This window comes from Streptomyces sp. NPDC102278 (genome assembly GCF_044766345.1).
Classification (GTDB): Bacteria; Actinomycetota; Actinomycetes; order Streptomycetales; family Streptomycetaceae; genus Streptomyces.
In genome coordinates this window covers 444413-500923 of the sequence record NZ_JBIWLV010000004.1, presented here as the reverse complement: position 1 = coordinate 500923, position 56511 = coordinate 444413, and the positions used below count along the sequence as shown (strand labels likewise).

At 72.1% G+C, this 56511-nt stretch carries 53 protein-coding genes (1 of these 53 running past the window's edge); 28 read left to right on the top strand and 25 right to left on the bottom strand.

Annotated features, from left to right (window positions below; genetic code table 11):
- On the bottom strand, positions 1-987 hold the 5' portion of the coding sequence (locus ACIRO3_RS14495; RefSeq protein ID WP_404136226.1) for a diacylglycerol/lipid kinase family protein. Its footprint begins 357 nt before the window's first position; only the first 987 of its 1344 coding nucleotides appear in the window; its start codon is at positions 985-987; the stop codon falls past the left edge of the window.
- A 135-nt stretch (positions 988-1122) separates the two neighbouring features.
- Between ACIRO3_RS14495 and ACIRO3_RS14490 the strand changes: the two genes are divergently transcribed.
- Positions 1123-1458 (top strand): YnfA family protein, encoded by a 336-nt coding sequence (locus ACIRO3_RS14490; protein WP_404136223.1) that lies wholly within the window; start codon positions 1123-1125, stop codon positions 1456-1458.
- A gap of 72 nt (positions 1459-1530) precedes the next feature.
- Here the strand turns inward: ACIRO3_RS14490 and ACIRO3_RS14485 are convergent, their stop codons facing one another.
- Positions 1531-2034 (bottom strand): universal stress protein, encoded by a 504-nt coding sequence (locus tag ACIRO3_RS14485; RefSeq protein ID WP_404136342.1) that lies wholly within the window; start codon positions 2032-2034, stop codon positions 1531-1533.
- A gap of 305 nt (positions 2035-2339) precedes the next feature.
- Here ACIRO3_RS14485 and ACIRO3_RS14480 point away from each other — a divergent pair, with 305 nt between their 5' ends.
- The 8 genes from ACIRO3_RS14480 to ACIRO3_RS14445 all read left to right on the top strand — a co-directional run bounded on the left by ACIRO3_RS14480 (position 2340) and on the right by ACIRO3_RS14445 (position 9096).
- Positions 2340-2693 (top strand): SAV_915 family protein, encoded by a 354-nt coding sequence (locus ACIRO3_RS14480; RefSeq protein WP_361778962.1) that lies wholly within the window; start codon positions 2340-2342, stop codon positions 2691-2693.
- Positions 2694-2751: 58 nt separating this feature from the next.
- On the top strand, positions 2752-4086 hold the full coding sequence (gene lysA / locus ACIRO3_RS14475; protein ID WP_404136219.1) for a diaminopimelate decarboxylase: 1335 nt from the start codon (positions 2752-2754) through the stop codon (positions 4084-4086).
- Positions 4087-4105: 19 nt separating this feature from the next.
- Positions 4106-4252 carry a hypothetical protein gene (locus ACIRO3_RS14470; protein WP_404136216.1) on the top strand — a complete coding sequence of 49 codons (147 nt, stop codon included), beginning with the start codon at positions 4106-4108 and terminating at the stop codon, positions 4250-4252.
- Positions 4253-4351: 99 nt separating this feature from the next.
- Positions 4352-4495 carry a hypothetical protein gene (locus ACIRO3_RS14465; protein ID WP_361778956.1) on the top strand — a complete coding sequence of 48 codons (144 nt, stop codon included), beginning with the start codon at positions 4352-4354 and terminating at the stop codon, positions 4493-4495.
- Positions 4492-4581 carry a K(+)-transporting ATPase subunit F gene (kdpF, locus tag ACIRO3_RS14460; RefSeq protein ID WP_267087884.1) on the top strand — a complete coding sequence of 30 codons (90 nt, stop codon included), beginning with the start codon at positions 4492-4494 and terminating at the stop codon, positions 4579-4581. The genes ACIRO3_RS14465 and kdpF overlap by 4 nt, the downstream gene beginning before the upstream one ends.
- Before the next feature lie 8 nt (positions 4582-4589).
- The gene (kdpA, locus tag ACIRO3_RS14455; RefSeq protein WP_404136211.1) at positions 4590-6254 is read left to right on the top strand and encodes a potassium-transporting ATPase subunit KdpA; all 1665 of its coding nucleotides are present in this window, start codon (positions 4590-4592) and stop codon (positions 6252-6254) included.
- Complete coding sequence (gene kdpB, locus ACIRO3_RS14450) at positions 6251-8356, top strand: potassium-transporting ATPase subunit KdpB (protein ID WP_404136208.1); 2106 nt, start codon at positions 6251-6253, stop codon at positions 8354-8356. The genes kdpA and kdpB overlap by 4 nt, the downstream gene beginning before the upstream one ends.
- Before the next feature lie 23 nt (positions 8357-8379).
- Positions 8380-9096: a potassium-transporting ATPase subunit C gene (locus ACIRO3_RS14445; RefSeq protein WP_404136205.1), complete on the top strand. Its 717-nt coding sequence runs from the start codon at positions 8380-8382 to the stop codon at positions 9094-9096.
- 87 nt (positions 9097-9183) lie between these two features.
- Here the strand turns inward: ACIRO3_RS14445 and ACIRO3_RS14440 are convergent, their stop codons facing one another.
- The 5 genes from ACIRO3_RS14440 to ACIRO3_RS14420 form a co-directional block, all read right to left on the bottom strand.
- Positions 9184-10806: an alpha/beta fold hydrolase gene (locus tag ACIRO3_RS14440; RefSeq protein ID WP_404136203.1), complete on the bottom strand. Its 1623-nt coding sequence runs from the start codon at positions 10804-10806 to the stop codon at positions 9184-9186.
- 12 nt (positions 10807-10818) lie between these two features.
- Entirely contained in the window at positions 10819-12360 is a 1542-nt protein-coding gene (locus tag ACIRO3_RS14435; protein ID WP_404136200.1) for an alpha/beta fold hydrolase, read from the bottom strand.
- A 480-nt stretch (positions 12361-12840) separates the two neighbouring features.
- Positions 12841-13044 carry a cold-shock protein gene (locus ACIRO3_RS14430; RefSeq protein ID WP_030861277.1) on the bottom strand — a complete coding sequence of 68 codons (204 nt, stop codon included), beginning with the start codon at positions 13042-13044 and terminating at the stop codon, positions 12841-12843.
- A 471-nt stretch (positions 13045-13515) separates the two neighbouring features.
- Entirely contained in the window at positions 13516-13935 is a 420-nt protein-coding gene (locus tag ACIRO3_RS14425; protein WP_404136196.1) for a molybdopterin-binding protein, read from the bottom strand.
- A gap of 372 nt (positions 13936-14307) precedes the next feature.
- The gene (locus ACIRO3_RS14420; protein WP_366149468.1) at positions 14308-15273 is read right to left on the bottom strand and encodes a pirin family protein; all 966 of its coding nucleotides are present in this window, start codon (positions 15271-15273) and stop codon (positions 14308-14310) included.
- Between the two features lie 106 nt (positions 15274-15379).
- Here ACIRO3_RS14420 and ACIRO3_RS14415 point away from each other — a divergent pair, with 106 nt between their 5' ends.
- From ACIRO3_RS14415 to ACIRO3_RS14385, 7 genes are all read left to right on the top strand, one after another.
- Complete coding sequence (locus ACIRO3_RS14415; RefSeq protein WP_361784068.1) at positions 15380-15730, top strand: tetratricopeptide repeat protein; 351 nt, start codon at positions 15380-15382, stop codon at positions 15728-15730.
- A 61-nt stretch (positions 15731-15791) separates the two neighbouring features.
- The gene (locus ACIRO3_RS14410; protein WP_053680348.1) at positions 15792-16997 is read left to right on the top strand and encodes a methyltransferase; all 1206 of its coding nucleotides are present in this window, start codon (positions 15792-15794) and stop codon (positions 16995-16997) included.
- Between the two features lie 39 nt (positions 16998-17036).
- Positions 17037-17792 carry a MerR family transcriptional regulator gene (locus ACIRO3_RS14405; protein ID WP_366149467.1) on the top strand — a complete coding sequence of 252 codons (756 nt, stop codon included), beginning with the start codon at positions 17037-17039 and terminating at the stop codon, positions 17790-17792.
- Positions 17793-18015: 223 nt separating this feature from the next.
- Positions 18016-18573, top strand: a complete 558-nt coding sequence (locus ACIRO3_RS14400) for a DUF6230 family protein (RefSeq protein WP_361784107.1) — start codon at positions 18016-18018, stop codon at positions 18571-18573.
- Positions 18564-19061 (top strand): DUF6114 domain-containing protein, encoded by a 498-nt coding sequence (locus ACIRO3_RS14395; RefSeq protein ID WP_404136190.1) that lies wholly within the window; start codon positions 18564-18566, stop codon positions 19059-19061. Before ACIRO3_RS14400 ends, ACIRO3_RS14395 begins: the two co-directional genes overlap by 10 nt.
- On the top strand, positions 19058-19708 hold the full coding sequence (locus ACIRO3_RS14390) for a hypothetical protein (RefSeq protein ID WP_366149465.1): 651 nt from the start codon (positions 19058-19060) through the stop codon (positions 19706-19708). The genes ACIRO3_RS14395 and ACIRO3_RS14390 overlap by 4 nt, the downstream gene beginning before the upstream one ends.
- Before the next feature lie 182 nt (positions 19709-19890).
- Entirely contained in the window at positions 19891-20199 is a 309-nt protein-coding gene (locus ACIRO3_RS14385) for a DUF2087 domain-containing protein (RefSeq protein ID WP_404136186.1), read from the top strand.
- Here ACIRO3_RS14385 and ACIRO3_RS14380 read toward each other — a convergent pair.
- From ACIRO3_RS14380 to ACIRO3_RS14355, 6 genes are all read right to left on the bottom strand, one after another.
- Positions 20172-20936: a metallophosphoesterase gene (locus ACIRO3_RS14380; protein ID WP_404136183.1), complete on the bottom strand. Its 765-nt coding sequence runs from the start codon at positions 20934-20936 to the stop codon at positions 20172-20174. The genes ACIRO3_RS14385 and ACIRO3_RS14380 overlap by 28 nt on opposite strands.
- A gap of 256 nt (positions 20937-21192) precedes the next feature.
- Positions 21193-22623: a dihydrolipoyl dehydrogenase family protein gene (locus tag ACIRO3_RS14375; RefSeq protein WP_404136180.1), complete on the bottom strand. Its 1431-nt coding sequence runs from the start codon at positions 22621-22623 to the stop codon at positions 21193-21195.
- Between the two features lie 252 nt (positions 22624-22875).
- Positions 22876-23271, bottom strand: a complete 396-nt coding sequence (locus ACIRO3_RS14370) for a thioredoxin family protein (protein ID WP_361784050.1) — start codon at positions 23269-23271, stop codon at positions 22876-22878.
- A gap of 185 nt (positions 23272-23456) precedes the next feature.
- Positions 23457-24896 carry an aldehyde dehydrogenase family protein gene (locus ACIRO3_RS14365; protein WP_404136177.1) on the bottom strand — a complete coding sequence of 480 codons (1440 nt, stop codon included), beginning with the start codon at positions 24894-24896 and terminating at the stop codon, positions 23457-23459.
- Between the two features lie 248 nt (positions 24897-25144).
- Entirely contained in the window at positions 25145-26344 is a 1200-nt protein-coding gene (locus ACIRO3_RS14360) for a thiolase family protein (RefSeq protein WP_361784044.1), read from the bottom strand.
- A gap of 276 nt (positions 26345-26620) precedes the next feature.
- Entirely contained in the window at positions 26621-27754 is a 1134-nt protein-coding gene (locus tag ACIRO3_RS14355) for a LacI family DNA-binding transcriptional regulator (protein WP_404136174.1), read from the bottom strand.
- A gap of 266 nt (positions 27755-28020) precedes the next feature.
- Between ACIRO3_RS14355 and ACIRO3_RS14350 the strand changes: the two genes are divergently transcribed.
- The 3 genes from ACIRO3_RS14350 to ACIRO3_RS14340 all read left to right on the top strand — a co-directional run bounded on the left by ACIRO3_RS14350 (position 28021) and on the right by ACIRO3_RS14340 (position 31435).
- Positions 28021-29283, top strand: a complete 1263-nt coding sequence (locus ACIRO3_RS14350; protein ID WP_404136172.1) for an MFS transporter — start codon at positions 28021-28023, stop codon at positions 29281-29283.
- Positions 29284-29496: 213 nt separating this feature from the next.
- Entirely contained in the window at positions 29497-30948 is a 1452-nt protein-coding gene (locus ACIRO3_RS14345) for an amidase (RefSeq protein WP_404136169.1), read from the top strand.
- A 10-nt stretch (positions 30949-30958) separates the two neighbouring features.
- On the top strand, positions 30959-31435 hold the full coding sequence (locus ACIRO3_RS14340) for a type II toxin-antitoxin system PemK/MazF family toxin (protein ID WP_404136166.1): 477 nt from the start codon (positions 30959-30961) through the stop codon (positions 31433-31435).
- Between the two features lie 105 nt (positions 31436-31540).
- On the opposite strand, the gene ACIRO3_RS14335 is transcribed toward ACIRO3_RS14340, so the two are convergent.
- A complete protein-coding gene (locus ACIRO3_RS14335; protein WP_404136163.1) occupies positions 31541-32401 on the bottom strand; it encodes a TIGR02452 family protein in 861 nt (286 codons plus the stop codon).
- Positions 32402-32524: 123 nt separating this feature from the next.
- On the opposite strand from ACIRO3_RS14335, the gene egtA reads away from it, so the two are divergent.
- Genes egtA through egtD form a run of 4 tightly spaced genes read left to right on the top strand, consistent with a single transcriptional unit; the run spans position 32525 to position 36868 of the window.
- Positions 32525-33829 (top strand): ergothioneine biosynthesis glutamate--cysteine ligase EgtA, encoded by a 1305-nt coding sequence (egtA, locus tag ACIRO3_RS14330; RefSeq protein ID WP_404136160.1) that lies wholly within the window; start codon positions 32525-32527, stop codon positions 33827-33829.
- Complete coding sequence (gene egtB, locus ACIRO3_RS14325) at positions 33826-35139, top strand: ergothioneine biosynthesis protein EgtB (protein WP_404136158.1); 1314 nt, start codon at positions 33826-33828, stop codon at positions 35137-35139. Before egtA ends, egtB begins: the two co-directional genes overlap by 4 nt.
- Positions 35139-35897, top strand: a complete 759-nt coding sequence (egtC, locus tag ACIRO3_RS14320; protein WP_365999589.1) for an ergothioneine biosynthesis protein EgtC — start codon at positions 35139-35141, stop codon at positions 35895-35897. Before egtB ends, egtC begins: the two co-directional genes overlap by 1 nt.
- Positions 35894-36868: an L-histidine N(alpha)-methyltransferase gene (gene egtD, locus ACIRO3_RS14315; RefSeq protein WP_361784020.1), complete on the top strand. Its 975-nt coding sequence runs from the start codon at positions 35894-35896 to the stop codon at positions 36866-36868. The genes egtC and egtD overlap by 4 nt, the downstream gene beginning before the upstream one ends.
- On the opposite strand, the gene ACIRO3_RS14310 is transcribed toward egtD, so the two are convergent.
- The 3 genes from ACIRO3_RS14310 to ACIRO3_RS14300 form a co-directional block, all read right to left on the bottom strand.
- Positions 36751-37761, bottom strand: coding sequence for a lysophospholipid acyltransferase family protein (locus ACIRO3_RS14310; protein ID WP_404136154.1), 1011 nt, complete (start codon positions 37759-37761; stop codon positions 36751-36753). The genes egtD and ACIRO3_RS14310 overlap by 118 nt on opposite strands.
- Positions 37758-38594 carry a GNAT family N-acetyltransferase gene (locus tag ACIRO3_RS14305; RefSeq protein WP_404136151.1) on the bottom strand — a complete coding sequence of 279 codons (837 nt, stop codon included), beginning with the start codon at positions 38592-38594 and terminating at the stop codon, positions 37758-37760. The genes ACIRO3_RS14310 and ACIRO3_RS14305 overlap by 4 nt, the downstream gene beginning before the upstream one ends.
- A 289-nt stretch (positions 38595-38883) precedes the next feature.
- Entirely contained in the window at positions 38884-40146 is a 1263-nt protein-coding gene (locus ACIRO3_RS14300; protein ID WP_404136148.1) for an extracellular solute-binding protein, read from the bottom strand.
- Positions 40147-40308: 162 nt separating this feature from the next.
- Between ACIRO3_RS14300 and ACIRO3_RS14295 the strand changes: the two genes are divergently transcribed.
- Positions 40309-40524 carry a dodecin gene (locus tag ACIRO3_RS14295; protein ID WP_361784011.1) on the top strand — a complete coding sequence of 72 codons (216 nt, stop codon included), beginning with the start codon at positions 40309-40311 and terminating at the stop codon, positions 40522-40524.
- A 123-nt stretch (positions 40525-40647) separates the two neighbouring features.
- Here the strand turns inward: ACIRO3_RS14295 and ACIRO3_RS14290 are convergent, their stop codons facing one another.
- Positions 40648-41145, bottom strand: a complete 498-nt coding sequence (locus ACIRO3_RS14290; RefSeq protein WP_404136145.1) for a hypothetical protein — start codon at positions 41143-41145, stop codon at positions 40648-40650.
- A gap of 138 nt (positions 41146-41283) precedes the next feature.
- Between ACIRO3_RS14290 and ACIRO3_RS14285 the strand changes: the two genes are divergently transcribed.
- Positions 41284-42339, top strand: a complete 1056-nt coding sequence (locus ACIRO3_RS14285; RefSeq protein ID WP_404136339.1) for an LLM class flavin-dependent oxidoreductase — start codon at positions 41284-41286, stop codon at positions 42337-42339.
- 10 nt (positions 42340-42349) lie between these two features.
- The gene (locus ACIRO3_RS14280) at positions 42350-44773 is read left to right on the top strand and encodes an ATP-binding cassette domain-containing protein (RefSeq protein WP_404136142.1); all 2424 of its coding nucleotides are present in this window, start codon (positions 42350-42352) and stop codon (positions 44771-44773) included.
- A 55-nt stretch (positions 44774-44828) separates the two neighbouring features.
- Here ACIRO3_RS14280 and ACIRO3_RS14275 read toward each other — a convergent pair whose 3' ends face one another.
- The 4 genes from ACIRO3_RS14275 to ACIRO3_RS14260 all read right to left on the bottom strand — a co-directional run bounded on the left by ACIRO3_RS14275 (position 44829) and on the right by ACIRO3_RS14260 (position 49087).
- The gene (locus ACIRO3_RS14275) at positions 44829-45476 is read right to left on the bottom strand and encodes a hypothetical protein (protein WP_404136139.1); all 648 of its coding nucleotides are present in this window, start codon (positions 45474-45476) and stop codon (positions 44829-44831) included.
- Positions 45477-45672: 196 nt separating this feature from the next.
- Positions 45673-46413, bottom strand: coding sequence for a succinate dehydrogenase/fumarate reductase iron-sulfur subunit (locus ACIRO3_RS14270; protein WP_404136136.1), 741 nt, complete (start codon positions 46411-46413; stop codon positions 45673-45675).
- Positions 46410-48371 (bottom strand): fumarate reductase/succinate dehydrogenase flavoprotein subunit, encoded by a 1962-nt coding sequence (locus ACIRO3_RS14265; RefSeq protein ID WP_361783993.1) that lies wholly within the window; start codon positions 48369-48371, stop codon positions 46410-46412. The genes ACIRO3_RS14270 and ACIRO3_RS14265 overlap by 4 nt, the downstream gene beginning before the upstream one ends.
- Positions 48372-48382: 11 nt before the next feature.
- The gene (locus tag ACIRO3_RS14260; protein ID WP_404136133.1) at positions 48383-49087 is read right to left on the bottom strand and encodes a succinate dehydrogenase; all 705 of its coding nucleotides are present in this window, start codon (positions 49085-49087) and stop codon (positions 48383-48385) included.
- A gap of 94 nt (positions 49088-49181) precedes the next feature.
- Here ACIRO3_RS14260 and ACIRO3_RS14255 point away from each other — a divergent pair, with 94 nt between their 5' ends.
- Entirely contained in the window at positions 49182-50060 is an 879-nt protein-coding gene (locus ACIRO3_RS14255; protein ID WP_404136130.1) for a LysR family transcriptional regulator, read from the top strand.
- Between the two features lie 383 nt (positions 50061-50443).
- On the opposite strand, the gene ACIRO3_RS14250 is transcribed toward ACIRO3_RS14255, so the two are convergent.
- Positions 50444-51085 (bottom strand): TetR/AcrR family transcriptional regulator, encoded by a 642-nt coding sequence (locus ACIRO3_RS14250; protein ID WP_404136128.1) that lies wholly within the window; start codon positions 51083-51085, stop codon positions 50444-50446.
- Positions 51086-51213: 128 nt separating this feature from the next.
- Here ACIRO3_RS14250 and ACIRO3_RS14245 point away from each other — a divergent pair, with 128 nt between their 5' ends.
- On the top strand, positions 51214-52290 hold the full coding sequence (locus ACIRO3_RS14245) for an FAD-dependent monooxygenase (RefSeq protein WP_404136126.1): 1077 nt from the start codon (positions 51214-51216) through the stop codon (positions 52288-52290).
- Positions 52291-52594: 304 nt separating this feature from the next.
- Here the strand turns inward: ACIRO3_RS14245 and ACIRO3_RS14240 are convergent, their stop codons facing one another.
- Together ACIRO3_RS14240 and ACIRO3_RS14235 are read right to left on the bottom strand one after the other, a co-directional pair.
- Entirely contained in the window at positions 52595-54745 is a 2151-nt protein-coding gene (locus ACIRO3_RS14240; RefSeq protein WP_361784095.1) for an EAL domain-containing protein, read from the bottom strand.
- A gap of 134 nt (positions 54746-54879) precedes the next feature.
- Entirely contained in the window at positions 54880-55710 is an 831-nt protein-coding gene (locus ACIRO3_RS14235; protein WP_404136336.1) for an SAM-dependent methyltransferase, read from the bottom strand.
- Positions 55711-56511 lie beyond the last annotated feature (801 nt).

Here is a 56511-nt window from a genome sequence, read left to right as displayed (position 1 = left end):
CAGGCCCGCCGAGTCGCCCCTCGCGTAGGGGTTGTTGCTCACCAGTACGGCCTGGGGGCCCTCCACGGCCAGGGATCCGGCACGGACGCTCAACACCGCGCCGCTCTGGTGGGTCAGCAGGTCCGGCAGCATCTCCAGGATGGTGCGGGCCTTGTCGTCGCGGTAGGCGGGACTCCGCACGACTTCCGCGTACACGCCGAACGAGGCGTTGTTGATGAAGACGCGCTCCGCGCTCGGACCCACCGGCCCTCCGCCGCGGAGATGGCCGAGGTCGACGCGCAGTTCGACGCCGTCGTCCAGTGCCTCCAGACACCTGGAGGGATCCTCCCGGTCCAGGCCCAGATCCATGGCGAAGTGGTTGCGGGTGCCGGCGCCGATGACCATGAACGGTATGTCGTGCTCCGCGGCCACGCCGGCGACCAGTGCCTGCGTACCGTCGCCCCCCGCGACGCCGAGCAGGTCCGCCCCGCCCCGAACGGCCCGCCGCGCCAGTTCGGCCACGTCCTGCCGTCCGGTCCGGTCCAGCACGACGACCTCGGCCCCCTTCGCCCTGGCCCGCTCCGCCAGGCGGAACCTTTCGACCTTCCCGCCCCCCGAAAGCGGGTTCATGATCAGGAACGGGTGCTCGGCGCGGCTGACGGACCGCGGCGACACGCTCGGCGCGGTGTCGTCGTCCGCGAGTGCGGCCCTGCCCGCGGAAACGGCCAACGCCCACAGACCGAGCGAGACCAGTACGACCCACAACAGTCCGGCGACCGCGTACAGGACCAGAACAGCGAGCGGCGCGGTGACCACCAGCGTCCCGGCCGCCACCCTGATCCAGCCGGTGTGGGTGAGCGTCCACCAGCCACCGGCCGCCGTGAGCACCAGGCCTGCCCACCCCACCCCCATGAGCACCAGGCTCCCGAGGCCCGCGAAGACCGCCGGCACCGCCGGCGCGGCCACGCCTGCCGCGAGGGCCAGACGCGCGGTCCAACGCCTGCTCATGGGTGGCCTCCCGCCGCGGTCCGGAGGTATCCCCTCAAGCGTAGGGGCGCTCGCGCCGCGCGGCACGTTCCCTTCGTCCCCGCGTCCGGACGGGTCCGTGCGGGTCGGCGGCGCGCCGGCGTTAGGGTCGCGCGTATGACCGTCGCTCGTTCCATCGCCCTGTTCGCCGTGGCCGCCCTCTTCGAGATCGGCGGCGCCTGGCTCGTCTGGCAGGGCATCCGCGAGCACAAGGGCCGGGTCTGGATCGGCGCGGGCGTCATCGCACTCGGCCTGTACGCAGTGGTCGCCACCTTCCAGTCCGACGACGATTTCGGTCGCATCCTCGCCGCCTACGGTGGCGTCTTCGTCGCCGGCTCCATCGCCTGGGGCATGGTCGCCGACGGCTACCGCCCCGACCGCCCCGACGTCATCGGCGCCCTGATCTGCCTCGCCGGCATGGCTGTGATCATGTACGCACCCCGCGGAAACTGACCTGCCGAAGCCGCGGCGCGGCAACCCCGGGTCCGCCGGATCACGCGGCGCGGCAACCCGGGAGCCGCCGGATCACGGGGCCAACTCCCGCGGGTCCAAGGGGATCCTCCAGAAGTTGCGTCGGTGCGCCGCGTCGAATTCGACCTGTAGGGGCGAGGGCGGCACGACGAGTACCGGGCAGGCCGCGTGCGCCAGGCAGTAGCGGGCCACCGAGGGACGCAGCAGGCGGCGCAACGGGGCACGTGAGCCGGTGCCGACGACCAGGATGTCCTCCACGCCGCGGGCGGCGTCCACCAGGGCGGCGCCGGGGGCACCCCGTACGGTGAGGCCCGCGAGGGTGACTCCGGGCTTCGCCGCACGGAACGCAGTGTCGAGTACCTCGCGCAGTCTTTCGACGGCGGCCGTACGGCATTGCGCCAGGGCGCAGGGGCCGAGACCGTTGCGACCGCCGAGTTCACCGCCCGGCGCCTGCCACGCCAGGACGACCCTCAGCTCCGCATCGCGTACGCGGGCCTCCGCGGCCGCCCTGTGCAGGGCGGCCAGACTCCCCAGGGTGCCGGTCACGCCGACCACCACTCTCCGCACGGCCTGTCCCCTCTCCTCGTCGTCCAGTCGCCGGCCCCCATGGAAGGGCCGCCCGGCACGGCGCGGCCATGCCCTTTACGGGGTTCTGGCGGGCGGACCCACAACCCCGACGCCCTGTTGACGGAATCCGGATCCCGCCGTCAGTGACGCGTATGGAGTGGGCCGGCGGCCGTATGGGTCCCGTTACGGGGTGGCCGCCGGGGCGCGGGGACGGGGATAGCTTCGGTTGCACGCCCCGGACCGCCTCCCCGCGCCGGGGCGTCACCCGCCGCTCGTGGTTCCCCGAGGAGGACCCCATGTGCCTGTTCCAGTTCGACGAATCCGATTCCGAGCCCGAGGAACAGGGCCCGGCCGGGCCTCTGTACGTGCCCGCCCGGCCGGGAGGAGCACACGTCGTCGTGCGGCTGTTCCGCACCCCGCTGGGAGCCCGTACCGCCGTGGGTTTCACCAGCCCGGAACGGCTGGCCGCCACGCTCGGGACGGCCCAGCCCTGGATCCGGCTCTCCGCGGCCGCACTCCGTGCGGTGGCCGGGCCGCTCGGCGCATCGCTGCTGACCGTGGACCCGGCTCTCACCGCGCCCCCGGTCACCGCGGCGGGCGCCGGATCCCCGCTCCCGCGGGTGTCCGGGACCACGGCCCGTACGGCCTGAACCAGCACGGCCCGAACCCGCACGGCCCGAACCCGCACGGCCTGAAGAGGAGCAGAACATGGCCATCGACGTTCTTCCGCAGACGCCCGCCGATGGCGGTGAGCTGTCCGTGTGGCCCGCGTCCGCGAAACCGCTCCCGCACGGCGGCCTGGCCGTCGGCGGAGTCTCCCTCACAGAGATCGCCGAGCGGTTCGACACCCCCGTCTACGTACTGGACGAGGGCGAGGTGCGCGGGCGCTGCCGGACGTACCGCGAGGTCTTCCCCGACGCGGACGTGCTGTACGCGGCCAAGGCATTCCTCTCCCGCACGATGGTGCGCTGGGTACGGGAGGAGGGGCTGGGCCTGGACGTGTGCTCGGCCGGGGAGTTGGAGCTCGCCGTCACCGCCGGATTCCCGCCCGAGCGCATCGTGCTGCACGGAAACGCGAAGTCCCCCCGCGACCTGGAGTCCGCGCTGCGCCTCGGTGTGGGACGGATCGTGATCGACAGCCCGTCCGAGATCGCCAGGATCGCCGCCGCCGTCGCCCCGGGCGGCCGCCAGAAGGTCATGGTGCGGGTGGTCCCGGGCGTCTCGGCCGGCGGCCACGACAAGATCCGTACGGGTACGGACGACCAGAAGTTCGGCCTGTCCCTCACCGACGGCGGCGCACAGCACGCCGTCACCCGGATCCTGGGTCTGCCGCAGCTCGAACTGACCGGCTTGCACTGCCACATCGGGTCCCAGATCACCGAGGTGAAGCCCTACCTGGTCGCCCTGCGGCGCGTGATCGGGCTGATGGCCCGCATCCGTGACGCGCACGGCGTGGTCCTGCCCGAACTCGACATGGGCGGCGGCCACGGCATCGCCTACCGGCCGGGCGAACCCGCCCTCGACCTCACCTCGCTCGCCCGGCGCACGCGCACCGAACTCGTCGACGGCTGCGCCGCCGCGGGGCTGCCCGTGCCCCGGCTCGCCGTCGAACCCGGACGCGCCGTCGTGGGCCCCGCCGGCGTCGCCCTCTACCGGGTGCTCACCGTCAAGCACACCGGCGAGAAGGTGTTCGTCGCCGTCGACGGCGGCATGAGCGACAACCCGCGCCCCGCCCTGTACGGAGTGCGGTACGCGCCCCGGCTCGTCGGCCGCCACTCGACGGCGGGGCCCCGTACGGCCACGGTCGTGGGCCGGCACTGCGAGGCGGGCGACATCCTCGCCTCCGACGTCCCCTTGCCGGGCGACATCCGCCCCGGCGACCTGCTGGCCGTACCGGTGGCCGGCGCCTACCAACTGTCCATGGCCTCCGGCTACAACCTGGTCGGCCGCCCCGCCGTCGTCGCCGTCCACGAGGACACGGCCCGGCTCCTCGTCCGGCGCGAAACACTGGCGGACCACTGGAGCCGGGACATCGGCGTCTGAGACGCCGGCGGCGGGGAGGGTGAGGAGCACGAGCACGCTCGTCGCCGACGGCGACAGCGGCCCGAGCGCACGGGCGCCGACCCGCTCTCCGGACGCCCCTCCCCCGAAGAAGACCGCCCGGGCGGGCGGCGCCCTGGACACGGCCGACCTGTCCCCTCAGGGCTGAACGGCGGTTCACGACCGCTCGCGTATGGACGCCATCAAGAGTTCCCCGGCGTCCGTATGGAGCCCGTCAAGGTGGCTCAACCCCCGGCTGGGGACACGGTTGTCTCGTCATCGGCCATCTGGCCGATTCATCACTTCCCTCTTCATCCAGGAGCTCACGGTGGCCGATCTGGCCTTCGTCGTCACCACGGTCGCGGTCTTCGCGCTGGTGGCCTTCATCGCCCGGGGGGTGACCAAGCTGTGACGGTCGAGAACATCGTCGGCCTGCTGGTCGCCGTCTCCCTGCTCGGTTACCTCATCCTCGCCCTCGTGTACCCGGAGAGGTTCTGAGCGCCGACATGAGCCCCGAAATCGCCGGAGTGCTCCAGCTCCTCACGCTGATGACCGCGCTCGCGCTGGCCTACCGCCCGCTGGGCGACCACATGGCCCGCGTCTACTCCTCCGAGAAGCACTGGAAGCCGGAGAAGTGGATCTACCGGGCCATCGGCGCGGACCCGACCGCCGAGATGCGCTGGCCCGCCTACCTGCGCGGCGTCCTCGCGTTCTCGGCCGTGAGCGTCCTCTTCCTCTACCTGATGCAGCGCGCCCAGGGCATCCTGCCCGGCTCGCTCGGCTTCGTGGCGATCGACCCGGACCAGGCGTTCAACACCGCCGCGTCGTTCGTGGCGAACACCAACTGGCAGTCGTACTACGGCGAGCAGGCCATGGGCCACGTCGTACAGACGGGCGGCCTCGCCGTCCAGAACTTCGTCTCCGCCGCCGTCGGCATGGCCGTCGCGGTGGCCCTCGTACGGGGCTTCGCGCGCTCCCGCACCGGGGAACTCGGCAACTTCTGGGCCGACCTGGTCCGCGGCACCGTCCGGATCCTGTTGCCGATCTCGGTGATCGGCGCGATCGTCCTGGTCGCGTGCGGCGCCATCCAGAACTTCGCGGGCATCCACGAGGTCGGGCAGTTCCTCGGCGGCACCCGGCAGTGGAACGGCGGGGCCGTGGCCTCGCAGGAGGTCATCAAGGAACTCGGGACGAACGGCGGCGGCTACTTCAACGCGAACTCCGCCCACCCCTTCGAGAATCCCACCCCCTTCTCGAACCTCTTCGAGATCTTCCTGATCCTGCTCATCCCCTTCGCCCTGACCCGCACCTTCGGCCGCATGGTCGGAAACCTGCGCCAGGGTTACGCGATCCTCGCGACCATGGGCATCATCTGGGTCGCCTTCACCGCGCTGATGATGTGGACCGAGTTCGCCCACCACGGGCCGGCCTTCGATGTCGCCGGCGCGGCGATGGAGGGCAAGGAAGCACGCTTCGGGGTCGGCGGTTCGTCGATCTTCGCCGTCGCCACCACCCTCACGTCCACCGGCGCCGTCAACTCCTTCCACTCCTCCTACACCGGGCTCGGCGGCGGCATCGCGATGCTGGGCATGCAGCTCGGCGAGATCGCGCCCGGTGGTGTCGGCTCCGGCCTGTACGGCATGCTGATCATGGCGATCATCGCGGTGTTCATCGCCGGCCTGATGGTCGGCCGCACCCCCGAGTACCTGGGCAAGAAGATCGGCACCCGCGAGATCAAGCTCGCCGCCTGCCACATCCTCATCACCCCGGCCCTGGTCCTCGGCTTCACCGCCGCGGCGATGGCACTGGACACCCCGGCGAACTCGATGACGAACTCCGGGGCGCACGGCTTCTCGGAGATCCTCTACGCCTACACCTCGGGCGCCAACAACAACGGCTCGGCCTTCGCGGGGCTGAACGCCGACACGCAGTGGTTCAACAGCACCATCGGCATCGCCATGCTGTTCGGCCGCTTCCTGCCCATGGTGTTCGTGTTGGCGCTCGCCGGTTCGCTCGCCGAGCAGAAGCCCGTGCCCGAGACGGCCGGCACCCTGCGCACCGACAAGCCCCTCTACGCCGGCCTCCTCGTGGCAACGATCCTCATCATCACCGGCCTCACCTACTTCCCGGCCCTGGCGCTGGGTCCGCTCGCCGAAGGGCTCGCCTCATGAGCACCGCCACTCCCACGAGGGCTCCGCACCAGGACGTGCCCGCCGGCCACACGCCGGGCGGTGGGCGCGTGGGCGGGGGCCTCTTCGACCCCGAGCAGCTGCTGAAGTCCTTCCCGGACGCGGTGCGCAAGCTCGACCCCCGGATCATGGTCAAGTCCCCGGTCATGTTCGTCGTCCTGATCGGCTCGGTCGTCACGACCGCCCTGGCGATCAGCGACCCCACGCACTGGTTCGGCTGGGCCATCACCGCCTGGCTGTGGCTCACCACGATCTTCGCCAACCTCGCGGAGGCCGTGGCCGAAGGTCGAGGCAAGGCGCAGGCCGACACCCTGCGCAAGGCCAAGACCGATTCCGTCGCACGCCGTCTGAGCGGGGACGGCCGCGGCGAGGAGCGGGTCCCGGGGGCGGAGTTGCGCATAGGCGACCTGGTGGTCTGCGAGGCCGGGGACGTCATCCCCGGCGACGGTGACGTCGTGGAAGGCGTCGCGTCCGTCGACGAGTCCGCCATCACCGGCGAGTCCGCCCCCGTCATCCGCGAATCCGGCGGCGACCGCTCGGCCGTCACCGGCGGCACGAAGGTCCTCTCGGACCGGATCGTCATCAAGGTCACGACGAAACCCGGTGAGACCTTCATCGACCGCATGATCGCCCTGGTCGAGGGCGCGGCCCGGCAGAAGACCCCGAACGAGATCGCGCTGAACATCCTCCTCGCGTCCCTCACCATCGTCTTCCTGCTGGCCGTCGTCACCCTCCAGCCCTTCGCCGTCTACGCGGGCGCCGAGCAGTCGATGGTCGTGCTGACCGCCCTGCTGGTCTGCCTGATCCCCACGACGATCGGCGCGCTGCTCTCCGCGATCGGCATCGCGGGCATGGACCGCCTGGTCCAGCGCAACGTCCTGGCCATGTCGGGTCGGGCGGTGGAGGCCGCCGGCGACGTCTCCACGCTGCTGCTCGACAAGACGGGCACCATCACCCTCGGCAACCGCCAGGCCTGCGAGTTCGTCCCGGTCGAGGGCACCACGGAGGCGGAGCTGGCCGACGCCGCCCAGCTGTCCTCCCTCGCGGACGAGACTCCCGAGGGCCGCTCCATCGTGGTTCTGGCGAAGGAGAAGTACGGGCTGCGCGAACGCCACCAGGGTGAGTTGTCGCAGGCCGAGTGGATCGCCTTCACCGCCCAGACCCGCATGTCGGGTGTCGACGTGGACGGCGGGCAGACCCGCAAGGGCGCCGCCGGCTCGGTCATCACCTGGGTGCGGGAGCAGGGCGGCCGAGTGTCCGACGACGCCGATCTCCTCGCCAACGGCATCTCCGAAGCCGGCGGGACCCCGCTCCTCGTCGCGGTCAAGGACGACAGGGGCGCCCGCGTCCTGGGCGTCATCCACCTCAAGGACATCGTCAAGGAGGGCATGCGCGAGCGCTTCGACGAGTTGCGGCGCATGGGCATCAAGACCGTCATGATCACGGGTGACAACCCGCTGACCGCGAAGGCGATCGCCGAGGAGGCGGGGGTCGACGACTTCCTCGCCGAGGCGACTCCCGAGGACAAGATGGCCCTCATCAAGCGGGAGCAGGCGGGCGGCAAGCTGGTCGCGATGACCGGTGACGGCACGAACGACGCCCCGGCCCTCGCTCAGGCCGACGTGGGCGTGGCCATGAACACCGGCACCTCGGCCGCCAAGGAGGCCGGGAACATGGTGGACCTGGACTCCGACCCCACCAAGCTCATCGAGATCGTGGAGATCGGCAAGCAGTTGCTGATCACCCGCGGCGCGCTGACGACGTTCTCCATCGCCAACGACGTCGCGAAGTACTTCGCGATCATCCCGGCCATGTTCGCCGTGGTCCACCCGGGGCTCGACAAGCTCAACATCATGGGCCTGGCCTCTCCGGAGTCGGCCATCCTCTCGGCCGTCATCTTCAACGCGCTGATCATCATCGCGCTCGTCCCGCTCGCCCTCAAGGGCGTCCGGTACAGGCCGACCAGCGCCGACAGGATGCTCCGCCGCAACATCGGGATCTACGGACTCGGCGGTCTCGTCGCCCCGTTCATCGGCATCAAGATCATCGACCTGCTCATCTCCCTCATCCCCGGGCTCGCCTGAATTTAGGAACGTGCTGATCAGCCATGAACAACTCTCCAGGAAACACCGCACGGTTGCTCGGGGCGGGCCTGCGCGCCCTGCTCGTCCTGACCGTGATCTGCGGGGTCCTCTACCCGCTCGCCGTCACCGGGATCGCCCAGGCCCTGTTCCATGACGAGGCCAACGGCTCCGAGATCAAGGACAAGAGCGGCCAGGTCGTCGGCTCCTCCCTCATCGGGCAGACGTACAACCTCCCGAAGAACGATCCGAACGACGGCGGGGCGGCGGCCCGGCCCGACCTGAAGTGGTTCCAGCCGCGCCCCTCCAACGGCCTGGGCGGCAACAGCGTCAACACCCGGTACGCGCTGATCCTCTCCGGCGCCACCAACCGGTCCGCGGACAACGGCGCGGTGGGCGGGGCCTGCACCAAGGACGCGGAGGAGGGCACCCTCTGCGCCCAGGTCCTCGCCGCCAAGGAAGCCGTCATCGCGGACAACTCCACGGCCGACCACCGGGTCGAGCCGCGGGACGTCCCCGCCGACGCCGTCACCTCGTCCGCCTCCGGCCTCGACCCGCACATCTCCCCCGAGTACGCCGCGCTCCAGGTCCGCCGGGTCGCCGAACGGAACAAGCTCGACGTCGACCAGGTCGGGAAGCTCGTCGCCGACCACACCGCCGGCCGCACCCTGGGCTTCATGGGCGAACCCCGCGTCAACGTCCTCGAACTCAACACCGCCCTGAAGGCGCTCGCCGAGAACTGACGTTCCCCCTCGCACGTCACCGGGAGCCGGCGACGCCCCGCCGGCTCCCCCGTGCCCGTACCGGAGGAAAGGCCGCACGAGCGGTGGTCAGGGAGCGATCTCGAACTCGGGCGGCGCCAGACCCTTCAGGCACTCGGTCTTCGGCGCGTCCGGGGTCTCGAAGAAGGAGACGGCGATCTCCTGGGCGCACTTCGACGTGGCGAACACCACGTGCGGCTGGTAGGGGACCGTGACGACCTTGGCCTTGCTCAGCGTGCGGGCGACGTACGGCCCGTTGTCCGCCCCGGTCTGGGAGTCGAAGCCGCCCGACAGGGCGAGCGTGGGGATGTCGCCGCGCGTGACGTCACGGATCGAGGGGTCCGCAGCAGGGACGTTCCAGACGTCGCAGTCCGGGCGGAGGAAGGTGAGTTGCGGGGCCTGGGCCTGCACCGAGCGGGGGAACGACGGGAAGGCCTGCTGTCCGCCCTCGAGTGCCTGCTCCTGGCTCTCGTACGGCGTCCACTCGCTGCAGAAGACGCCGTAGACGAGACCGTGCGCAACCCGGCCGATGGCCGCCGGGCTGAGCTTGCCGCCCGCCCACTGCCGGGCGATCCGTTGCGGCTTGCCGTTCGCCAGTTCATCGAGGGCGGCGGGCACCTGGGGCGCCACGTGCGTGGCGGAGGTCATCCAGTTCACCAGGGCTCCGCCGTCCAGCACGACCTTCACCGGCTTGTCGCTGCCGGGGAGCGTGACCGTGGTGGTGACCGGCTTGGCTTCGAGGTCGCCGACGAGCTTGTCGAAGGTGGCCGCCAGGTTCGGGTACCGCGTGTTGCACGCCGGCTGGTCCGCGCAGGCCTTGAACAGGCTGTCGATGCCCTGCCGGAGGCTGCTCCACGTGGCCGCCGACCCGGCCTTGGACGGCGGCAGTATGCCGTCGAGGCCCACAGAGCGCAGCCCCTCGGGGTGCAGCCGCATGTAGACCAGCGCCAGATGGGTGCCGTAGGAGATGCCGTACAGGTTCCACTTCTTGACGCCCAGCGTGGCGCGCAGGTCCTCGTAGTCGGCGGCGCTCTCGGTGTCGTTGTAGGCGCTGAGGTCGAGCCCGCGGCCCGCCAATTGGTCGCGGCAGGCCTTCGTCGCCTGGACGTGCAGGCGTTCGGTGGAGGGAGCGTCGTAGACGAGGCCCACCGCGCGTGCGTTGAACTCGTCGATGTTGGGACAGAGGGCCGTCGGGTCGGCCGAGTACGTACCGCGCTGGGACATGAGGATCACGTCGCGGTCGCGGTTCAGGCCGCCGCCGATCGCCAACTTCGCCTCGCCCACGGCGTCGTCTCCGGGTCCCCCCGCGAGCCAGACGATGGGGTCGGATTTCGGTGTACCGGCCTTCGCGGGCACGATCGCGACACCGAGTTGGATGGTCTTGCTGCCTGGCTTCGTCTTGCTGCTCGGTTCGGCGCGATTCTCGGGCACGGTGAGCGTGCCGCACCGGGCCCCTTCGAGTTCCTCCACGGGTTCCGGTGTCTTCGGGCAGGGGCCCGGCTCGTAGCGGGCGTCGCCCACCGTCCGGGCGACGGTGCCGATCGGCGTTCCGGCGCCGTCGTCGGCGCGTGACCGCCCCTGAGCGGGCCCGGTGAGCAGACCGGTGACGAGGAGACCGGTCGCCATGCCGGCCGACGTGGCCAGGAGTCGTCGTGCGGTGCGGCGACGACCGTGCGCTTGACGGCGTGTCATCTGCCCTCCGGGCTACTTCGGGATGATCGTGAACGGTTCGGGTTCGAGACCGTCCACGCAACGGGTGTCGGGAGCGGTCGGGCGGGCGAGGAAGGAGGCCAGCACGCTTTGCGCGCAGGGCGACTGCGGGACCACCCAGTGGCCGATTCCGGGGACCTCAATGGCAGTGGAGCCGGACAGATTGCGGGCGACGCCCTTCGCCCAACTCGCCCCGGTCTTCACGTCGAACGTGCCCGAGACGACGAGCGCCGGTACCGAGCTGACCGTGGCCACCCGCTGGACGGAGGCGCGGTCCGCAACCTTCCAGATCCCGCATGCCGGGTACTGGAAGGGGAGTTGCGGCGCCTGGGCCAGGACCGTGTCCGGCCACCCGGGGAAGGCCTTGCGCCCCGCCTTCAGCACGTCGGACTCCGAGTACCCCGGCGCCCACTCGGCGCACGCCACCGAGTTCGTCAGTCCGTGGGCGAACTCGCCGACCTTCTGGACCGAGCCGGCCGCGCGGGCCTTCGCGAAGCGCTCCGGGTTCCCGTTGGCGAGTTCCTCCAGCGCCGCCGGAATGTCCTTGGGCCGGGGGGTGAAGGCGACGATCAGGTTCAGCAGCGCGCCCCCGTCGAGGACGACCTTGACCGGCTTTCCTCCGCTCGGGGGCGGGACGTTCAGCGTCAGGGGGTGCGCCTCCAGCTTGCGCACCTGCTCCGTCAGCGTGCGGCGCAGGTCCGGGTACCGGTCCTTGCAGGCGGGTTGCGCCGCGCACGCCTCGAAGATGTTGTCGATCCCCTCGGCGGTGCTGCCCCATGTCCACGGCAGGGTCACGAACTGGGAGGGGGCCACCGAGTCGATCGCCACCGCGCGGATTCCCTCGGGGTGCAGCCGCAGGTACGTGAGGGCCAGGTTGCTGCCGTAGGAGTACCCGTAGACGTTCCACCGGGGGATGTCCAGCGCCTTGCGCAGGTCGGCGAAGTCGGCGGCGTTCTCGATGGTGTTGTAGGCGTTCAGGTCAGTGCCGTCGGCCGTCAAGCGGTGCCGGCAGTCCTTTACCGCCTTCAGGAAGAGCTGTTCTGCCGTCCGTGCGTCGTAGCCCAGACCGACCGCCTGCGCGTTGAACCGGTCGATCTCCGGGCAGGCGAGGTTCGGCTGGTCGTGGAGGTTGCCGCGCTGAGCCATGATGATCAGTTCGCGGTCCTTGTTCAGTCCCGAGTCGACGAGGAACGGAATGTCGTCGAACGTGTCGGCGCCGGGGCCGCCCGCCATGAACACCACGGGGTCCTGCGCGGGTTTGTCCGAGGCGGCCGGGATCCTGGCCACGGCCAACTTGATGGTCCGGCCGCCGGGGCGAGAGCGGTTCTCCGGAACCTCCAGGAAGCCGCACCGTGCCCCGCTCAGCGCTTCGATCGGCTCGGGCGGCTTCGGGCAGGGGCCGGGCACGAACCGGAACGAGCCGGCCGGGCTCGGCTCGGCGGGCGCCGACGCGGCACTACCGGGTGCGGAACCGAATGCCGCCAGACAGACCAGTGCTGCCCCGGCGGCCACCACGGGGACGCTGTGCTTTGGCATGGGCTCTCGTTCCTCTGCCGACATCGGCTGTGGCCCTGCCGGGCCAGGGCCACAGCGGTTTCACGGAACGCACCCTTTCGACGCTACCGGGTGACGCGCACGCCCGCCACGCGGAGCAGCACCGGCCCCCGATCGCGGTACGGCCCACCCAGGCCGGCTGCACCGCGACCGCGAGGCTCACCACGGCCACCCCGTCGCTTCGATCCGGCCCGGCACGTTCGCGATGCCGCCCCTGCCGGCGGGGGCGGTGATCGGCTCTGGCGGCCTGCGAAGTCGACGGTGGACCGCGTCATGGCGTGCGGATCGCGCACCCCGTCGGCCACGGCCCCGCGGCCTCTGCCGCGTGTCTCCCACCCGCCCGGGCCCGCCGGCATTCTCAGCTACTCCAAGGGAAGAGCCCGGCCGGCACAAGCGTGCCGACCGGGCTCCATGCGACAGCGGCGCCACGGGGGCGGTCACTGCCGTTACAGGGGTGAAGGCTCAGGCGGGGGTGATGTTCTCCGCCTGCGGGCCCTTCTGGCCCTGGGTGACGTCGAAGTTCACCTTCTGGCCCTCCTGCAGCTCGCGGAAGCCCTGGGCGGCGATGTTCGAGTAGTGGGCGAAGACGTCAGGGCCGCCGCCGTCCTGCTCGATGAAGCCGAAGCCCTTTTCCGAGTTGAACCACTTCACGGTTCCGCTGGCCATGTGTCCTCCAAGGGACTCGAAACCGGTCCCGCACCATGCGGGAGCCGGAGGTGATCGCCCTGGTCCTCAGAGACTCTGAACAGCAAATTCGCCCGTGAACTCACGCTCACGGGCGACCGGTACTTCGGAACCACGACAGCTGGTACTGACGCTACACGGACAGTGCCGCTCGCACCACGTGCCACCTGTCTTACAGCACCCCCACACCAGTACGCACGCTCCGTCGGACAGGCGACGGAGGGTGCGCCGGGTCAGACGGCCGAAGCAGGATCGCCGTCAAGGCTTCCGCCGGACGAGTTGGACTTTCGGGGTCTGCAGCGTGCCGTAGGAGAACAACCGGTGGCGCGTGGGTGCGGGCATGCGGAGAACCTCCAGGAGTACCTGCCGCTGAGACGGCCGCCTCAAGCTGTCGAACGCGGTCCGGCCCAGGTACGGCCCCTCCGCCCGCAGCCGAGTTTCATGTCTGGGAGATCAGGCGGTGGCGAGGGAGATCTCGGTCGACTTGATCAGCGCGACGACGGAGGTGCCGGCGCTCAGGCCGAGGGCTTCGACGGCGTCCTTGGTGATGGCGGCGGTCAGCTCGCCGCCCTCGACGGAGACCTTGACGGAGCCCATGGCGCCGCCGGTCGCGACGTCGGTGACGGTGCCCGCGATCTGGTTGCGGATGGAGATGCCCGAGACCGGGCCGGTCGCGAGGGAGACCTCGGTGGACTTCACGAGCGCCTTGACGGCGGTGCCCTCGGCGAGGCCGAGGTCCTTGACGGCGTCGGTGGTGATCGCGGCGGTGATGTCCTGGCCACCCTGCAGGCGGACCTTCACCGTGGACATGGCCTCGCCGGCCGTGACGGAGGTGATGGTGCCGGGGATCTGGTTGCGGATGCTCAGGCTCATGAAAAATGCCTCACAGGTATGGGGAGAGCAGCACGCAGCACGCCTTTTGTGGCCTGCGTTACAGCCGACCTTAACGGACACGGAATGCAATCGACCGACACCAGGTCGCATTCGCCGGCCACATGCATTCGCCGACCTTGCGAATCGGACCCAAGGCCAAACGATTACGCTGGCCGTGGCCCCACAGACCCCCTGACCAGCGGCGTTCCGCCACCACGCGCGGGCCTCTCACGTGATATCGACGGAGCTTTCCGAGAATGCGGATGCGCTCGCACGGCCCCCATGTGTCGCAGATGACTTCTTGGAAAGGGAGGGAGCCGTGCACGTGCGGGCGCACCCGAGAAACCCCGAGGGGCCCCGCCGCTACGCAGGTCAGCGCACCCGCCCGCGCGCCTTCAGGGCCACCGGCGGGAGCTCCGGGGCGGGGATCGGGGGGCCGTCGTAGCCCTTCACTTCGCCGTAGCGGGTGCCTTCCATCCAGTCCTTGCGGGCCTGCACGATCTCCTCGTTGCTCCGGCCGATCCAGTTCCAGAACATGACGATCTCCTCCTCGAACGGTTCGCCGCCCAGCAGCATCAGCCCCGCGTCCGAGGCCGCCCGCAGGGGGAGTTCCGTGCGGCCGCAGCCCAGGTAGAGCATCGCGCCCGGCAGGACCGGGACGCCGTCTACGGTGGCCTCGCCCGACATCGACAGGACCGCGTACTCGAAGTCCGGGTCGAGGGGGAGGCGGGTCTCGGTGCCCGCCGCCAGGGCGAGGTCGGCGCCGACGATCGGGCTGTACGCGGTGCCGGGCGAGGTGGCTCCGTCCAGGGTGCCGAGGATCACGGTCGCGCTCAGGCCGGGGGCGGTGACCCGCGGGAGTTCGGCGTGGTGTTGGAAGTGCGGGGCGACGTCACGGTGGGCGTCGGGGAGGGCCACCCACAGTTGCGCGCCGTGCAGGAGGCGGGCGTGCGGGCGCGGGCTCTCCTCGGAGTGGCTGATGCCCCGGCCGGAGGTCATCAGGCCGAGTTCGCGCGGGCGGATGGTCTCCAGGCTGCCCACGCTGTCGCGATGCAGCACCTCGCCCTCGTGGAGCCAGCTCACGGTCTGGAGCCCCGAGTGCGGGTGCGGCGCCACCTGCATGCCGGCCTCGTCCGCGATGTCGTCCGGGCCGTAGTGGTCGACGAAGCACCAGGCGCCCACCATGCGGCGGCCCAGGTTGGGCAGCAGCCGGCGGACCTCGGTGGATTCCCCGAGCTTGACGGTGCGCGGGCTGAGGAGCTCGCGCACGGGCTCGGCCACGACGAAGCCGCGGCCGCCGCATGCGGAGAGAGCGGGCTGGCGATCGAGATTGCTCATGGGGCACAACTTAGCCCCGCGCCGCGTCCGGCGTTCCACGGAATGTTCGGTGGATCCCCCGTGTTGGGGAGACCGGACAGAGCATCCGAACGGCGGAAGGAACGCGATGAACACGCCGGTGGAGTACTTCGAGCACGGGACGCCGGCCGAGCGCTGGGCGCGCGCCGGGCTCTTCTTCGAGGCGAAGGAGTACGCCACCGCGGCCCGCGTCCTGGGTTCCCTGACCGTGGAGGTCCCCGAGCAGCTGGCTCCCCGGCTGCTGCTGGCCCGCGCCTACTACCACTCCGCCCAGCTGTCCCGCGCCGAGCTGGAGCTGCGCGCCATCCTGGAGCGCTGGCCGGTGGAGGACTACGCGCAGCTGCTCCTCGGTCGCACGCTTGAGCGCCAGGGCAGGGCCGCCGAGGCGGGTCCCCACCTGCGGATCGCCGCCGCGATGGCGGGCGAGTTTCCCGAGTAGCGTGCCGCCCGGCCCCGCCCATGCGGGGCCGGGCGGTCGTCTCGGATAGCCTGGGTCGAATATGAACCGTCTGACCACGCCTTTCGGCTCCTACGAACTCACCCGTTTCCCCCAGGACCCGCGCGATCGCCTCCGCGCCTGGGACGCCGCCGATGAGTACCTGCTGCGGCACCTCGAATCCGGTACCGGGGAACGCGGCCCGGTGGATCTCACCGGCGATCGGCAGATCACCGTGATCGGGGACCGTTGGGGCACGCTGACGACGGCCCTGGCCGCGTTCCACCCGACGCAGATCACCGACTCCTCGCTGACCCGCTCGGCCACCATGGCGAACCTGGACCGCGCCGGGATCGGGACCGCCAAGGACACGGTGCGGCTGCTGACCACGCAGGACGCGCCGCCGGAGCGGATCGACGTCCTCCTGGTGCGCGTCCCGAAGAGTCTGGCGCTGCTGGAGGACCAGCTGCACCGGCTGGCTCCGCACGTGCACGCGGGCACGGTCGTGGTCGGCACGGGCATGGTCAAGGAGATCCACACCTCCACGCTGCGGCTCTTCGAGCGGATCCTCGGGCCGACGAAGACCTCGCTCGCGGAGAAGAAGGCCCGACTGATCTTCTGTACGCCGGGGACCCCCGGGGCCACGCACGCCGTGACCCCCGGGCCCTGGCCGCTGACGTACGTCGTGGACGAGGACGGGGGCTCGGGCGCCGGGCTGACCGTGGTCAACCACGCCGGCATCTTCTGCGCGGACCGGCTCGACGTCGGTACCCGTTTCTTCCTGCAGAACATCCCGACCAACACGGACGGGGCCCGCGTAGTGGACCTCGGCTGTGGCAACGGGGTCGTCGGCACGGCGGTCGCCGTCGCGGACCCGCGGGCCGAGGTCGTGTTCACGGACGAGTCGTACCAGGCGGTGGCCTCGGCGAAGGCCACGTTCCGCGCCAACGTGACGCACGAGCGGGAGCGGGCCGACTTCCTCGTCGGCGACGGGGTCGCGATGCTGGACCCGGGTTCGGTGGACCTGATCCTGTGCAATCCGCCCTTCCACTCCCACCAGGCGACGACGGACGCCACGGCGCTGCGCATGTTCGCGCAGTCGCGCAAGGCGTTGCGGCCGGGCGGAGAGCTGTGGGTCGTCGCCAACCGCCACATGGGCTACCACACGCACCTGAAGCGGCTGTTCGGCAACAGCGAGGTCACCGCGAGCGAGCCGAAGTTCGTCGTGCTGCGGGCGGTCAAGCGGATGGAGCGCGACCAACGCCCGTAAGGCCCATGTGACCTGCCAGTACGTCCTACACTCTGCCGCGTGGACAGCCAGGGGGAACAGGACGGACGCGCCGACGGGCGCTATCGCCGGGAGGACGTGGCCCGGGCGGCGGGCGTCAAGGTGCGCAACCTGCGCTACTACCAGGAGCGCGGGTTGTTGCCGCCGCCGCGCCGTGAGGGCAGGGTCGCCTGGTACTCCGACGACCACCTGACCCGGCTGCGTCTGATCAACGACCTGCTGGGGCGCGGCTACACCGTGAACGGCATCTCCGAGTTGCTCGACGCGTGGGAGCGCGGTGGCGGGCTGTCCCAACTCCTGGGTCTGGAGCGGGCGATGACCCGCGACTGGGTGCAAGAGGTGCCGGTGACGATGACGTTGGCCGAGTTGCGGGCGCTGTTCGGACCGACCGCGACCGCCGAGGACACCCGGCGTGCGGCCGAGTTGGGGTACGTACGGATCGACGGGGACCGGGTCACGCATCTGAGCGGGCGGTTGCTGGAGGCGACGCTGACGCTGGTGCGGCAGGGGGTGCCGCTGGCGGAGATCCTGGACGCGGCCGACTTCGTGCAGACACAGGCGGCCGCGCTCGCGGACCGGTTCGTCGGACTGTTCCGCCGGCATGTGATCGGCCCGGACGGGCTGGAGCGCCTTTCGGCCGGCCAACTGGATCACGTGTCGGAGGCGGTGTCCGCGTTGCGCCCGGTGGCGGGTGAGGTCGTGGCCTCGGAATTCGCCCGGGCCATGGAGCGACGGGTGGCCGCGGAGGTCGCCGAACTGCTGCGCGCGGAGCAGTGACCGGCCAGTAGGAGTCGGCCGAAACGGTACGCTCCGGCAACCTTGCCAACCTCCATTGGCACTCTTACATTCAACTCGTCGGTAACAAAGGTGCACAGCCGAGATAAGGGACGATCTCATGGCAGTCTCACCGAACTTGTCCGGACCGCCCGGCACCGAGGGCGACGAGAGCGGCGGCGCCGGCAGAGGCGACGGGCGTGTCCGCTGGCGCAAGTTCGCACTTCTGACCGTGCCCGCCGTCGCCGTGACCGCGGGGCTCGGGATAGCCCTGGCGCAGGGCGCGCTGGCCGCCTCCTTCGCCGTCTCCGGGCAGCAGTTCAAGGTCTCGGCGGCGAGCCTGGAGGGCGAGGGCTTCGCCCAGTACGGCAGCGTCGACGTGAACGCGCGCAACGAGCTCATCCCGGTGGCGGTCACCGCCATCAAGGAGGCCAAGCTGCACAGCCTCTGCCAGTCGGTGGTCACCACGCTCCCGATGATCGGGGACATCTCCCTCAACCTCACCGCGGGCAAGAAGGCCCCCGTCGAGGCGAGCAACCTCTTCGTCGACGCGACACAGCTCTCCGGCGACGCGGTCTTCAGCAACATCGAGATCGGGCGCGACGCGTCCACCCTCGACAAGGGTCCCGCCGAGGCGATCGGCATGCAGGACCTGTTCGCCCAGCAGGCGGACACGGTCAACATCACCGATCTGCACCAGACGGCGTGGGCCACCAACGCCGGTACCTTCAAACTCTCCGGGCTGAGCATGAACATCAGCAAGGGGAAGAAGGAATGCTTCTGAGCCGCTGGCGGCGGTGGCGACGCAGCAGGCCCTTCTGGGGCGGCCTGCTCGCCATCCTCACCGGGGTGTGGATCAGCGTGCTGCCACTGGCTCCGTTGAAGATCATGCTCCAGCAGGGAGTGGCGGGCATTCCGTCCGTCCTGATGGGCATCATCTTGATCGTGCTCGGGCTCACCGCCTGGTTCTCGCCCCAACAGCGCACCCTGGCAGGGATCCTCACCACCCTGATCGCCACCGCCACGCTGGTTCTGTCGAACCTCGGCGGGTTCCTGATCGGCACCCTGCTGGGCATCGTCGGCGGCGGGATGATCTTCGCCTGGCAGCCGAACACCACACCACGTGCCGGGGGCTCCGCCGCCCCCGACGCGGAGCCGAAGACCGGCCCGGAAACGGAGCCGGCGGCAGGCACGGAAGCGGCCCCCGATCCCCACAGGGACCGCAGTCACTCCCCCACCCCGCACCACGATCCCCAAGGAGCACAGCCATGAGCCGCAAGCGCACCGCTCTCGCCCTCGGGATGGCCGCGGCCGCGGCGCTGACGGTGGCCTCCGCCACCGCCACCGCCGCGCCCTTACCGCTGGCGGGTTCGACCACCGTCACACCGGCCGGGCACGCCTTCAAGGCCACCCTCAGCGGGAAGGCCACACTCAAGGCCGGTTCGGTCACCGTGACCTGCACGGTCTCGGTCTCCACCGGTACGGTGCCGGCCGCACCCGGCAACAACAACCCGGCCGGCGCGGTCACTTCACCGATCACCGCGCCGACGTACTCCTCCTGTTCCTCCAGCATGCCGGGCGTGACCCCGACGGTCACCACCAGCGGCGCCTGGACGGTGTCGATGCAGAACGGCTCGCCGATCACCGCCACCTTGAAGGTGCCGGTCGGCGGACTCGTCGTGACGACGTCCGGCCTGGCCAACTGCACCGTCACGGCCGCCCCGAGCGCACCGGCGAACGTCGGCGGCACCTGGACCAACGGCGCCCCGCCCAGCCTGACCTTCACCAACGCCTCGGTGCCGGTCACGGTCACCGGCGGATTCGGGTGCCCGACGAGCGCGACGTCGTCCACCTTCAACGCCGTCTACAAGGTCACCGACACGACCAACCCCGCACAGCAGATCACCGTCGGCCCCTGAACCACCCGCCCGAGGGGGCCCGCCGGCGCCGGAGCGATTCCGGCGCCGGCGGGCCTCAGGGCCTTTCTTTTGGATCAGGCCCAGGCGGGTACGGACCGGACGACCCGAAGCGCGCGCCGGCGCCCGCTGCTCGGCGGAAATCCCGTTGCCCGGGGGGCCCTTGCCGGGTGATGCTGCCCGGCATGTCACACACCACCGCGCCGCCGGACCGCACCGAATCCCCGCGCACCCCGCGAGGCGTCTCGGACCTCTTCGCCGACGGCCGCCTCATCGCGATCCCGCGCAAGGTCGCCCGCCGCGAACAACTGCTGGCCCACCTCACGGAGACCCTGTTCACCCCGGACCGGGAGTACACCGAGCCCGAGGTCAACGACGCGCTGCGCACGGTGCACGAGGACTGCTCGGCCCTGCGGAGGTACCTGATCACCTCGGGCCGCCTCACGCGCACCCGCGACGGCAGCGGTTACCGGCGGGCGACGACCACGCGGTAGTGGGTGGTCAGCCGCCCGTCGGCACCGATCACGTGGAAGGCGACGACCGGCGGCTCGTCGAGGTGGATGTACTCGTTCTCCCCGCTGCGGGCCTCCCAGGGAAGCCGGGTCGTGGACACCACGCCCGGCGCCACCAACAGCGGACGGCCCGCGAAGGTGGTCGCGGCGCCCGTGTGGGCGTGTCCGCACAGGAAGGCCGTGAGGTGCGGGTGCCGATCGGCGAGGTCCGCCAACCGCTCCTCGCCGAACTGCCGGATCCCGTCCACGTAGGGGATGTGCAGGGGGACCGGAGGGTGGTGGAAGGCCACCAGCACGGGAACCTCGCGCGGCGTCTCGTCCAGTAGGCCGTCCAGCCAGGCGACCGTGGAGTCCTCCAGGAAGCCCCGGTGCTCACCGGGCACCGATGAATCGCAGGCCGCGAGCACGAACCCGGCGCCGCGCAGGACCTGGTCGACGGGCGCCGCCGTCGGATCCGCTTCGCCGAGCAGGCCCCGTCGGAAGGCCACGCGTTCGTCGTGGTTGCCGGGGCAGACCAGCAGTGGGTGGCGCGAGACCAGCTCCCTGCGGGCCTCCGCGTACTCGTCGGGACTGCCGTGGTCGGCTATGTCACCACTCACCAGGACCGCGTCCAGGTCGTACGGCAGTTCCTCCAGGTACCTCATGACGGCGCGGGTGCGAGCCGCGGCGCGCGCGTCGCCGTCGAAGTGGACGTCGCTGAGGTGGGCGATGACGATCACGGCCGGTGGCTCCTTCGCTCGTGGTGCCACCATTCAACAGGCCCTTCCTCACTGCGGGTCAGCCAGGCCCGCCCCTCCACCGGCGGATCCCGGCGGGCACCCGGCCGGCGGCGATCAGAGCGGCGGCGGTCCCCGTGAGGGCGAAATGCCGCTCGCGCGTCCGGAACGCGTGAGGGCCCTGCCACCGACTCGGCGACAGGGCCCTCACACACGTCACGCCTGCGCCCCGGGCGCGGGAGGGAGCCGGGGCGGGGACTCAGCCCCGGTAGGTCTCCAGCAGACGCAGCCAGATCTCGCTGATCGTCGGGAACGCCGGGACCGCGTGCCACAGGCGGTCGATCGGGACCTCGCCCGCGACCGCGATGGTGGCCGCGTGCAGCAGTTCGGCCGCGCCCGGCCCCACGAAGGTGGCGCCGACCAGGACTTCCCGGTCGAGGTCCACGACCATCCGGGCCCGACCCCGATAGCCGTCGGCGTACAGGCCGGCGCCGGAGACCTTGCCGAGGTCGTAGTCCACGGCGCGGGCCCGCAGTCCGGCCCGTTCCGCCTCGGCCCGGGTCAGACCGACCGACGCCGCCTCGGGCTCGGTGAACACCGCCTGCGGCAGGGCCCGCGTGTCGGCGGTGGCCGTGTGCGCGCCCCACGGCGCGGTGTCGAGAGGCCCGCTCCCGGCCGCCCGGGCGGCGATGGCCGCGCCCGCGATCCGGGCCTGGTACTTGCCCTGGTGGGTCAGCAGCGCACGGTGGTTGACGTCTCCGACGGCGTACAACCAGTCGTGCCCGGGGACCCGGCAACCGTCGTCCACCGCGATCCAGTCGCCGGGGGTCAGGCCGACGGTGTCCAGGCCGATGTCCTCGGTGCGCGGCGCGCGACCGGTCGCCATCAGCAACTCGTCGCCCTCCAGCGTCTCGCCGCCCTCCAACACCACCGTGACCGGCCCGGTGGACCCGTCGCGGACGACCGCCTCGACGGCGACGTCCGTACGGACCACCGCCCCCGCCTCGCGCAGCGCCTCCGCGACCAGCTCCCCCGCGAAGGGTTCCATCCTCGGCAGCAGCCGCGAGCCGCGCACCAGCACGGTGACCCGGGAACCCAACGCCTGCCAGGCGGTGGCCATCTCGGCCGCGACGACGCCGCCGCCGACGATCAGCAACCGGCCGGGAACCCGACGGGCGGAGGTCGCCTCGCGACTCGTCCACGGTCGGGCGCCCACGATGCCGGGCAGATCGGGGATCACGGCCCGGGTTCCGGTCGCCACGACCACCGCGTGCCGGGCGGCGAGCACGTGGTGCTCGCCCTCGGGGCTGGTGACGGCGACCTTGCGGATCCCGTAGAGCCGCCCGTGCCCCCGGTACACGTCCGCCCCGATGGAGTCCAGCCAGTCGACCTGGCCGTCGTCCTTCCAGTTGCCGGTCCAATAGTCGCGGTGCGCGAACACCGCCTCCGCGTCCAGGGGTCCCTGTACGGCTCCCGCCAGTCCCGGTACCCGGCGCGCGTCAGCCCGGGCCAGCGCCGGACGCAACAGCGCCTTGCTGGGCACGCAGGCCCAGTACGAGCACTCGCCGCCCACCAGCTCGCTCTCCACCACGGCCGTGCTCAGGCCGGCGGCGCGGGTCCGGTCGGCGATGTTCTCTCCGACCGGGCCCGCGCCCAGCACCACGACGTCGTACTCCACCGCTTCGGTCATAGACACCTTCCAAGGGTTCCAGAGGATCCACCAGGACCCGCAGGAATCCCGGTCAGGGGCTCATGACCCGTCACTGTACGTGTGGTCCGTGAGCATGCGTGCGATGACGGGCGGCGGACGCGCACGAGGTCGTCGTCCACCTGAACGCGCTGCCGGGGGTCGGAAGCGATGCCTGCGACCCCCGGGTGTGCGTTTGCGCCACCCGGCGGAGCGGAGCAGCGGCACCGCAGGCCGGGGGCGGTGGTGTCGATCTCAGGCCTCCGGCGTGCCGGACTCCCCGGCGCCCTTGGCCTGCTCGGCCGCGATCTTCGCCCTGATCTCGTCCATGTCGAGGGCTCGGGCCTGCGCGATGAGGTCGGTCAGCGCGGCCTCCGGCAGGGCGCCCGGCTGGGCGAAGATCGCCACCTGGTCCCGGACGATCATCAGCGTCGGGATCGAGGTGATCTCGAAGGCTCCGGCCAGCTCCTGCTGCGCCTCGGTGTCCACCTTGGCGAAGACGAGGTCCGGGTTCGCCTCGGAGGCCTTCTCGTAGACCGGGGCGAACTGGAGGCAGGGCCGGCACCAGCCCGCCCAGAAGTCGATCAGCACGAACGGGTTCTCGCTGACCGTCTGGTCGAAGTTCTCCTTGGTCAGCTCCACGGTTGCCACGGTGTTCAAACCTCCTGATTGGTGCGTGTGCTGCTTGAACGAATGGCCCGCCCCATGAATTCCGCCCCCGCTCCGCAGGCCGCTGACCTGCGACTACGTGTATCCGTGCGTCGGGAGCGACCATCGGCCCGACCTCCACCCGGTGGCTGCGGGACCGACCTCGACCCGGCGCCCGCGGGACCGGCTCAGAAGGGGTGGACCGCCGGCGTGGTGCGCACCGTGGTCCAGCGGAGTTCCGTGAAGGCGTCCAGGTTGGCCTCCCCGCCGAACCTGGCTCCCGTGCCCGAGGCGCCGACGCCTCCGAAGGGGGCCACGGCCTCGTCGTTCACCGTCTGGTCGTTGACGTGCGCGATGCCGGTCGGGATGCGGTCGGCCAGTTCAAGCCCGTGCGCGGCGTCGCGGGTGACGATCCCCAGGGAGAGCCCGTACGGGCCCGCCGAGGCCAGTGCCACCGCCTCCTCCTCCGTCGCGAAGGACCGTACGGGCGCCACCGGGCCGAAGACCTCCTCCGCGTAGGCGGGCGTGTCGTCCGCGACGCCCGCCAGCACGGTCGGACGGTAGAAGAGCCCCCGGTGGGTGCCGCCCGCGACGAGCTTGGCGCCCTGGGCGGTGCTCGCCTCGACCAACGCGTGGACCCGGCGCACCTGGCCCTCGTCGATCAGCGGGCCCAGGTGCACCCGGTCCCGGTACGGGTCCCCGACCGCCAGCTCCTCCGCCCGCGCGGCGAGCCGCTCGACGTACTCGTCGTACAGCGAGGCGTGGACCAGGTGCCGTCCAGCCGTCATGCAGATCTGGCCCTGATGGAAGAAGGAGCCCCAGGTGGCCTGTGCGACGGCCGCCTCGACATCGGCGTCCTCCAGCACGACGAGCGCCGAGTTGCCGCCCAACTCCAGGTGGGCGCGCTTGAGGTGACGTCCCGCCAGCTCGCCGACCGCACGGCCGGCGGCGGTGGATCCGGTGAACGACACCACGCTGACGCGCGGGTCCTCGACCACCGCGGCCCCCGTACGGGCGTCCCCGGGCAGCACGTGCAGCAGCCCGGCCGGCAGGCCCGCGGCGGCGAAGACCGCGGCGAGGGCGAGGCCGCCGCAGACCGCGGTCCGGTGGTCCGGCTTGAGCAGCACCGCGTTGCCGAGGGCGAGCGCCGGCGCGACCGAGCGGATGGACAGGATCAGCGGCGCGTTGAACGGGGCGACGACCCCGACCACCCCCGCCGGTACCCGGCGGGTGAAGGAGAGCCGGGGCGCTTCGCTCGGCAGTACCTGGCCGGTCGGTCGCGACGCCAGCGCGGCGGCCTCGTAACACTCCTGGGCGGCGACGTGCAGCTCGAACCCGGCCTTGCCCGGGACCGAACCGGACTCCCGCACCAGCCAGTCCCCCAGTTCCCCCGCGTGGGCCGTGAACAGGTCCCCCGCGCGGCGCAGGACCGCCGACCGCTCCAGGTGGGTGGTCCGCGCCCAGTCGGACTGCGCGGACCGGGCGCGCACGGCGGCCTCCGCGACGTCGGCGGGCGCGGCGAGGTCCAGTGTGGCGAGGGTACGTCCGGTCGCGGGTTCGACGACGGGGGCGGTTCCGCCGGTCAGGGTGGGTCCGTCCTGCCAGAGCGTCGGATCGAGGAGCGGCATGGCGCGGGGCCTCCGGGTGGGAAGAAACGGGGCGGGGGGCGGCAGCAGGCGCCATCGTGTCAGACCGGGAGACCCAATTCTGTTCAGTTATTGGGCAGTTGACGAAGCGCGTGACCGGAAACGATCGTGAGGCGGTCGCAGTCCCACGCAACCCCCACCGCACGAAGGCCGCACCACTCACACCCGCCCACGCGACCCCCGCCCACGCGACCCCGCCCCACGAAACCCGTTGAACGGCCGGCGCCGGTTCAGCGCTCCAGGACCAGCGCGATCCCCTGCCCGACCCCGATGCACAGCGCCGCCATGCCGGTTCCCGAGCCGGCCGCCGCGAGTTGATGGGCGACCGAACCGGCCAGTCGCGCCCCCGAGGCGCCGAGCGGATGCCCGATCGCGATGGCACCGCCACGCGGGTTGACCTTCGTCGGGTCCAGTTCCGGCCAGGCCGCGAGACAGCCCAACGCCTGTGCGGCGAAAGCCTCGTTCAGCTCGAGGACAGTGAGGTCCGACAGGTCGCGCCCCGCCTTCGACAGCGCCCGCGCCACCGCGTCCACCGGCCCCAGACCGAACAGTTGGGGCTCGATGCCGGTGACGGCGGACGCGCTGATCCGAGCCAGCGGCTCCCTGCCGGTGGCCGCCAGCCCTTCCTCGTCGGTCAACAGCAGCGCGGCGGCGCCGTCGTTCAGCGGGGAGGCGTTCGCGGCGGTGACGGTGCCGGAGCCGTCCGAACGGAACGCGGGCTTCAACCGGGCCAGCGCCTCGGGCGTGGAACCCTCCCGGATGGATTCGTCCCGGAGCAGCTCCGCGCCCGGGTACGGGACGACCTCGTCGGCGTAGAGCCCGGCGGCCCACGCGGCGGCGGCCTTGCGGTGGCTGTCCAGGGCGAAGAGGTCCTGTGCCTCGCGCGTGATCCCGTGCTTCTCCGCGACGAGTTCGGCGCCCTCGCCGAGCGAGCCGGTCCACTCGGCCGGCATGCGCGGGTTCGTCATCCGCCAGCCGAGGGTGGTGGACCACATCTGCTGGTGTCCGGCGGGGAAGGCCCGCTCCGGCTTCTGCACCACCCAGGGGGCGCGGCTCATCGATTCCACGCCGCCGGCGATCGCGACGGACGCGTCCCCGAGCGCGATGGCCCGGGCGGCCTGGATCACGGCTTCGAGACCGGAGCCGCACAGTCGGTTGACCGTGACTCCGGGAACGGTGACGGGCAGCCCGGCGAGGAGCACCGCCATCCGCGCCACGTCCCGGTTGTCCTCGCCGGCGCCGTTGGCATCACCGAAGACGACGTCGTCGATGCGGGCCGGGTCGAGATCGGGCGTACGGTCCACCAGCGCGCGCACCACATGGGCGGCCAGGTCGTCCGGCCGGACTCCGGCCAGGGCCCCGCCGAACTTGCCGATCGGGGTGCGGACGGCGTCGACGACGTACACGTCGCGGACGGTGCGGATGCTCATGGGGTCTCTCCTGGGCGGATCCGTACGGGCGGCGCCGCGAGACGGCGCCGGTGTGGGCACCGGCCGTGGCGCCGGGCGCGCCCGGTGGGGCGCGCCCGCAGTCTCCGTCCGTCGATCACCGCCTGTCAACGGTTCCCCGGGCCCCGCGCACCCGCGCCGGGACCCGGCCGGCTCGATCGCTGCCCGCGGCGCGCCGGGAGCGCAGGCCCCGCCGACCCGTGGGATCCGGGGCCCCGACCCGCGGACTCGGCGCACCGCGTCACCCGGCGCACCGCGTCAGGTGGACTCGCGGTGGACGGCGAAGGCCGCCATCAGGTCGTGCCGCTCCGAGATCTCGGCCGGCTCCCGTACCGCCGCGTCCACCAGGGAGGCCAGATGGTCCCCCGTCGGCAGTTCCAGTGCCACCGTGCTCAGCCTCGGCCGCAGCAGTCGCCCGATCAGCAGGTCGTCCGCGCCCATGACGGCCACGTCCTCGGGGACGCGCAGACCGGCGTCCTGCAGGGCCCGCATCAGCAACATCGCGTACTCGTCGTTGTACGCGAAGACCGCGTCCAGCCCGAGCGTTGCCCAGCGGGCGGCGAGGGCCCCCGCCGACTCCTCGGTGTAGGCCATCGGCAGCGCCTCGACCTCGGCGCCCGCCACCGAGCGGGCCCCGGCCAGCCGGGGCGCGGAGAACAGCTCCAGGCCGCTCTCCTCCGGGACGATGACACCGATCCGGCGCCGGCCCCGCTCCACGAGGTGGGTGGCGGCCCGGACGCCGACCTCCGCCTGGTCCATCACGAGCGCGTGCGCGCCGGGCACTCCGACCGGGCCGAGCGTGATCACCGCGCGGGCACCCGCCCGCTTGAGGGTGGCGACGTTGCGCGCGGACAGGGTGATCTCCCCGAGCGAGATCACCGCGACGGGTCGCAGCTCGGCCCAGGCGCGGGCGGCCTCGTCCCCGCCGAGTCCGAGGCTGCCGTACTGGACGACGGTGTAGTCGAGGCGGCGCAGGGCCCACTGGAGTTCGTTGAGGAAGGTGCTGTAGAGCGGGCCGATCGGCACGTGGGAGGTGGGCAGCAGGACGATCCGCGTGCGCCCGGCACGCAGGCTCCGGGCGGCGGCGTGCGGGACGTACCCGAGTTCCTCGGCGGCCGCGCGGACCTTGCGCCTGGTGGGCTCGCTGATGCGCACGGCTTCCGCGTTGTTCAGTACGTACGAGACCGTCGCGCGCGAGACGCCCGCGAGGCGGGCCACATCGGCACTGGTCGGCACGGGCTCCGGCACGAGCACGGGTTCGGGTTCCGGCACGGGCACGGGGGTCGGGGTGGGCGCCGGCGCGGGGGCGGGGGGCGGCGGGGAGGGCGAGGGGGCCCCGGGCGCCGGGTTCGGCGACTCGGGCGACTTCGCCGGCTTCGATGACTGAGACATTGCCGTCGCATCTTTCCAGACCGGTCGCTCCCGAGGTCTAGCGGATGGCCGGAAACGGGTGCTACACAGTGGTTACACGATTCATTGACACGTGTAACCCAGCTTTCTCACCCCCTTCGACGGGGATGCGGGCACACGTGTCCCGCCGTGCCGCCGCCCTGCCGCGTCCCGTCGCACCCCGCCACCGCGACAGGGCGGCGCGCACCCCCTCCCCACCCCTCCTCTTCCTCCCTCAGCCGCACGCAGACACCGCCCAGGAGGCCACCGTGGCCCTTTCCTCCCCCGGCACCGGCACGGCCGGCGCCACCCCCGACGCGTCCGAGAGACCCTCGAAGTCCGGCCCCGGACGCGGCCTGCTCCCGCTCCTGCTCGTCGGCAACACCGCCATGTACTCCCTGTACATCGGCGTCGCCGGCATCCTGCTCGCCCTCCAGGTCGAGCACATCGACCCGGCGCACAAGGTCGCCAACTTCGGCCTGATCGCGGGGGTCTCGGCCATCTTCGCGACGATCTTCAATCCGGTCGCCGGCGCCCTGTCGGACCGCAGCGGACGGCGCAATCCCTGGATCCTGGGCGGTGGACTCGCCGCGCTCCCGGCCATGTTCCTGCTGGGGTTCGCCGACACGATCCTGTTGATCACGATCGCCTGGTGCCTCGGCCAAGCCGTCATGAACGTCTACCAGGCGGCCATCACCTCCGTGGTCCCCGACCGGGTTCCGGTGACCGCCCGCGGCAAGGCCTCCGCCGCCGTCGGCCTCGGACTGCCCTTCGGATCCACCCTCGGCGCCCTGCTCGGCGCCGCCTTCTCCGAGAACTACCGCACCGGATACCTCGTGTTCGGCGCGATCGTCGCGGGCGCGGCGGTGCTGTTCACGGCGTGCGCCCGTGAGGAACGGCTCCCGGCCCGTGCCGCCCTGCCGCTCCGGGCCCAGCTCGCCGCGTTCGCGAGCGCGCTCGGGAACCACGACTTCCGCTGGGCGTTCATCGGGCGGGCGCTGCTCGTGCTCGGCTACTTCGCCGTGAGCGGCTACCAGTTGTACATCCTCCAGGACCACACCGTGCTGCCCGACGGGATGAAGCCGGAGGCGGCGGTGGCCGTGATGATGCCGCTGACCAGCGTGGCCATGGTCGTCTCCACGGTGGTCGGTGGGTGGCTGTCGGACCGGTTCGACCGTCGCAAGCTCTTCGTCGGCGCGTCCGCGCTGCTGTCCGCGCTCGCCCTGGTGATCCCGGCCGTCTCCACCAGTTGGACGGCGATGCTGGCCTTCTCCGTGGTCAACGGGCTCGCCTTCGGCTGCTACATGGCCGTGGACACGGCGCTGGTGACCATGGTGCTCCCGAAGGCCGAGGACGCGGCGCGCGACATGGGCGTGCTCAACATCGCCAACGCGGGGCCGCAGATCATCGCACCCTTCATCGCCTCGGTGATCGTGTCGGTCAGCGGGGGGTACACCGCACTGTTCATCGTGGCCGCGGTGTTGGCCGTGGCGGGCGCCCTCGCGGTGAAACCCATCCGCGGCGTCCGTTGACGGCTGCCCGGCGTCATCGCCCCGGATCTGAGGGGCCACGGCGCCGGCGGCCGGGCGGGTACGGACCGGGTGCCTCCGGGGACGAGGACTCCGGCCCCACCACCCACCGGGACGACCTCGACGAGTTCACGGCTTCCCTGGAGGACCGGATCTAGCGGCTCTCCGCTCCTCCCCGTTACCGTCGTTCCTACCGATCGGTAATGGGGAGGTCCGATGTCGGCTTCATCGCTGGATTCGGTTGGCTCGGCCCCGCGGGTGTCCGCGGGGTTGTCGGACACGGTGACCGCGCTCGCCGAAGGCGGCGTCACCGCCCGCGTGTTGACGGAGCAGACCCTGGAGCGGATCGCGGCCGCCCAGCCCGCCCTCAACGCGTTCCGTGTCGTACGGACGGAGGCCGCGCTCGCGGAGGCCGACGACGCGGACCGCCGACTGGCGGCCGGCGAGCGGCTCCCGCTGCTGGGGGTGCCGATCGCCGTCAAGGACGACATGGACGTCGCCGGCGAGCCGACGGCTTTCGGCAGTGCGGGGGTCTTCCCGCCGAAGCACGCCGACAGCGAGGCCGTACGCAGGCTGCGCGCGGCCGGCGCGATCATCGTCGGCAAGACCCAGACCCCGGAACTGGGTCAGTGGCCGTTCACCGAGGGGCACGCCTTCGGCGACACCCGCAATCCGTGGAACACCGCGTACACGCCCGGCGGTTCCTCGGGCGGCTCGGCGGCCGCGGTCGCCGCCGGGCTCGTCCCGGCGGCGCTCGGGTCGGACGGGGCGGGCTCGGTCCGCATCCCCTCGGCGTGGACGCATCTGGTCGGCGTGAAGCCGCAGCGGGGGCGCATCTCCACCTGGCCGGAACCGGAGTCCTTCAACGGGCTCACGGTCAACGGCGTGCTGGCCCGCACCGTCGGCGACGCGGCGCTCCTGCTCGACGCGGCGAGCGGGCCGCATCCCGGGGACCTGCACAGCCCGCCGCGCATCTCGGCCGTCGACGCCACGCGGCGTGGGCCGCGCCGCCTGCGCGTCGCCCTGTCGTTCGCCATGGCTTTCACCGCCACCGCCAAGTCCCTTGACCCCGTGGTCCGTTCGGCGGTGGAGCGAATGGCCGCACGGCTGGAGTCGCTGGGGCACGAGGTGGTCGAGGAGGATCCGCGCTACGGCCCGATCGGCCTGACCTTCGCGCCTCGCGCGACCGGCGGCGTACGGGACCTGGCGGCCCGCGTCCCGGACTCCTCGCTGTTGGACCCGCGCACCCACGAGGCCGTCCGAACGGGCCGCATCCTGGGCGGTGTGCCCCTGCGGGTCTCGCGCCGGGCGGAAGTCGCGCTGCAACGCCGGGTCGGGGAGATCTTCGACCGCTTCGACGTGGTGCTCACCCCGACCACGGCCACCCCGCCGCTGCGGATCGGCGCCCTGGCGGGTCTGGGGGCCCTGGCGACGGACCGGGCGATGATCGCGGCGTGCCCGTACGCCTGGACGTGGAACGTCCTCGGTTGGCCGGGCGTCAACATCCCGGCCGGGTTCACGCCGGACGGCCTCCCCCTGGGCGCCCAACTCCTCGGCCCCGCCCACGCGGAGCCCCTGTTGCTCTCCCTGGCGGCGCAGGTCGAGGCGGCCGAGGACTGGGCGGCGAAGTGGCCGGAGCCGGCGGGGAGTCGCGGCCCGAGCCAGTAACCTCACCGGCATGACGGCACTTCCCCACCAGAGCAACGGCCACGACGACGATCACGTGGAGCAGCCCGGGCGTGACGGCGTCACCGCGACCCGCGAGGCGGATCCGCGCACCATCGGCCCGGTGCGCACCGAGTACGCCCCCGACAAGGACGGCGATCCGGATCCCGGCGAGATCGTGTGGACCTGGGTCCCGTACGAGGAGAACGACGGGCGGGGCAAGGACCGGCCGGTGTTGGTGGTCGCCCGGGAGGCGGGCGGCAGCACCCTGCTCGCGGTGCAGTTGTCCAGCAAGCGGCACGATCACGACCGGGAGTGGGTGGCGATCGGGACCGGGCCGTGGGACGGGGCGGCGCGGGAGTCCTGGGTGGCGGTGGACCGGGTGCTGAGGGTGCACGAGTCGGGCATGCGGCGCGAGGCGTGCGCGTTGGACCGGGGCCGCTTCCAGTGGGTGGTGGACCGGCTGCGCGAGCGCTACGGCTGGCAGTAGGCGCCGCGGCCGGCGGCGGCCGCGCGGCGGTGCCTGGTCGCCCCGGGACCCCCGGCGCCCCGGTGACCGCGCGGGCTGCCGACGCCGGGCCCCGGGGCAACCGGATCACTGCCCGGGGGCCGGGCTCCCCGGTTCCGCGCACAGCCCCGCGAACGCTCGTTCGAATGCCTGGAGGGGTTCGGGCGCGCGGTCCAGCACCCCGAACACCACCCGTTCGAAGACCCCCTCGAAGCGGCCGGTGAGCAGGTGCCGGAAGGCCTCGGCCACGACGGCCGGCTCGTTGCGGAAGACCCCGCACCCCCAGGCGCCCAGCACCAGCCGCCGGTGACCGTGCAGCGCCGCCACCTCCAGGACCAGCTCGGCCCGCCGCGCCAGGGCGCCCGGGATCTCGTGGGCGCGCTCCGGTTCCTGGCGGCGGATGGTGCCCGCGTTCGGGGCCGGAGAGGTGAGGAAGGCGGCGCGGAAGGGGGACTCCAGGAGTTCACCCCGGTCGTCGCGGAAAACGGGGACCGCGGGTGAGTGAATCACCCGGTCGGTGTAGAACGTGCTCTTTCCCGCGCGGTGGACCTCGTAGTAGTCCGGGGCCTGCAACAGGGTCTCGTACAGGGCGGAGGCGCGGCACAGGGCTTCCTCCTGGGCCTTGGCCCCGCGCACGTAGCCGCCCCCGGGATTGCGGGCCGAGGCGAAGTTCAGGACGGCGACCCGGATCCCCCGCGGGGCGTCCTGCGCGAGCCGGCGGGCGGCGACGGTGCTGCTCTCACCCGTGACCTCGAAAGCGGTCCTTCCCTCCCTCTTGAGGGGCTCTCCATATGGAATGACACGGTTTGGTCCATATATTCTGGTTCCTGCCTTGGCCTCCGCCAGGGCGGCGGCCAGGGAGTTCTGCCGTCCCGTCCGCGTCCGGTACCCACCGGCCGCAAGGATCGTCGCGTTCTCCCGCGCGATTTCACGCAGTCTGCTGCTCACACCGCAATCCTCCGGTCGGGCCCCTCGAACGGCAATGGAATTTGTGGCCCGCAGACGGGTAGGCACGGGTGACATCACGGCCGACGAAAGCGCCGGCCGCCGACAGGAGACGAGGATCCGGTCATGCGCCAGGACTCACCTGCTCCGCCTGTGCACCATCCCCCGCCCGAACTCCTCACCGAGGCCACGGCGGAGGCGCTCATCCACGGCATCTGCTTCAAGACGGGTCCACCTCGTGTGCTCGGCGCCGAACTCGAATGGCTGGTGCTGGACGCCGAGCGGCCCGATCTCGCACTGCCCGCCGACCGGCTCGCCGCCGCGCACGACGCGGCCCGCGCGCTGCCCCTGCGATCCGGGTTCACCGTCGAGCCCGGTGGCCAGTTGGAGCTCAGTTCGGCTCCCGCTGACTCCCTGACGGGGTGCGTGGACGGCCTCCAGGCCGACCTCACGGCCGTACGGGGCGTCCTGCACGGGCAGGGCCTGGTACTGCGGGGCCTCGGGCAGGACGCGCGACGTCCCCTGCGCCGGATGCTGGACAGCCCGCGCTACCGGGCGATGGAGACGTACTTCGACCGCACGGGTCCCGCCGGGCGGGCCATGATGCGCTCCTCCGCGTCCGTACAGGTCTGCGTGGACGCCGGGCAGGAGGAGCCGGGCCCGCTCGGCTACGGCCGGCGCTGGCGGCTCGCGCACCTGCTGGGCGCCGTCCTGGTCGCCGCGTTCGCCAACTCCCCCGGCCTGGACGGTCCGTACGCCGGATGGCGGTGCGCCCGGCAGGGCATCTGGAGCGACATCGACACGCGTCGCTCCCTGGCTCCGCCGCTGGACGGCGAGCCGCGCGAGGCGTGGACCCGGCACGCCTTGGACACCGAGGTGATGTGCGTGCGGTCCGTCGGGGACGAGGCGCCCTGGGCGATCCCGCGCGGCCTGACCTTCCGGGACTGGCTGACGTCCGGCACGGGCCCGCGGCCCGCCACCGCCGAGGACCTGGAGTACCACCTGACCACGCTCTTCCCGCCGATCCGACCGCGCGGTCACCTGGAACTGCGGATGATCGACGCGCAGCCCGGCGAGCACGGTTGGGTCGTGCCGGTGGCCGTGGTGCACGCGCTGTTCGACGACCCGGAGGCCGCGGAGACCGCGTACCGGGTGTCGAAGGCGTTGTCGGACTCGTACGGGTCCGGGAGCGCGCCCCGCAATCCGCTGTGGCGCTCCGCCGCCCGTGCGGGGCTCGCCGATCCGGAGCTGCGCTCGGCCGCCGTCGCCTGTTTCCTGGCGGCGGGCGAGGCACTTCCCCGGCTCGGGGCGAGCACGCAGATCCGGGACGAGGTGGGCGCCTTCACCGAGCGTTACGTACTGCGCGGCCGCTGCCCCGCGGACGACGAAGAGGAACAGCGGCAGCCCGCCGGGAAGGACGCACGCCCGTGACCACCGAGATACACCCCGAGATACTCCGTGAGCGGGCCGTGGTGGCGCTGACCGCCGCCCGGGCGCGTACCGCCGGGCTGACCGAGACCGTGAGCGATCGGGACCTGACCGCACAGCACTCTCCCCTGATGTCCCCGCTCGTCTGGGACCTGGCGCACATCGGGAACATGGAGGAGCTCTGGCTGTTGCGCAACGTCGCCGGACGCGAGTCGATGCGTCCCGAGATCGACCCGCTCTACGACGCGTTCGAGCATCCGCGCTCCGAGCGGCCGAAGTTGCCGCTGCTGGGGCCCGAGGAGGCCCGCCGGTACGCGGCCGAGGTCCGCGGACGGGTCTTCGACCTGCTGGAGCGGACCCCGTTGGAGGGTACGGAGCTGCTGTCCGGCGGCTACGTCTTCGGGATGATCGCGCAGCACGAACAGCAGCACGACGAAACCATGTTGATCACCCATCAGCTGAGACGGGGCACGGCGGTGCTGACCGCACCCGACCCGGATCCGCCACAGGGGCCGCCCCTGGCGGCGGCCGAGGTGCTGGTGCCCGGCGGGCCGTTCACGATGGGCACCTCGGCCGAACCCTGGTCGCTGGACAACGAACGGCCCGCGCACACCCGGGACACCGCGCCGTACTGGATCGACACGGCGCCGGTGACCAATGCCGACTACCGGGCGTTCATGGCGGACGGCGGCTACCGCGAGCCCCGCTGGTGGGCCGCCGAGGGCTGGGAGCAGATCCGCGCGCACGGGATCGAGGCACCGCTGTTCTGGCACCGGGAGGGCGACGCGTGGTCGCGCCGCCGCTTCGGTGTCACCGAGGCGGTGCCGGGCGACGAGCCGGTACTGCACGTCAGTTGGTACGAGGCGGACGCGTACGCCCGCTGGGCCGGACGCCGGCTGCCCACCGAGACCGAGTGGGAGAAGGCCGCCCGGTACGACCCGGGCACGGGCCGCTCCACCCGGTACCCGTGGGGTGACGCCGACCCGACGCCGGCGCACGCGAACCTGGGGCAGCGACACCTGCGCCCGGCCCCCGCGGGCAGCTATCCGGCCGGGGCCTCGCCCCTCGGGGTGCGCCAGCTGATCGGCGACGTGTGGGAGTGGACGGCCTCGGACTTCCTGCCCTACCCGGGGTTCCGTCCGTTCCCGTACCGGGAGTACTCGGAGGTGTTCTTCGGGCCCGAGCACAAGGTGCTCAGGGGCGGTTCCTTCGCGGTGGACCAGGTGGCCTGCAGGGGCACGTTCCGCAACTGGGACCTGCCGGTGCGCCGGCAGATCTTCGCCGGATTCCGGACCGCCCGGGATGATGCCTGATGTGTCGTCACCTCGCTTACCTCGGGCCGGTGGTGAGCCTCGGGAGACTGCTGAGCGAGCCGGAGTACTCCCTCGTGCGGCAGTCCTGGGCACCGCGCCGGCAGCGCAACGGCACCGTGAACGCCGACGGCTTCGGCATCGGCTGGTACGCGGAGGGCGACCCGGTGCCGGCCCGGTACCGGCGGGCCGGGCCGATCTGGGGCGACCTCACGTTCGCCGACCTCACCCGCGTGGTGCGCAGCGGCGCCGTCCTGGCCGCCGTGCGGGACGCCACGCTGGCCGGGGCCGACGGGGAGGCCGCGGCCGCGCCGTTCTCGGCCGGGCGGTGGCTGTTCAGCCACAACGGCTCGGTGCGCGACTGGCCGGAGTCGGCGGCCCCACTGGCCGCCGGGCTGCCGGTGGAGGAGCTGCTGCAACTCGCCGCGCGCACGGACTCGGCGCTGATCTGGGCGCTGGTCCTGCACCGACTGCGCGCCGGGGACGATCTCGGCGCCGCCCTGGCCGGTCCCCTGCGGGACCTGGTCTCGGCCGCCCCCGCCTCACGACTGAACCTGCTGCTGACCGACGGTTCCACGATCGCCGCGACCGCCTGGGGCGATTCCCTCTGGTACCTGGCGGACCCGCGCGCGGGGCGCACGGTCGTGGCGTCCGAGCCGCACGACGACGACCCCCGCTGGTGCGAAGTACCCGACCGGACCCTGCTGACCGCCACCCGCACGAGGGTCGACCTGACCCCGCTCAAGGAGAGCCGACCGTGAGTGATTTCCAGTTGACCCGGACCCTCGACGAGAACGCCGCGGAGAAGGCGCTGCGCACCGACGTGCGCGACGGACTGACCGGCTCCCCCAAGAAGTTGCCGCCCAAGTGGTTCTACGACGCCCGCGGCAGTGAGCTCTTCGAGGACATCACCCGGTTGCCCGAGTACTACCCGACGCGCGCCGAGCGGGAGATCCTGCTGGAGCGGGCCCGGGAGATCGCGACGGAGAGCGGCGCCCGCACGCTGGTGGAGTTGGGATCCGGTTCCTCCGAGAAGACCCGGCACCTGATCGAGGCGATGCCCGCGCTGGAGACGTACATCCCGGTGGACGTCAGCGAGAGCGCCCTGCGGGGGGCGGCCGACACCTTGCTGGCGGAGCATCCCGGTTTGAAGGTGCACGCGTTGGTGGCGGACTTCACGCGACCGCTGCGACTGCCGGACTCCCCCGGCCCCCGCCTGGTGGTGTTCCTCGGCGGCACGATCGGGAACCTGCTGCCGCCGGAGCGGGCCGCGTTCCTGGCGTCCGTACGGGCGATGTTGTCACCCGGTGACGCTTTGCTGATGGGGACCGACCTGGTGAAGGACGAGGCCGTGCTGGTCGCGGCCTACGACGACGAGCAGGGGGTGACGGCGGAGTTCAACAAGAACGTACTGGCCGTGATCGACCGCGAGTTGGGGGCGGACTTCCACACCGTCGAGTTCACGCACGTGGCGGTGTGGAACAAGGAACAGGAGTGGATCGAGATGCGGCTGCGGGCCCGGTCGCAGGCGCTGGTGAAGATCCGGGCCCTGGACCTGGTGGTGCCCTTCAAGGCGGGCGAGGAGATCCTGACGGAGATCTCCGCGAAGTTCCGTCAGGAGGGTGTGCGCAGGGAACTCGCTTCGGCGGGGCTTGAGTTGACCCAGTGGTGGACGGACGCGGCGGGCCGCTTCGCGTTGTCCCTGTCGGTGGCGGAGGGCCCTGTGGACTGAGTGGGGATGCCCGGCAGGAGGGGCGCGGCCCGGGCGGCCCGTACCTCCTGTACGGGCTCCGCGGTGTGAACGGGCCGCGCGGCCGGTACGGGCCGCGCGGCCTCCGCGTGGACGGCCGCCTGCGCCGCCGCCGCGAGGTCCCGCCGGTCCTCGTGCCGGCCCGGCGGGATCCGCGGCAGCAACCACACGTCGGCGCGCACCCCCCGGGCGCGGGCGATGCGCCACAGGGAGGCCGTCAGCGGGTCGTCCCCGACGAAGGCGGGCGCTCCGGCGGGTTCCCCGCCCCCCGACAGCCGGTACGCGAGCCGGATCGGCTGTACGGGCACGCGCGCGTCCAGCGCCGACTGGAACGCGGCCCGCCGGAAAGGTCCCTGGGCGCGCCCGCACCAGGTGGACCCCTCGGGGAAGACGGTGACCCGGTCCCCGGCGAGGAGCGCCCGGGTCAGGGTCTCGACGGTGTCGGGCAGGGCCCTGAGCCGGTCCCGTTCGATGAACAGGGTGCCGGCCCGGGCGGCGAGCCCGCCGAGCACGGGCCAGGCGCCGATCTCGCTCTTGGCCAGCATCCGACAGGGCAGCACGGCGGTCACGAGCGGGATGTCGAGCCAGGAGATGTGGTTGGCGACGATCAGCCGGCCGCCGCCCGCGCCGGCACTTCCGTGCACGGTGATCCGTATGCCCAGGGAGGCGACCAGCGTGGCCGACCAGCCCCGTACGAGGGCGTGTCGGGGGCGGGCGGGGAGCAGCCGTACGGGCGCGGCCGTCAGGACGGCGAGGAGGACGAGGGCCACCGCGCCGGCGAGGCGGAGCACGGCGAGCGGGACGCTCGCCGTGGGTCCCTCGTGGCCGGCGCAGGCCTCGGGGGTGCAGGGCGCGGTGGGCAGCCAGGCGTTCATGCGCCCGGGGCGAGCGAGAGGAAGTGGTTGAGGTAGCGCGGGTTGGTGCGGCGCAGGGACAGCAGGACGTACAGGTCGGCGCAGCCGAACTCGGCGTCCAGCGCGGGCTCTCCGCAGACCCAGGCTCCCAGGCGCAGGTAGCCGCGCAGCAGCGGGGGCAGTTCCCGCCGGCCGGGGACGGTGACGCCCTCGGGGTTCCAGGGGATGTGCGGGGCGACGCGGTACTCCTCGGGGGCGAGGTTGCGTCGCAGGACGGTCTCCCGGGTGGCGGCGGCCAGGACCCCGCCGTCGGCGAGCGGGACGGAGCAGCAGCCCGCGAGCCAGTTGTGGCCGGAGCGGCCCATGTAGCGGGCGAGGCCGGCCCAGATCAGGGCGATGACGGCGCCGTTGCGGTGGTCGGGGTGGACGCAGGACCGTCCGACTTCGACGAGGTCGTGGCGGATGGGCGCCAGGGCGCCGAGGTCGAACTCGCCCTCGGAGTAGAGGCGGCCCGCGACGGCGGCGCGTTCCGGGGGGAGCAGCCGGTAGGTGCCGACGACCTGCTCGTTCTCCTCGTCGACGACGAGGAGGTGGTCACAGTGGGTGTCGAAGGCGTCGCTGTCCAGGCCGGGTTCGGCCGGATCGAGACGGGCGCCGAGTTCCCCGGCGAAGACCTGGTGGCGCAGGCGCTGGGCGGCCCGTACCTCGGCCTCGTCGCGGGCGAGCCGGACGGCGTACCGGGGGCCGGCGGGCGCGGTGCGCTCGCCGGGGCGCGCCGGGGCGGCGGGGACGCCCGGGACGGCGGGGTGGACGGGGGGCGCGAGGGGGGACGGGGACAGGGGTGCGATGGTCATGGCTGCTCCTGATCCGGGCACGGAGGGCCAGGCCGGCAGGTTGGCGGCCTGGCTTCCCTACTTCTTCCGTGACCGGCTGGATTCGACATGACCGCTCAGCGGCGGCCGGATGTGGGAACGCTGAACTCGGCGGGCGCGCGGGCGGACGTCCGGCGCGGGGCCGGGCCCGCCTCCTCGCGGTCGGGGCCCTCACTCAGTGGTCGGGGCGCCCTCAGTGGTCGGGGCCCTCAGTGGTCGGGGCCTCAGTGGTCGGGGCCTCAGTGGTCGGGGCCCTCACGGTCGGGGCCCCTCAGTGGTCGGAGCCGAGGATCCGGCTGATGGACTCCGAGGCGGTCTTCGCGGCCCGCTTGGGGTCCTGGCCGGTGAGGGCGGCCGTCATGTACGGCTTGATGGGGTTCTCGGCCTCCACCTCGGCCCATCGGGCGGACTGCGGGGTGGCCCGGCCCTGGGCGGCGCCGACGGCCATGGTGGCGGCGCCCTCGTTGCCCTCGACCACGTGGGCGAGGGTGGTCTTGTTGGGCACGTAGCTCATGGTGGTGGCGAGTTCGGTCTGCCACTTCTCGCTGACGAGCGCCGTGATCAGGTCCACGGCGTGCTCACGGCGCCCGGACTTCTCCGGGATGATCAGGTCGGATCCACCGGTGAAGACGGCGCCCGGCTTGTCGGCGCCCTTGCCGGGGATCGGGAAGAAGCCGAGCTTGCCCTTGAGGCCCGGGTTGGCGGCCTCGATCGCCGCCGCCTGGCTCGGCGGGCCGATGATCTGGGCGATCCGGCCGCGCGCGAACACCTCGGACTGCGGGGGCGTCTCCTCGTCGGCGGCCTTGGGGCCGTCGCCGAGTCCCTGGAGCTGCTTGTAGAACTCCATGGCGCTCAGGGCCTTCTCGTCGTCGAGCGTGCCGGCCCACTCGCCATTGGTCTGTACCGCGAGTTCGCCGCCCTCGTCCCAGATGAACCCGGCGAGCACGTACCAGTTCTGGCCGGGGAGGTAGATGCCCTGCTGTTCGCCCTTGTCGAGCCGCCGGGTGGCCTGGATCCAGTCCTGACGGGTCTTGGGCGGGGTGGTGATCCCGGCGTCGGCGAAGAGTTCCTTGTTGTAGATCACCACCCGGTTGGCGGCGTACCAGGGGACTCCGTACTGGGCCCCGTCGACGCTTCCCGGGTCGGAGAGGCCCTTGAGCCAGTGCCTGCTGTCCCACTCCCGCAGCCCGTCCATGGTGACTTCGGAGATGCCGCCGGTCTCGACGTACTGGGCCACCTGGGTGTTGCCGACCTCGATGACGTCGGCGCTCTCCTTGCCCGTGCCCTTGAGGACGGCGTTGACCTTGTCGCCGATTCCCGTCCATTCCTGGATCTTGACCTCCAGGTCGATGCCGGCGTGCTCCTTCTCGAAATCGGCGGTGAACTTCGCGATGAAGTCGTCGGAGGCGCTGCCCTTCATCAACCAGAGCGTCACCTTCTCGGACCCGCCTTCGGATCCGACCACCTGGCTGCATCCGGTGAGGGCGGTCGCGGCAGCGAGAACGGTGCACACGGCGAGGAAGCGCATCTTCACGAGGGTCACCTTCTGGGGATGGATCTCAGATGGCTTGAAATTGGCATAGACCAATAGGCTGGTCAAGACCTTTCGCTCGGGATCGTTCACGCAAAGTTCGCGAACTCGGCCTTACTGGGGCACCTTGGAACAAGGCAACAGCGACCACCGTCGGGAGACCCCATGTCCAATCACACGTACCGGGTGACCGAGATCGTCGGCACCTCCCCGGAGGGCATCGATCAGGCCATCAAGAACGGAATCGCCCGCGCCGGGCAGACGATCCGCAACCTCGACTGGTTCGAGGTCACCCAGGTGCGCGGACACATCGAGAACGGCGAGATCGGCCACTACCAGGTCGGCCTCAAGGTGGGCTTCCGCATCGACGGCGAGGACTGACCGCGGGGAGCGACGCGAGGACCGAGGCGGGGATCGACGCGGGGACCGGCGCGAGAACCGACGCCTCCCGATCGACGGCGAGGGCCGTCACCCGGGCCCCGGACGGCAGGCGGGGCCCGCCGCTCAGGTGCGGCCCTCGCCCTCCTGGGCGGACTTGAGTTCCGGCGCGTCCGCCGCCCAGTCGGCGAGCACCACCCGGAAGCCGGCCGCCCGAGCCGCCTGACAGACCAGCTCGTCGTCGTCCACGAGCATCCGCACGTCCCGGCTCCGGGCGAGCCGCCCCAACACCTCCAGCTTCGTCGTCCGGGCGGGGCGGCGGTCCTGGTTGCCGCGCATCCACAGCCGCCCCTCCGGCAGACCGTGGCGGGTCAGCCACTCGACGGTGTCCGCACGGCACCGCTCGGGCCGCCCGGTGAGGTACACGACCTCGCAGTCGGCCGCGCTCTCCACCGCCAGCGCCACGCCGCGCGCGAGGGGCGGATCGGCCGGGGCCGCACCGAAGAAGCCCGCCCAGTCCCGGGGACGCCGCTCCAGGAAATGCTGCCGATGGTCGGTGTCGGCCAGGGTGTTGTCGATGTCGAAGACGGCCAGCGGGCGGCGGTTGTCGGTCTCACGCGTCATACGACCAGCCTAGGGTCCGCCGTCGAAGCGACGCCGGTCAGGCCCGCCCCGACCCGCCGGCGCTCGACCCGCGCCGCAATCCCCCTCGTGCCCGCCCGGACCGGGGAATCCCTCCCGCTCCACGGCGTTGACACCGGTGTGATCCGAAAAATCTCGATACTCGACCGGTCCCGGACCCGCGAGGGCCACAGCGCCCCGCAGGCGCTGCGCGACACCGTGGAGCTGGCGCGCGCCGCGGAGGAACTCGGCTACCACCGCTTCTGGGTGTCGGAGCACCACAGCGTGCCCGGCGTCGCGGGCTCCGCGCCGACCGTGCTGGCCGCGGCCGTGGCCGCCTCCACCCGCGGGATCCGGGTCGGCACGGGCGGGGTGATGCTGCCCAACCACCAGCCGCTGGTGGTCGCCGAGCAGTTCGGGGTCCTGGAGTCGCTGTTCCCGGGCCGCATCGACATGGGTCTTGGCCGCTCGGTCGGCTTCACGGACGGAATCCGGCGGGCCCTGGGCCGGGACACCAGGGACGCCGACCTGTTCGAGGAGCAACTGACCGAGCTGCTGGGCTGGCTGGACGGAACCCAACACGCCCACCCCCAGGTCCACGCCCGTCCGGCGGAAGGCCTGCCGATCGCGCCGTACGTACTGGCCACCGGCGAGGGCGCGGGGATCGCGGCGCGGGCCGGGCTGCCGATGGTGGTCGGGGACCTGCGGGGCCGGGCGAAGGTGGCCGAGGTCGTGGAGCGCTACCGGGAGGAGTTCCGGGCGTCCCCCTGGGGCGAGGAGCCGTACGTGATGGTCTCCGGGACGGTCGCGGTCGCCGGGACCGAGGAGGCAGCCCGCCGGATCCTGGTCCCGGAGGCGTGGTCCCTCGCGTACTCCCGCACCCGGGGCAGCTTTCCGCCGCTGCGTCCGGCCGAGGAGATCGAGGCGATGGAGATGACCCCGAAGGAGCGCGAGCTGTACGAGGGCGCGTTGGTCGGGCACATCCACGGCACACCGGAGCGGGTCGTAGCGGAGTTGGCCGAGGTCGCTCGGGCGACGGAGGCGGACGAACTGCTGGTCACGACCTCGACGTACGACCGGGCGGCCCTGCTGGACTCCTTCACGGGGCTGGCCAAACTCGCCGGGCTCCGAGCGGACGCCGCACCCGGAGTCGGTCGCGGGGGACGGGAGCGGGCCGTGCCGGCCCGGCCGCACTAAAGTGGGGCGAATGCACCACTCCCCCGCCCAGGACCCGTACGCCCCCGGCCCCCGGGGCCCGAGCCACGACCCCTGCGTACGGGTACGGGGCGCCAGGGAGCACAACCTGCGCGGGGTCGACGTGGACATCCCGCGCGACGCCCTCACCGTCTTCACCGGGGTGTCCGGTTCCGGCAAGAGTTCCCTGGCGTTCGGGACGCTCTACGCCGAGGCGCAACGTCGCTACTTCGAGTCCGTGGCCCCGTACGCCCGCCGGCTGATCCACCAGATCGGCGCACCGAAGGTGGACTCCGTCACGGGTCTGCCGCCCGCCGTCTCCTTGCAGCAGCGGCGCTCCTCGCCCGGTTCGCGCTCCTCGGTGGGGACGGTGACCCTGCTGTCGAACTCCCTGCGGATGCTGTACTCCAGGGCCGGCAGCTATCCCGTCGGCGCCGAACGCCTCGACTCCGATGCCTTCTCCCCCAACACCGCCGCCGGCGCCTGCCCTTCCTGCCACGGCCTGGGGCGCGTCCACCGCACGAGCGAGGAACTCCTCGTGCCGGATCCGGGACTGTCGATCCGTCAAGGCGCGATCGCCGCCTGGCCGGGCGCCTGGCAGGGCAAGAACCTGCGGGACGTCCTGGACGCACTGGGGTACGAAGTCGACCGGCCCTGGCGGGAGTTGGCCGTCGAGGACCGCGAGTGGATCCTGTTCACGGACGAACAGCCCGTGGTGACCGTGCATCCCGTGCGCGACGCCGACCGCATCCAACGGCCTTACCAGGGAACCTACATGAGCGCGCACCGGTACGTGATGCGCACCTTCGCCGACAGCAGGAGCGCCACGCTCAGGGCCCGGGCGGAGCGGTTCCTGACCGACGCGCCCTGCCCGGTGTGCGAGGGGCGTCGGCTGCGACCCGAGGCCCTGGCGGTGACCTTCGCGGGCCGCACGATCGCCGAGGCGGCCGCGCTCGCGCTGACCGACCTGGACGACGTCCTGGCGTCGGCGCCCCCGGAGGGCGAGGCGGCCCGGGTCCTCGTCGAGGACCTGCGTTCGCGCATCGGCCCCGTCACCGAGCTGGGGCTCGGGTACCTGAGCCTGGGCCGGACCGCGCCGAGCCTGTCGGCCGGTGAACTGCAACGGCTGCGGCTGGCGACGCAGTTGCGGTCGGGGCTGTTCGGAGTGGTGTACGTCCTGGACGAGCCGTCGGCGGGACTGCACCCGGCGGACACCGAGGCCCTGTTGAGCGTGTTGGACCGGCTGAAGGCGGCCGGGAACACCGTCTTCGTCGTGGAACACCACCTGGACGTGGTGCGCCACGCGGACTGGCTGGTGGACGTCGGGCCGGCGGCCGGCGAGCACGGCGGACGGGTGCTGCACAGCGGACCGCCCGCCGCTCTGGCCGGCGTGGCCGAATCGGCGACCGCGCGAGCGCTGTTCGGGACGCGGGAGCCCGCCGCGCCCCGGCCGACCCGCACCGCCGGCGGGGCGATCCGGCTCAGCGGGGTACGGCGCCACAACCTGCGCGGTGTGGACGCGGAGTTCCCGCTGGGGGTGTTCACCGCCGTCACCGGCGTGTCCGGGTCCGGGAAGTCCACCCTCGGGCAGGCCCTGGCCGGCGAGGTCACCGGGCGGCTCGCCGATCCGGGCTTCCCCGTACGGCGCCTCGTGGAGGTGGACCAGAAGCCGATCGGCCGGACCCCGCGCTCCAACCTGGCCACGTACACCGGGCTGTTCGACGTGGTGCGCAGGCTCTTCACGGCCACCGAGGAGGCCAAGGAGCGCGGCTGGAAGGCGGGCCGGTTCTCCTTCAACGTGTCGGGCGGCCGCTGCGAGACCTGCCAGGGCGAGGGCTTCGTGTCGGTGGAGCTGCTGTTCCTGCCGAGCACGTACGCCCCGTGCCCACAGTGCGCGGGCGCCCGCTACAACGCGGAGACCCTGGAGGTTCGTTACGGGGGTCTGAACATCGCGGAGGTGCTCGGTCTGACGGTGGAGGCCGCGGTGGGGTTCTTCGCGGGGGTCCCGGCCGCGGGGCGCAGCCTGCGAGCGTTGGAGGAGATCGGGCTGGGCTACCTGCGGTTGGGGCAGCCGGCGACCGAACTGTCCGGCGGGGAGGCGCAACGCGTCAAACTGGCGGCGGAGCTCCAGCGGTCGCGCCGCGACCACACCCTGTACCTCCTGGACGAGCCGACCACGGGGCTGCACCCGGCCGATGTGCGGGTGCTGATGCGGCAGTTGCACGGCCTGGTGGACGCCGGGCATTCGGTGGTGGTCGTGGAGCACGACATGGCGGTGGTGGCCGGCGCCGACTGGGTCGTCGACCTGGGCCCGGGTGGTGGAGCGGCGGGCGGCCGCGTGATCGCGTCCGGGACCCCGCGCGAGGTGGCCCGTACGCCCGGCAGCGTCACGGCGACCTACCTGGCGCGTGCGCTCGGGGCCGAGGACGGGGCCTGACCCCGGGCGGGTCAGGATCAGGCCCGGGCGGGTACCGCGCGGGTACCGGGACGGGTCAGGCGTCACCCGGAAGCAGTTGCTGCGGGAGTTCGCGGAAGCTCCACTCGCCCCGGCGGCGGGTGAGGACCCACACGAGGTCGTAGCGGTCGGGCCACAGGGCGGGGACCCCGAGGACCTGGTGTGCGCCGAGGGCGCGAACCAGGCGGGACATGCCGGCGGGCTCCCAGCAGATGAGCACGGGCATCGGCGCGGCGAGGGCGGCGCGGGCCAGGCCCGCTTCGGCGCCGATGCCGAACTCGGTGCGGACGGGGGTCTTCACCGCGGTGGCCAGCGCCTCGACGGTCTGCTTGCAGCGGGCCGGGGCGGCCGGCTTGCCGCCGGCGGCGAAGAGGGTCGCCGGTCGGGGCAGGACGGAACCTCGGCTCGGCGGGAAGAGCCGGTGCAGTTCCTCGGCGCGACGCCATCCCCGGCCGGCCAGGAATCCGGGGTCCTCATTGCCGTCCTCGTCCTCGCCGGTGTCCCCGGCGTACGGCTTCTCCCCGTGCCGGATCACCATCACGAGGGCGTCCCTGGCGACGACCCGGGGGCCGGGCGCCGGTCGGGCGGGTTCCTCGGAGGCGCAGCCGGCCACCGCGAGCGGGGCGAGGGCGGCGGCCAACACGGTGCGGCGGCGCGGTCCGGTCCCGGCGGGGGCTTGTGGCATGGGGCTCACTGTCCCCCACGCCCCGTGCGCCGCCGGGGCGCGGCACGAGGTACGGCCCGGACGAGCGCCCGGTCGGCGGATCGGGTCAGCCGATCGGCCCACGCCGGGGGAACCGGGGCCGGCCCACCCCCCGGCCGGTCGGGGGCGCGCGCACGGGGGCTCGTACGGGGGTCGTACCGGGGCTCGCGCGGCCGGTTCAGCCCTTGCGGACCGCCCGTAGCCACTCCTTGTTCATCGCGGCGATCGACGGCAGCGGGATGCCCTTCGGGCAGGCCGTGGCGCATTCGCCGGTCAGGGTGCAGCCGCCGAATCCCTCGTCGTCCATCCGGGCCACCATGTCGAGGACGCGGGTCTCGCGTTCGGGCGAACCCTGGGGCAGCACGTTGAGGTGGTTGACCTTGGCGGAGGTGAACAGCATGGCCGAGCCGTTGGGGCAGGCGGCCACGCACGCCCCGCACCCGATGCACTCGGCGTGCTCGAAGGCGTGGTCGGCGGCCGGCTTGGGCACGGCGGTGGCGTGCGCCTCGGGGGCGGCGCCGGTGGGGGCGGTGATGTAGCCACCGGCCTGGATGATCCGGTCGAGGGCGCCGCGGTCGACGACGAGGTCCTTGACCACCGGGAAGGCCGAGGCCCGCCACGGCTCGACGTCGATGGTGTCCCCGTCGGCGAAGGAGCGCATGTGGAGCTGGCAGGTGGTGGTGCGCTCGGGGCCGTGGGCGTCACCGTTGATGACGAGGCTGCAGGCCCCGCAGATGCCCTCGCGGCAGTCGTGGTCGAAGGCGACCGGGTCCTCACCGCGCAGGATGAGGTCCTCGTTGAGGGTGTCGAGCATCTCCAGGAACGACATGTCCTCGGAGATGCCGTTGACCTCGTACGAGGCCATGGCGCCCGGGGTCTCGGGGTTGCGCTGGCGCCAGACGCGCAGGATGAGCCTCATGCGTAGCTCCGCTGGGTGGGGTGGACGTACTCGAAGACGAGGTCTTCCTTGTGCAGGACGGGTGCGGCGCCGGTGCCCTGGTACTGCCAGGCGGCCACGTAGCCGAACTCCTCGTCACGGCGGGCTGCTTCGCCGTCCGGGGTCTGGGACTCCTCGCGGAAGTGGCCGCCGCAGGACTCGGCCCGGTGGAGGGCGTCGAGACACATCAGCTCGGCCAGTTCCAGGTAGTCGACGATGCGATTGGCCTTCTCCAGGGACTGGTTGAACTCCGCGCCGCTGCCCGGGACCTTGATCCGCTTCCAGAACTCCTCGCGGATCTCGGGGATGCGGGCCAGCGCCTTGCGCAGGCCGGCTTCGGTGCGGGCCATGCCGCAGTACTCCCACATGAGTTCACCGATCTCCCGGTGGAAGGAGTCGGGGGTCCGGTCGCCGTCGACGGCGAGGAGCTTGGCCAGGCAGTCGCGGGTCTCGCGCAGTACGGCCGCGACCTCCGGGTGGTCGTCGTCCACCGGGTCACCGTCGGTCTCGACCTGGTGGCGGGCCAGGTAGTCGTTGATGGTGGAGGGAAGGACGAAGTAGCCGTCACCCAGGCCCTGCATCAGGGCGGAGGCGCCGAGGCGGTTGGCTCCGTGGTCGGAGAAGTTGGCCTCGCCGATCGCGAACAGGCCGGGGACGGTGGTCTGGAGGTCGTAGTCGACCCACAGTCCGCCCATCGTGTAGTGCACGGCGGGGTAGATCCGCATGGGCACCTCGTACGGGTTCTCCGCGGTGATCCGCTCGTACATGTCGAAGAGGTTGCCGTACTTCTCCGCCACCTTGTCCTTGCCCATGCGGCGGATCGCGTCGGCGAAGTCGAGGTACACGCCCTGGCCGCCGGGACCGACGCCGCGGCCCTCGTCGCAGACGTTCTTCGCGGCGCGGGAGGCGATGTCGCGGGGCACGAGGTTGCCGAAGGAGGGGTAGATCCGCTCCAGGTAGTAGTCGCGCTCCTCCTCGGGGATGTCGGCGGCGGGACGGGTGTCGCCCTCGGCCTTGGGAACCCAGATCCGGCCGTCGTTGCGCAGCGACTCGCTCATCAGGGTCAGCTTCGACTGGTGGTCGCCGGTGCGCGGGATGCAGGTGGGGTGGATCTGGGTGAAGCAGGGGTTGGCGAAGTGGGCGCCGCGCCGGTGCGCCCGCCAGACGGCGGTCGCGTTGGAGTTCATGGCGTTGGTGGAGAGGTAGAAGACGTTGCCGTAGCCCCCGCTGGCCAGCACCACCGCGTCGGCGTAGTGGGCCTCGATCGCGCCGGTGATCAGATCGCGGGCCACGATGCCCCGGGCCACCCCGTCGATCGTGATCAGGTCGAGCATCTCGGTGCGGGCGTGCATCTCGACGTTGCCGGCGGCGATCTGCCGGGACAGCGCCTGGTAGGCGCCGAGCAGCAGTTGCTGGCCGGTCTGCCCGCGGGCGTAGAACGTGCGGGAGACCTGGACGCCGCCGAAGGAGCGGGTGTCGAGCAGGCCGCCGTACTCGCGGGCGAAGGGGACGCCCTGAGCGACGCACTGGTCGATGATCTCGACGGAGATCTGGGCGAGGCGGTGGACGTTGGACTCGCGGGCGCGGAAGTCGCCGCCCTTGACGGTGTCGTAGAAGAGGCGGTGCACGGAGTCGCCGTCGTTGCGGTAGTTCTTGGCGGCGTTGATGCCGCCCTGCGCGGCGATGGAGTGGGCGCGGCGCGGGGAGTCCGAGAAGCAGAACTGGACGACGTGGTAGCCCTGTTCGGCGAGGGTCGCGCCGGCGGCGCCGCCGGCCAGACCCGTGCCGACGACGATGACGGTGTGCTTGCGGCGGTTGGCCGGGTTGACCAGTTTCGCCTCGAAGCGGCGGCGGTCCCAGCGTTCGGCGATCGGGCCTTCGGGAGCCTTCGCGTCGGCGATCGGCTCGCCGAGGGTGTAGTCGGCGTAAGGGAGGCTCATGGTGCTCATGGTCAGCTCACCACTCCGGTCATGACGGCGACGGGGACGGACACGAAGCCCGCGAAGAGGACGAGGGCCAGGGCGTCGGCCAGGAACTTCAGGGTCCGGTCGCGCCGGGCGTTGCCGGCGCCGAGGGTCTGGGCGGCGCTCCAGAAGCCGTGGCGGACATGCAGGCCGAGGGACGCCATCGCCACGATGTAGATGGTGTTGCCGTACCAGGTGGAGAAGGTGGACAGCACGTTCTCGTACGGGTGGCCGGCCCAGGCACGCTCGTTGACGGTGAGCGTGGTGAGGTCGAGCAGGTGCCAGACGATGAACAGGGCGAGGATGATCCCGCCCCATCGCATGGTGCGGGTGGCATAGCTCGCGCGCCGGCGCTTGTGGGCGTACTTGACCGGGCGCGCCTTTATGTCGCGGCGGCTGAGCTGGTAGGCGCAGACCGCGTGGGCGACGACGGCGGCGACCAGCACGAGGCGGACGATCCACAGGGCCCACTCGTGGTGCAGGAACGGGGAGCCGAGGGTGCGCAGCCAGTGGGCGTAGCCGTTGAACTCCTCCGCGCCGAAGAAGATCTTGAGGTTGCCGAGCATGTGGACCGCGAGGTAGCCGAGCATGATCAACCCGGAGACCGCCATCACGGATTTCTTGCCGACGGTGGAGTTCCAGATGGTGCGCGTGGTGGACGGCCGTCGATCCGTCCGGGTAGCCAATGCCATGACATCGACGGTAGGGACGAAGGTCCCGAAAGGTCCAAGACATGGTGGAGCTGATATCGATAGGCATTCTCTATTCAAGGGCTACCCTGGCACGATGCAGTTCCAGCAGCTCGTGTACTTCGTGGCCGTCGCCGAGACCCGGCACTTCACCCGCGCGGCGGAGCGCGAACACGTGGCGCAGCCTTCGCTTTCCCAGCAGATCAAAGCGCTCGAACGGGAACTGGGGGCCGAACTCTTCAGCCGGGCGCGCGGCAACATCGCGCTGACCGACGCGGGCGAGGCCCTGTTGCCGCTGGCCCGACGCATCCTCGCGGACGCGGACACGGCCCGGCTGGAGGTACAGGAACTGGCGCAGCTGCGGCGTGGCCGGGTGCGCCTCGGGGCCACGCCGAGCGTGTGCACGGGACTGCTGCCGGGCGTACTGCGAGCCTTCCACACCGCACACCCCGGGATCGAGCTGCTGATCGAGGAGAGCGGCTCACTGGACCTCGTACGCGAACTCGCGCGAGGGGTCTTGGACCTGGCCCTGATCTCGCTGCCGTTGCCGCCGTCGGCGCCCGCCCTGACCACTGTGGAGTTGTTGACGGAGGACCTGGTGGTGGTCTCCTCGGCCGACCTCCCGCCACCGGCGGGGGGCGGGCCCCTGACGATCTCCGCGTTGCGGGACGAGCCGATGGTGATGTTCCGGCACGGCTACGACCTGCGGGACCTGACGGTGGCGGCCTGCCGGGCGGCGGGCTTCGAGCCGGCGTTCACCGTGGAGGGCGGCGAGATGGACGCGGTGCTCGGCTTCGTCCGCGCCGGCCTGGGCGTCGCGGTGGTTCCGGCCATGGTGGTCGCCCACGGCGGCCCCGGCCTGCGCGCCACCCCCCTGGCCGGCTCGCCTCTGCGCCGCACGATCGGCCTGGCCCACCGCACGGACGTCGCCCCTCCCCGCGCGGCCCGGGAACTCAAGCGCATGCTGCTGAACTGACCGGGTCACCTGAACCAAGCGGGTCACCTCCAGGGCCGGGGGGCGGTCTGCGGCGGGGGCCGCGGCGGGCGGCCCGCGGCGGGGCGGCCGGCGGCGGGGCGGCCGGTCTACGGCGGGCGGGGCGGCCGGCCTGCGGCGGGGCGGGGCCCGCAGCGGGTGGGGGTGGGCCGGGTCGGAGGGGCGGGGGCCGCGGCGGGCGGAGGCGGGCCGCAGGCCGGGTCGGAGGGGCCGGGCAGAGGTCGCAGGGCCGGCGTCAGAGGTCGCAGGGCCCAAGGGACTACGGGGCCGCGGACTGCCGTACGGGTGGAGGGGCCGCGGCGGTCGGACGGCACACCGGGCTCGGACGGAGGCGCGACGACACCCGGCCGGGGGCGGGGCCGCGCTCAGGAACGTCTGGAGAGGGTCGCGTCGAGGCCCTCGGCCAACATCTCGAAGGCCTGATCGGCTTCGGTCACAGCCGCGGCATGGGCGTCGTCCGCACTCACGCCGGAGGCGACGCGGGCCCAGTTCGCCCGTCCCAACCCCTGACGCACCGCCACCAGGTGCGTGGCGGCCAGCCGGGCGGCGAGCGGCGCGACCGACTCCGCCTCCAGGACTTCCGCGAGCAGCTCCACCTCGCGGGTCGTGTAGTGGGCCATCCGGCTTTCCAGGCTCGCCGTGGAGTAGAGCAGCCCCTGGAACGCCAGGACGTTCGGATGGTCGCAGAGGCCGGTGATCGGGTTCCGCTCCGCGAGGGCCGCCAGGAAGTGCGCGTGCAACGCGCCCACCGGAGTCTGTCCGCCCTCCCGGTCGCGCACGACGCGGGCCGCCTCGTCCTGGTGGTCGGCGAAGCGATCCAGGATCAGATCCTCCTTGCTCGGGAAGTACCGGAACAGGGTGGGTTTGGAGACCTCGGCCGCGGCGGCGACATCTGCCACCGAAACGGCGTCGAAGCCCCGCTCCAGGAAGAGTTCCAGCGCCGTGGCCGCCAGCCGGTGGCGCGTACGCAGTTTCTTGTTCTCACGTAGACCCGTCGTGTTTTCCATGTCGCACAGCGTAGCACGAGACGTAACCGAGTCAAATATTTAACTGGGTTGCTTTTTTGGTTGGAGGCTGCTTCTCTTGGGTCATCGACAAGACACGGCGACGCACTACGGCGATGAGAGGACTTCCGATGACCGACGTTCTGATTGCGGGTGCCGGCCCGACCGGCCTCACGCTCGCCTGCGACCTGGCGCGCCGCGGCGTCATCGTGCGGGTGATCGACCAGCGCACCTCACCGCATCGCGAGTCTCGCGGTAAGTCCCTGAACCGGGACGGCCTCAGGGTCTTCACGGACCTCGGGGTCGCCGGGCGACTGGCGGCCCTCGGCATCCCGGACCTGACGTTCCGCAAGTACTTCGACGGCGCCCATGTAGACGACACCTCCGTCCCCGACTTCCTGTTCCTGGGCCAGTGGCAGATCGAGGCGGTACTGCGCGACCGTCTCGCCGAGTTCGGTGTGCGCGTCGAGTACGGAGCCCGGCTCACGGGCGTGCGGCAGGACGCCGCCGGGGTCGACGCGGAGCTGGTGGACGGCCGGGGGATCCGGGCCGGCCATCTCGCGGGGTGCGACGGCGGACGCGGTACGACCCGCGCCCTCCTCGGGATCTCCTTCGAGGGGACGAGCGAGGAGGAACAGACGATGGTGATCGGGGACGTGACGGCGCCGGGACTCGGGCGGGACGTCTGGCACCAGTGGTTCACTTCGGACGGCGGGGCCATGATGCTCTGCCCCATACCGGGGACGGACACCTTCCAGCTGCAAGCCTCCCGGGAGCGGGACGAGTACGGCCGGCCACTGCCGCCCTCGCTGGAGAGCTTTCAGCGGCTGTTCGACCGGCACGCCCGGATGCCGGGGATACGACTCGGGGAAGCCACGTGGCTCTCGACCTGGGGAGTCAACGTCCGCATGGCGGCCCGAATACGCGAGGGACGGGCCTTCCTCGCGGGGGACGCGGCCCATGTCCAACCCATCGCCGGCGGGCTGGGCATGAACACCGGAATCCTGGACGCGGCAGCCCTGGCCCGAACATTGGCCGCGGCCCTCGACGAAGAGCCCGGCCCCGCCAGCGAGACGGCGCTCGGCGCATACGAGGCGGAGCGGCTTCCGGCAGCCGCCGAGGTCTTGGCCGAGACCGTCCGACGACACCGGCGGGTGCTGGCCGCGGTCCGCACGGCGGGCAACGGTACGGAGGTCGGCCGAGGATGATCGCCCGGGCGATCGCCGGGGGCACCCCCGGCGGCAGCGCACCGGCCACCGGGCACGCCTCGCCGATCATCCGGGCCACGTCGGTCCCACGGCGCACGCCCCACCACCGCCGAACACCCCTGGACCCACGGCCAGACACCACCGGACCACGGCAGAACACCCCAGCCAGGCACCTCCGCACTACCGCCGGCACCGCGCCACCGAGCACGCCCCACCACCGCCGAACACCACCCGCGCCACCGCCGCCACACCGCCGCCGAACCCCGCCAGGCACACACGGGCAAACCGACCCCGGCCCGGGGGGTCAGGGAGTGGGGACCGCGTCCGAGAGGGAGAGGGTATGGATGCGGTCCGGGGCGCCGGGGCGGGCGTAGTACCAGCCCTGGGCGGTGTCACAGCCGAGGTCCCGCAGTTGGGCGGCCTGGGCTCCGGTCTCCACGCCCTCGACGGTCACAGCGAGTTCGAGGCTGTGGGCCAGTGCGACGATCCCCTCCACGATCTTGACGTCGACGGGATTGGCCGGTTGCTGCTGCATCCCCTGGGTGAAGGAACGGTCCAGCTTGAGGACGCTGACCGGGAGGCGGCGCAGGTTGGCCAGGTTGGAGTAGCCGGTGCCGAAGTCGTCGAGGGCGATGTCCACGCCGAGGGCGGCGAGCCGGCGCAGCGGTTCCAGGAGTTCGTCGTCGGCTCCGATCAAGGCCGACTCGGTGACCTCCAGGCACAACGCGCCCGGGGCCAGCCCGGAGGCCTCCAGGACCCGGACGGTGTCGGCGACCAGGCCGGGGTGGTGGAGCTGGGTCGGCGACAGGTTGACGTTGATCCGCAGGGCGGAGCCACCGTACTGGCGCTGCCAGTTGCAGGCCTGCCGGACGGACTCCTCCAGGACCCAGCGGCCGAGGGGCACGATCAGTCCCGTCCGCTCGGCCAGCGGGATGAAGCGGTCCGGGCCGAGTACCCCGTACTGCGGGTGCGACCAGCGCACCAGGGCCTCCGCGCCGTGGACGCTGCCGTCGTGCATGTGCACCAGCGGCTGGTACTCGATGAAGAACTCACCACGTTCCAGCGCCGCCGGGAGGGCGTTGGTCAGGCCGTGCCGGGTGATGGCGCGGGCGTCGGCCTCCTCGTCGGCGAACTCGAACCGGTTGCCGCCGGCCGCCTTGGCCCGGTACATCGTGATGTCGGCGCTGCGCAGCACCTCCGCCGGAGTGCGTTCGCCCGCCGGCCCCTCGACGATGCCGATGCTGCCCCGGACGGTCAACTCCCGCCCCTCCAACCGGATCGGGGTGGAGAGCGCGGAGAGGATGCGGACCGCGAGTTCCGTCACCTTCCCCTCGGTGTCGGATCCGGTGGTCAGCGCGACGAACTCGTCGCCGCCGAGGCGTGCGACGACCTCGCCGGGGCCGGTCGCGCAGCTCTCCAGCCGGTCGGCCACCTCCACCAGCAGTCGGTCACCCGCCGAGTGGCCGAGGCTGTCGTTGACGGCCTTGAAGCCGTCGAGGTCCAGGTAGCAGAGGCCGAAACGGCTGCCGCCGGCGCCGTTGAGGGCCTTCTCCAGGCGTTCGAAGAAGAGCGTGCGGTTGGGCAGGCCGGTCAGGGCGTCGTGGGTGGCTTCGTAGCGCAGCCGCAGGTTCAGCAGGCGGCGCTCGGTGGTGTCCTCCATGAGGGCCAGTTGGTACTGCGGCCGTCCCTCGGCGTCACGCAACAGCGACACCGTCAGATTGGTCCACAGCACGGTGCCGTCGTGCCGGTAGTACGGCTTCTCCACGCGGTAGTGCTCGCGCTCACCGCGCACCAGCTCGCCGTACATCCGCCAGACGTGCGGGGTGTCGTCGGGGTGTCCCCAGTCGCTGACGTTGCGGCCCCGGACGTGCCCTTCGAGGCCGCCGAACATCTGCAACAAGGTGTCGTTGACCTCCAGGACGTTGCCCTGGAGGTCCGCGATGCCGATGCCGATGGCGGCGCCCTCGAAGACCGCGCGGAAGCGTGCCTCGCTGGCGTGCAGGGCCTTCTGCGCGTCGATGCGGGCGGTCAGGGCGGAGCGGGCGATCGCCTCCTGCTCCTTGAGGGTGCGTTCGCGCAACGCCCGGGCGAATCCGGCGGCGATGCCGTGCTGGAGCCTGGCGCAGCGGGCCCGGTACTCCTCGGTGCTCTCCACTCCGGCGCCGTCCGGGCCGCAGTACAGGACGAGGTACGACTCGACCACGCCGAGGGTGCCGGCCAGGGCCTCCGGGTCGGTGCAGTGCACGGCGACGAGTTCGGCGCCGACCCGCTGGGCGATGGTCGCGTCGAAGGGGCGCGCGTGCAGCGCCTCGGTGAGGGTGCGGGTGAGCGGGACGAGGTACCGCTCGAACTCCGGCCGGGTCAGCGACGTGGCGGTGACGGGGAAGATGGCGCGCCCCCAGATCGTCGCGAAGCGCGCGATCCGGTCCTCCAGCCCGCTCCGCAGCTCTCCCACGGGCGCCCGGCCCGCGCGCGGGCCGGGCGGCGGGTTGTCCTCGCTCGGGGGTTCCTTCGGGTGCTTCCCGGTCCCGGCGCCCGACTGGAGGGCCGGGGCCGGGGTGGCGGAGTGCGGGGTCGGAGCCGGGAGTCTCACGCCTTGCGTCCCACGCCGCCGAAGCCGGAAAAGGCGTACGGGTCCTCCGGAGTGTCGCCGTCGGCCGGCGCGTCGGCGCGGTCGGGGCGCCAGTCCGGCATGGAGACCAGGCCGGGTTCGACCCATTCGAAGCCGTCGAAGAAGCGGCTGATCTCCTGGTGGTCGCGCATCACGAGCGGGTTGCGGATGTCCCGGTAGACGCCGACGGCCCCGCCCGCGATCTCCTGCGACAGCGGGATGCCCTCGTACGAGGCGTGGGTGAGGATCAGCAGGCTGCCCGGGGCCAGCGCGTCGCGCAGCTGCGCGACGGCGGTGTACGGGTCGTCGGAGTCCTCGATGAAATGCAGCACGGCGACGAGCAGCAGGGCGACCGGGCGTTCGAAGTCGATCAGCCGGGCGACCTCGGGGCCGGTGAGGATCTCCTGCGGCTTGCGCAGGTCGGCGGTGACGACTCCGGTGAGTTCGTCGCCGGCCAGGACGGCCTGGCTGTGCGCGACGGCCACCGGGTCGTGGTCGACGTAGACGACGCGCGCCTCGGGGCTGGCGGCGCGGGCGATCTCGTGGACGTTGCCGAAGGTCGGGATGCCGGAGCCGATGTCGAGGAACTGGGTGACGCCTTCGGCGACGGCGTGCCGGACGGCGCGCCGCATGAACGCGCGGTTGGCCTGCATGATCTTGGGGAGGCCCGGCAGGAATTCCATGGCACGCCGGGCGGCCTGGCGGTCGACCTCGAAATTGTGCGAGCCGCCCAGGTAGTAATCGTAGATGCGGGACACGCTCGGCACCGATATGTCGATGCCTGGCGGGGCCCAGGCGGGGCGCTCCATCGGGGTCTCCAAGCGGTAGTCGTGCCGTGGTCCTTCGAGGGTCCGCCCGGGGGTCGGACTCCTGTCCGAGCCGAATGTACTGATCATTGCCCAACGGAGCGAGCAAAAGCGGAAATTGGCGATCCGTTCTTGGTCACACACCAAAGCCAGGAACGGGGTCCTCCGGGGGCTTTGAGCGAAACCGACAAATACCTTTTGGGAATTGACCGACGGGTAACCCGATGCGACCGAAGACTGGCTCAAACCTCTATGGTCCGAACTCCGCCCGTTCAGGCGAACCCGAGCCGACCTTCACGTGCGCGGGCGCGCGCGGGCCCATGCTCCCGGGGTGAACAGAGCCTGTGCCCGGCGCCTGCTGGCGGTCCCGGTCCTGCTGTGGGCGGCCTTGTCCGCCACGCCGGCCGTGGCCGATAGCCGCGCCTACGCGACGATCGACACCGGGGACGACGTGACCGCCGTCAGGGTGTTCGCGGCCGCCGGCAAGGGCGGGGGCGGAGCCGGCCGAGGTGGCGCACATCACGAGAACAGCCGCGCCGGCAGCCGTGGAAACGACCGAGGGAACAGCCCGGGACCCGACCGCGGAAACGACCGCGGAAACGACCGCGGAACCGGAAACGGCCGTGGCCACGGCCACGGGCATGGCGGCCATGGCCACGGACACGGCGGGCACCACGGCGGAGGCCATCACGGCGGGCACCACTGCCCGCCGCCGCCGCCCCCCCCCGGCCCCCCCCCCCCCCCCGGCGCCCCCCCCCCCCCCCCCCCCCCCCCCCCCCCCCCCCCCCCCCCCCCCCCCCCCGC

Bases quoted from the DNA above. Each gene is read 5' to 3' on its own strand.
- ACIRO3_RS14490 (WP_404136223.1), top strand. From the start codon at position 1,123: ATGACCGTCGCTCGTTCCATCGCCCTGTTCGCCGTGGCCGCCCTCTTC.
- ACIRO3_RS14480 (WP_361778962.1), top strand. From the start codon at position 2,340: ATGTGCCTGTTCCAGTTCGACGAATCCGATTCCGAGCCCGAGGAACAG.
- lysA (WP_404136219.1), top strand. From the start codon at position 2,752: ATGGCCATCGACGTTCTTCCGCAGACGCCCGCCGATGGCGGTGAGCTG.
- kdpA (WP_404136211.1), top strand. From the start codon at position 4,590: ATGAGCCCCGAAATCGCCGGAGTGCTCCAGCTCCTCACGCTGATGACC.
- kdpB (WP_404136208.1), top strand. From the start codon at position 6,251: ATGAGCACCGCCACTCCCACGAGGGCTCCGCACCAGGACGTGCCCGCC.
- ACIRO3_RS14445 (WP_404136205.1), top strand. From the start codon at position 8,380: ATGAACAACTCTCCAGGAAACACCGCACGGTTGCTCGGGGCGGGCCTG.
- ACIRO3_RS14440 (WP_404136203.1), bottom strand. From the start codon at position 10,806: ATGACACGCCGTCAAGCGCACGGTCGTCGCCGCACCGCACGACGACTC.
- ACIRO3_RS14435 (WP_404136200.1), bottom strand. From the start codon at position 12,360: ATGCCAAAGCACAGCGTCCCCGTGGTGGCCGCCGGGGCAGCACTGGTC.
- ACIRO3_RS14430 (WP_030861277.1), bottom strand. From the start codon at position 13,044: ATGGCCAGCGGAACCGTGAAGTGGTTCAACTCGGAAAAGGGCTTCGGC.
- ACIRO3_RS14425 (WP_404136196.1), bottom strand. From the start codon at position 13,935: ATGAGCCTGAGCATCCGCAACCAGATCCCCGGCACCATCACCTCCGTC.
- ACIRO3_RS14420 (WP_366149468.1), bottom strand. From the start codon at position 15,273: ATGAGCAATCTCGATCGCCAGCCCGCTCTCTCCGCATGCGGCGGCCGC.
- ACIRO3_RS14415 (WP_361784068.1), top strand. From the start codon at position 15,380: ATGAACACGCCGGTGGAGTACTTCGAGCACGGGACGCCGGCCGAGCGC.
- ACIRO3_RS14410 (WP_053680348.1), top strand. From the start codon at position 15,792: ATGAACCGTCTGACCACGCCTTTCGGCTCCTACGAACTCACCCGTTTC.
- ACIRO3_RS14395 (WP_404136190.1), top strand. From the start codon at position 18,564: ATGCTTCTGAGCCGCTGGCGGCGGTGGCGACGCAGCAGGCCCTTCTGG.
- ACIRO3_RS14390 (WP_366149465.1), top strand. From the start codon at position 19,058: ATGAGCCGCAAGCGCACCGCTCTCGCCCTCGGGATGGCCGCGGCCGCG.
- ACIRO3_RS14385 (WP_404136186.1), top strand. From the start codon at position 19,891: ATGTCACACACCACCGCGCCGCCGGACCGCACCGAATCCCCGCGCACC.
- ACIRO3_RS14375 (WP_404136180.1), bottom strand. From the start codon at position 22,623: ATGACCGAAGCGGTGGAGTACGACGTCGTGGTGCTGGGCGCGGGCCCG.
- ACIRO3_RS14365 (WP_404136177.1), bottom strand. From the start codon at position 24,896: ATGCCGCTCCTCGATCCGACGCTCTGGCAGGACGGACCCACCCTGACC.
- ACIRO3_RS14360 (WP_361784044.1), bottom strand. From the start codon at position 26,344: ATGAGCATCCGCACCGTCCGCGACGTGTACGTCGTCGACGCCGTCCGC.
- ACIRO3_RS14355 (WP_404136174.1), bottom strand. From the start codon at position 27,754: ATGTCTCAGTCATCGAAGCCGGCGAAGTCGCCCGAGTCGCCGAACCCG.
- ACIRO3_RS14345 (WP_404136169.1), top strand. From the start codon at position 29,497: ATGTCGGCTTCATCGCTGGATTCGGTTGGCTCGGCCCCGCGGGTGTCC.
- ACIRO3_RS14340 (WP_404136166.1), top strand. From the start codon at position 30,959: ATGACGGCACTTCCCCACCAGAGCAACGGCCACGACGACGATCACGTG.
- egtA (WP_404136160.1), top strand. From the start codon at position 32,525: ATGCGCCAGGACTCACCTGCTCCGCCTGTGCACCATCCCCCGCCCGAA.
- egtC (WP_365999589.1), top strand. From the start codon at position 35,139: ATGTGTCGTCACCTCGCTTACCTCGGGCCGGTGGTGAGCCTCGGGAGA.
- ACIRO3_RS14310 (WP_404136154.1), bottom strand. From the start codon at position 37,761: ATGAACGCCTGGCTGCCCACCGCGCCCTGCACCCCCGAGGCCTGCGCC.
- ACIRO3_RS14305 (WP_404136151.1), bottom strand. From the start codon at position 38,594: ATGACCATCGCACCCCTGTCCCCGTCCCCCCTCGCGCCCCCCGTCCAC.
- ACIRO3_RS14295 (WP_361784011.1), top strand. From the start codon at position 40,309: ATGTCCAATCACACGTACCGGGTGACCGAGATCGTCGGCACCTCCCCG.
- ACIRO3_RS14290 (WP_404136145.1), bottom strand. From the start codon at position 41,145: ATGACGCGTGAGACCGACAACCGCCGCCCGCTGGCCGTCTTCGACATC.
- ACIRO3_RS14280 (WP_404136142.1), top strand. From the start codon at position 42,350: ATGCACCACTCCCCCGCCCAGGACCCGTACGCCCCCGGCCCCCGGGGC.
- ACIRO3_RS14275 (WP_404136139.1), bottom strand. From the start codon at position 45,476: ATGCCACAAGCCCCCGCCGGGACCGGACCGCGCCGCCGCACCGTGTTG.
- ACIRO3_RS14270 (WP_404136136.1), bottom strand. From the start codon at position 46,413: ATGAGGCTCATCCTGCGCGTCTGGCGCCAGCGCAACCCCGAGACCCCG.
- ACIRO3_RS14265 (WP_361783993.1), bottom strand. From the start codon at position 48,371: ATGAGCCTCCCTTACGCCGACTACACCCTCGGCGAGCCGATCGCCGAC.
- ACIRO3_RS14260 (WP_404136133.1), bottom strand. From the start codon at position 49,087: ATGGCATTGGCTACCCGGACGGATCGACGGCCGTCCACCACGCGCACC.
- ACIRO3_RS14255 (WP_404136130.1), top strand. From the start codon at position 49,182: ATGCAGTTCCAGCAGCTCGTGTACTTCGTGGCCGTCGCCGAGACCCGG.
- ACIRO3_RS14250 (WP_404136128.1), bottom strand. From the start codon at position 51,085: ATGGAAAACACGACGGGTCTACGTGAGAACAAGAAACTGCGTACGCGC.
- ACIRO3_RS14245 (WP_404136126.1), top strand. From the start codon at position 51,214: ATGACCGACGTTCTGATTGCGGGTGCCGGCCCGACCGGCCTCACGCTC.
- ACIRO3_RS14235 (WP_404136336.1), bottom strand. From the start codon at position 55,710: ATGGAGCGCCCCGCCTGGGCCCCGCCAGGCATCGACATATCGGTGCCG.